Here is a 57,671-nt window from a genome sequence, read left to right on the forward strand (position 1 = left end):
TTTTGCATCAAATTAATCAGAAGCTATGCAAAAAAAGTATGTAATCATTGGCGGAGTGGCAGGCGGAGCCACCACTGCTGCACGTTTGAGGCGAATTGACGAGAATGCAGAAATCATTATGCTCGAGAGAGGTGAGCATATTTCCTACGCCAACTGCGGATTGCCCTACTATATTGGGGGGGTGATCAAGGAGCGCGAAAAATTGTTGGTTCAGACACCTGAAAGTTTCGGTGGCCGTTTCAATATTGATGTGAGGATTTTTTCAGAGGTAACAGATATTGATGCCGAAAATCAGACGGTGAGTGTGCGTGATTTGAAAAGCGGAAAAGAGTATTCCGAGAAGTACGACAAATTGGTCTTGTCTCCCGGTGCTCAGCCGGTTAAGCCTCCCATTCCGGGCATCGATCATAAGAATATTTTTACCCTCAGAAACGTAGATGATACCGACCGCATAAAGGCTTTTGTGGACGATGAAAAACCTCGATCAGCCATTGTGGTGGGAGCCGGTTTTATTGGTCTGGAAATGGCCGAAAACCTCCATCACAGAGGGATTAATGTAACAGTGGTTGAGGCTGCTCCTCAGGTGATGAATATGATGGATCCTGAAATTGCCGCTTTATTGCATCAGCATTTTAAGGAAAAGGAGGTAGGTCTGTATTTGCAGGATGCCGTTCAGGAGTTCCGGGACAACGGAAACGAATTGACCGTCCGTTTGGCAAGCGGAAATTTGCTGAAAGCTGATTTTGTGGTGTTGTCTATTGGTGTGAAACCTGATACTTCGCTTGCACAGAAGGCAAATCTGAAGCTGGGACAGCGTGGTGGAATTGTGGTGGATGATTACTTGCAAACATCACAGGAAAATATATATGCGGTAGGAGATGCCATTGAGTTTCCACATCCTCTTACCGGTCAGTCGTCCCTGGCATTTCTGGCAGGCCCGGCCAATAAGCAGGGACGCATTCTTGCCGACAATATGGTTTATGGACATCAGAGAAAATACCGTGGATCTATTGGTACTGCTATTGCCAAGGTATTTGATCTGACTGCCGGAACCACCGGATTGAGCGATAAAGCACTGGCTCAGGCGGGTATCCCTCATCAGTCAACCATTGTAAATGCCGGAAGCCACGCGGGTTATTATCCAGGTTCCACAAACATGGTGCTAAAGCTGACCTTTAGTCCTGAAAACGGTAAAGTGCTGGGTGCCCAGATTGTTGGATATGGCGGTGTGGATAAGCGCATCGACATTATCGCTGCTGTTATTAAAGAAAATGGAGATATTTATGATCTTCAGGAGATAGAGCATGCTTATGCGCCTCCCTTTAGCTCCGCTAAGGACCCTGTTAGTCAGGCTGGTTACAATGCCGAGAACATTATGAAAGGTCTGTTTCTGCCCCTGTCGCCTTACAAGTTTCATGAATGGTCACACTCCGACAGTTGCCTTATCGATGTTCGAACTTCTGATGAATACAGCCTGAATGCCATTGAGGGATCGGTGAACATAGAACTTGATCAGCTTCGGGAGCGTTTGGATGAAATACCCCGCGACAAAAATCTTTACATCTTCTGCGGTGTCGGTCTGCGTGGGTATGTAGCTACCCGCATCCTTAAGCAGCATGGATTTGAAAAGGTGTATAATCTTTCCGGAGGCTTGAAAGTTTATCAGTCGGCTATGGCAGAACAAAACAATCCCTTGAAATTCAGTAAATCGGAAGAGGCAATGCCGGTAAGTGAAGAGGAGATGGGACAATTACCGCTGATAAAAGCAGATACGCTCCAGGTGGACGCTTGTGGATTGCAGTGTCCCGGTCCGGTTTTAAAACTGAAGGAAGAGATGGCCAAAATTGAACCCGGGCAGGAGATGCAGGTCAAAGCTACCGACCCGGGATTTTACAATGATGTGGCCTCCTGGTGTAAGGTTACCGGGCACACCCTTGTGGGTCGCTCTAAGAAAGGAGCTGAAATAACAGCTGTTATCCGTAAGAAAAGCGAAAAATCATCAGAAATGAACGGTATGGAGCGGTTGTCGGAAGGTATCAGAACCATTGACAAAGGGGACAATAAAACCATTATTGTTTTCAGCGATGATTTGGATCGTGCCTTGGCTTCTTTTGTGATTGCTAACGGGGCGGCTTCCATGGGAAAAAAAGTAACAATGTTCTTTACTTTCTGGGGTCTTAATGTGATTAAAAAGCAGGATAAGCCCAGAACCCGAAAAGGGATGATGGATCGCATGTTTGGTCTGATGATGCCCGGACATGCCGGTAAATTACCTCTGTCGAATATGAATATGGGTGGAATTGGCCGTGGCATGATGAAACAGCGGATGAAAAGTAAAAATGTGGATGCACTGGAGGTGATGATTGACAATGCTGTTCGTTCTGAAGTGCAGATGATTGCCTGCCAGATGAGTATGGATGTGATGGGGGTTCGCAGTGAAGAGTTGATTGATGGTGTTCGTGTAGGTGGTGTCGCCAACTACCTTGAGGAGGCGGAATCATCTAATCTTAATCTGTTTATTTGATAAATGATCTTCTGATTAAAAATAAAAAGGCCGTCCCTTGCAGGATGGCCTTTTTTTATTCAGTTATGTTGTTGTTTTTTTGTAAGGCCTTCAGCCTGTTAATATCTTTCCTGCCTTATATAGTGCTAGCAAAAAAACTAATATTTTTCAAGTCTTTGATAAGAAAGCACCAAATACAAGGCTTTCGAAGTTTTTGAATCCAAGGAGTTTACTTTTTGTAAAGGATTGATTCAAAAACAAGAATAACGAAGTAGCTGGTGTTTTCTTGCAAAGACTTTATATGAGGTAGGTCAAATTTTCTACCAAATAGAGGCTCTCTTTTCAGGCGCAAGATACATCGCTTCCTCAAAAGCTTCAACAAATGCCTGCATATTGGGCAGAGGACCATTTACACGCCATTTTCCCAGTGAATGAACGTCTTCTTTTGTGCGACGCAGGATTTCTTCATTCCTTATGTTTTGCGCCCACACACGGGCATACGCCAGAAAGAAGCGCTGATCGTCGGTGAAGCCATCCAGGTTTGCGGGCTCATCTTTACCCTCCAGGCTCATTTTATAGGCCTGATAAGCAATGTTTAAACCTCCAAGGTCGGCGATATTCTCTCCCAAGGTCAGTTCTCCGTCCGCTTTAACGGTGTCAAGCACTGTAAAATTGTCATACCTGTCAATCAAGACCTGTGCGCGATTTTCAAAATTTTCTGCATCGGCAGGTTGCCACCAGTCGTTCATGTTTCCATCCATATCGTATTGGCGACCTTTATCATCGAACCCATGTGTCATTTCATGACCGATAACCATACCAATTGCTCCGTAATTCACTGCATCATCGCCATAGGGATAGAAGAAAGGAGGTTGAAGAATTGCAGCCGGGAAAACAATCTCGTTGGCAAGCGGGCTGTAATAAGCATTTACTGTTTGAGGAGTCATGTGCCATTCATCCTCATCCACTGGTTTTCCAATCTTATTGATATCGTAAATGAAATCAAAGCGGTTGGATCTCAATACATTTTCAGCATAGCTTTCTTCGGATACCTCCAGTCCACTGTAATCTCTCCACTTATCGGGATATCCGATTTTTACTTTGATGGCTTCCAGTTTTTTGTGGGCTTCTTTCTTTGTGTCGTCGCTCATCCATTCCAGCTGGTCAATGCGACGGGCAAATGATTTTCTCAGGTTACCTGTCAACTCCAGCATCCGTTCCTTTGCTTCGGGAGGGAAAAATTTTTCTACATAAAGCTGTCCCACAGCTTCTCCCAGGGCACCGCTGGTGGTATTTAAAACTCGTTTCCAGCGGGGTTCCATGCTTGGTTGTCCCGACAGGGTTCGGCCGTACATTTCAAAGGAGGCTTCCACGAAGTCCTGGGTCAGATAAGGAGCCATGCTTCTCATTGCAACAGCAGAGAAATAGTCTCTCCACATTTCCGGACTAACCTCATTGGCCATTTGTGCAATTTCGGCCATAAATTTGGGTTGTCCCACATTTATTTTTCCGGGTTCGGGAAGTCCTGCCTCACTGAAATAAAGGCTCCAGTCAAATCCGGCAGCCATTTGGGGAAGTTCTTCAAGAGTTGTCGGGTTGTAGGTTGTTTGCGGATCTCTGTTTTCCAGGCGGGTATTGGATGCTTTTGCCATCCGTGTTTCCAACTCCATTATGTTAGCAGTCTTTTGGGAGGCAGCTTCCTCTGTTTCTCCCTTCAGTACAAAGAGTGTGGTCAGATATTTTATGTATGCGTCTCTTAGTTTTTTTCCGCGTTCGCTTTCATCGAAATAATAATCCCGGTCTGGAAGTCCCAATCCGCCCTGATAAAAATTGGCAATTACCATATCGCTGTTTTTCCGGTCGGGTGAACTGTAGAGGTAGAAGAAAGGATAAATTTGTTGCTGATGAAGTGCAGCAGTGGTTTTTACCAAAGATTCCGGGTTTTCGATGGTTTCGATTAAGGCAAAAATCTCTGAAAGCGGTTTTAGACCGGCTTTATCTATTGCAACTGTGTCCATGCCTGAGGCAAAGAAATCACCGATTTGCTGAGCTACAGTTCCTTCTTCAGCTTCGGTTTGGGCAGCTTCCTCAATGATTGTTTTTACTTTCTCCCGGTTCTCTTCAGCCAGCATATCAAAAGCACCGAATCGGCTTTTATCATCAGGCAGCGGATGATTCTTTATCCAGCCGCCATTGGCATATAAATAAAAATTCTCTCCCGGAGCTACTGTGGTGTCCATGTTTTCGGGTGAGAAAACGGCACGCCTGGTTGTTTCGGACGAATCGCCTGTGGTGCAGGCAGGAATAATCATCAGTCCTGTTGCAGCAAAAATTAATGGTTTTAATAAATTCATTTGATGTTCATTTATGATTAATATTTGATACGGTTTATTGCGGTTGTTCTATGTTGAGTATTTTTTACCGGATACTAATAATTAATTTTTTGGATGATACCCCACTGTCGGCAGGTTATTCCGAATAACGGTTAAGACTTTTGAGTCGTGTCCGCCTATAAACTAAGCAAAATTTGTTTTTAGTCATGTTTCTGGTCAGAAAGTGCCAATTGCCAGGCTTGCGAAGCCGCCAAAAACGGAGTTTACTAATCGTAAATGAGTATTTTGTCGGCAAGCGCAACAACGCAAGTGGTACTTTATGGACAGAAACTAAGTAGATTTTGTAAAAATAGAATAACAAATCTTTTTCACCAATTGAATGAAGAAAAATTATTTCCCTAAAAAATCAGGATGTCCGGGTTTGTAGTGAAAAATATTGTCTAAATTTGTTTTTTAGAGATGCCCCGTTGTGTTAATTAGCTGATTGTCAAAACACTTTTGACTGAGGAAGAATGATGTGGTGGAAGCAAGGGGGAAAATCAACCGGAATAATTTTAAACCTGATACGAATGAAGTATTTCTACCTCCTGTTACCTCTTATTTTACTGGTTTCCTGCACCGATTATCGCGATTACTCTGATGTGCCTTTTGAGGAGAAAACCCCGCGAGATTGGGAAAATCCTCTTGTGAACGAGGTAAATAAAGAATCTCCGCGTGCATGGTTTGTCCCGTTTTCCGGTCCCGATGAAGCGGATCCTGACAATATTTGGGCATCCTCTTTCATTCAATCACTCAATGGAGAATGGGCTTTTCATATCTCTCAAAATCCGCAGGAGCGCCCCTTTTATTTCTTCAAAGATGATTTTGATTCCGAAGACTGGGTAACCATCAGCGTCCCTTCCAACTGGGAAATGCATGGGCATGATTATCCCATTTATACCAATGTTCAGTATCCTCATGCAAAGACTCCGCCGGAAATTCAGGATCATTACAATCCGGTGGGCTCTTACAAACGTCATTTTACCATTCCTGACACCTGGGAAGGAAAAAAAGTTTATCTCCATTTCGGAGCGGTCAGTTCTGCTATGTATGTTTGGGTGAACGAAAATATGGTCGGGTACAGTGAGGATAGCAAAACGCCTGCCGAATTTGACATTACTCAATATCTGAAATCCGGTGAAAACAGTCTATCTGTTGAAGTGTATAAGTGGAGTGATGGCAGTTATCTGGAAGATCAGGATTTCTGGCGCCTGGGCGGTATTACGCGCGATGTTTTCCTGATGGCTCGTGAACAACAGCATATCAGCGACTTTCGTATTACTTCTGATTTGTCTGATGATTTGAAAGATGGTGTTTTTGCTCTTGAGCTGAGCGTGGAGAATGCATCTGTTGAAATGCCTGTAATGGTGGAGGCAAATTTGTATGACGATACAAAACAGGTGGATAGTTTTATTGATGCAGTGGTGGACAGCACGGTCCGCTGGAGTTCCGTGCTGGAAAATATTAAGCCCTGGTCGGCAGAAACGCCTCATTTGTATCATCTTGAAATCAATCTCAAAGAGGAGTCAGGCGAAGTGCTGGAAACCATTGTTCAGGATGTTGGATTCAGAAAGGTGGAAATCAAAGAAAACAAATTGCTGATCAACGGTGCGTACGTGAATCTGAAAGGGGTAAACCTGCATGAACACCATCCGGTTACCGGACATGTGGTGGATGAGCAAACCATGCTTGAGGATATTAAACTGATGAAAAGCCACAATATCAATGCTGTAAGAACTTCGCACTATCCGCAGCCCGAACGATTCTATGAGTTGTGCAATGAATATGGCCTTTATGTCATTGATGAAGCCAATGTTGAATCGCATGGAATGGGCTATGGAGCTGAATCTCTTGCAAAAGATTCTTTGTGGATGTTATCGCACGTTTATCGGACTCGTAATATGTTTGAACGCGATAAGAATCAACCTTCGGTGATTATCTGGTCGCTTGGTAATGAAGCCGGCGATGGCGTTAATTTTGATAAGACCTATGATTTTCTTAAATCGGCGGATTCTTCACGTCCGGTTCAATACGAGCAGGCACATGGTGGTCGGAATACCGACATTTATGTACCGATGTATGCTTCCATTGAGCATATGGAACAATATGCCCGCAAAGATGGCAGCAAACCCTTAATTCAGTGCGAATATGCACATGCGATGGGCAATAGCGTCGGAAACCTTCAGGATTACTGGAATGCCATTGAGGCCAATCCGGTAATGCAGGGAGGCTTTATATGGGACTGGGTGGATCAGGGACTTCTGACCACCAACGAATATGGAGAAGAATTCTATGCCTATGGAGGTGATTTTGGTCCGGATACAGTGCCTTCGGACGGTAATTTCTGTCTCAACGGACTGGTGGATCCTGATCGGAAGCCACAACCGGCTTTGGAGGAGGTGAAAAAGGTGTATCAGTACATCAAATTCTATCCTGCGGATCTGACCAAAGGTGCCATTCAAATCCGGAATGACTATTCGTTTTTAAATACCGGCATTTTTAATTTCGATTGGGAAATTAAAGGGGATGGAGAAGTGCTGGATTCCGGTCGCTTTGAAGCGGTAAATTTGTTACCCGGGGAGCAGATCCGGGTCAATGCTGTTACTGATTTTGATGTCAATCCGGGCACCGAATATTTTCTGAATATTCATGCCCGGTTAAAGAAGCCAATGGGCCTGTTGCCGGAAGGAATCGCTCTGGCAAAGGAGCAATTTAAGCTACCGGTGTTTGAGGAAAAGAAAGAGGAAGCCCTCGGAATAGTTGCTCTTAATGTTGATAAACAAAACAATGACTCTTCTGCGGTTATTTCCTGGAAAGATTTTATGGTGGAATTTGATATGAGCCGGGGAGAGATGAGTCAACTTCAGTACAATGGCAAACAGATGTTGCTGAAAGGTCCTGTGCCTTCGTTCTGGCGGGCACCAACCGACAATGACTTTGGTAATGGGCTGCCTCAGAGGTCACACATCTGGCGAAATACCGAAAAATACAAGGAGCTTACTTCTGCAGAAATAGAAGATGTGCAAAGCGGCAAGAAAGTGATTTTTTCCTGGAATTATTTCGATGAGAATCATCAGCTTATCGGCACTTCTGAGGTGGGTTATATTGTTGATTCCGAGGGAAGAATAGAAGTGAATCACCATTTTAATATGAGTTCGGATACCTTGCCGGAAATTCCCCGTATGGGAATGACGCTGGTGATGCCCCGCGAGTTTGATCAGATGGAATGGTTGGGGCGTGGACCGCAGGAATCTTATCGTGATAGAAAATCCGCAGCTTTGGTGGATGTTTGGGCCGGTTCGGTAGCAGAGCAATACCAGCCTTATTTGCGTCCTCAGGAAAACGGAAATAAAACGGATGTTCGCTGGGTTAGCATTACCAATAGGGGTGGAGTAGGACTTCTTTTTGAGGGCAGGCAGCTGCTGGAGGTTTCAGCGCATCATAATTCCATGGAGGATTTTGAATCTCCTGTTGACTCGGATTATAGAAAAGTTGAGCACCCCGACGGTCATAGGCACACCACTGATGTGGTTGAGCAGGATTTTACTTCGGTGGATATTGATCTCGGACAAATAGGAGTTGGTGGTGACAACAGCTGGGGAGCCTGGACACATGAAGAGTACAGGTTAACAGACACCGAATATTCTTATGGTTTTGTCATCAAACCGCTTTATTAGGATAATAACTGATAGTTTCTTTTAATAGATGTATCTGGATTTTTAGTTTCTTAAAAATCATTGATGTTTTTTGATGATTTCAAACATTTTTCTCTATCTTGCATTGTTTTTGGCCTCAAAAACAGGAATAAATGATAATTGAATAAGACCTAAATCTATCATTTATGAATCACAAAGAGAGAGTATTAACGGCTTTGAATCATGAAGAACCCGATCGGGTACCTGTTTTTTACTGGGCTGTTCCCGAATTCACGCAAAAAATGATGTCGGAACTGGGTTTTTCTGATGTTGACAGGCTTCTTGAACACCTGGATATTGATTTTAGATGGGTGGAGCCTGTATATTCAGGTCCAAAGCTTGTTCATCAAAAAAAAGGAAAGAAGAAGGATATATGGGGTGTTGAATATGACCTCGTTGGTCACGGAGACCTCAGGTACTGGGAAGCTACCCGCTTTCCTCTTCAGGGAATTACCGATCCAGGAGTGCTGGAAGACTATCCATGGCCGCATGTAGGACTTTTTGATTTTAATTCACTTTCCGGACAAGTTGAAAAGTACAAAGATTACTCGATTATGACTGCACCCGGGTACTCTTCACCCGGACTTTTTCGCATCATTCAACGCCTCATAGGCCGCGATTCATTTCTGGATGTGATGATGTACAATCCACATTTCTTTAAAACTTTGGTTGATAAGGTGACTGATTTTTATGTCGATTTTATCGAACATTTCTTCGCTGTAACCGGAGATAAAGTGGATTTCATACGTATTGCTGATGATTTTGGAGCCAGTAACGGACTGGTAATTAGCAATGAAAACTGGAATAATTATTGCCGGCCGGCCATTGAGCGATTTATGGAATTACCGCGAAAACTGGGTGTGAAATATTATATGCACAGTTGCGGTGCTGTTCGTAAACTGCTTCCCGAATTTATTTCGCTAGGTGCTGATGTACTTGACCCCATTCAGACGCGTGCGGAAGGAATGAACCCGCTGGGATTAAAAAAGGATTTTGGGCGGATGATTACCTTTTCCGGCGGACTGGACGAGGAGTTATTGCTACGAAAGTCAACTCCTGATCATGTGCGGGAAGGAGTTCGGGAACTGATAGATACAATGGCTCCCGGAGGAGGCTTCATCATTGGGCCTTCCCATAAAATAAAGGTGGAGACACCTGTCGAAAATGTCCTTGCGATGTATGAGGCTGTAAAAGAATATTCCGGTCAATACCACCGATGACACTATAATCCTGCCCTGAACTTTGAGAATTAAGTGGCTTTACGGTTAGGAGGATGCCCCATCCAGACCTAATTGGGGAGCTACTTTTTTCATGGCCTCAATGGTCTCTTCTATCAGATCTCTGAGCTCCATTTCCAGCATTTCGGCACCTTTTAAAATGATGTTACGGTCAACGCCTGCAGCAAACTTTTTGTCTTTCCATTTCTTCATCACCGATTTTACTTTCAGTTCATGAAGATTTTTGTCGGGCCTTACCAAAACGGAGGTTGTAATCAGGCCTGTCAACTCATCGGTGGCATACAATACTTTTTCCATGATGTGCTCCGGCTTGGTGTCACTGCAAATACCCCAGCCATGACTAACGATAGCTCTGATGTATTCTTCCGGCCATTGGTGTTCCTCCAGAATCTTCCGGGTCATCGTGCAATGCTGATCGGGGTATTGTTCGTAATCCAAATCATGAACCAATCCGATAATGGACCATTTTTCGGGATCTTCGTTCATTTTCCGGGCAAAGTGATCCATCACCGCTTCCACCGAAATGGCATGTTTGTATAAACTCTCACTCTGATTGTAATCCCTGAATATGGCAAGGGCATCTTCTCTGGTTGGTTTCATAACTATTAGTGTAAATGACTGTTTATGTAATCGATTATAAGTTTTGAAAAACCTTTTGTTAGTTGCTGTATTATTGGATGATCTGCTTTCAGATTGAAACCTTCAATGTTTTTAATTGGCAGAACTCTTGGGGAAGTCCCGGTAATAAAAGCTGCTTCAACCTCTTTTATTTTGTCATAAGGAAGAGCCGAGTAGTGGACCTGGATTTGCAAATCCCTGGCTGTCTTCAATATTTTTTTTCGTGCAATACCCGGCAAAACCCACTCATCGGGTGCGGTATGCAGCTGGTTGTTTAGAATAAAAAAGACATTGCTGCGACTTCCTTCTGTTATTTCTTTCTGATGATTGACCAGTAACACTTCAAAAACATTATGGTCTTTAATGAGCTTATTGGCATTGTTACGCAATGTTGTATTGGCAATTTTTGTTCCCGGATTATCCCTTTCACTGAAAAGCAGGCTACAGGAAACACCGTTTTGATATTGTTCCTGGGTGGGATAGCTGTGCGGAATAACTGATGCTTTGTGAGATTGGACCTCTCCCGTATCTGAATCAAAATAAACCGATAGTCTTATATTTCCGCAATCTACATTCTCTTTTAACAGGAATTTTTTTAAATAGTTTTCTATAGTTGCGGAATCAAAATTCAACTTAATGCCTGCCTTTTCGGCCCCGCTAAAAAGTCGTTCCATGTGATCTTCCAGGAAAAGTCCGACCTTTTCTTGCACTCTGAAAACCTCATACAATTCCCGGATTTTGTTATTACTCATTACTTCCTGTTTTAAGGGTAAAAGTAATAAGAATAGTCTGCTAAAAAAAGCTTAATTGCAAAGCAAACTTTCCCAAAAACTACTCATTTTATTGATTGCACAGGGACCAACAAAATGAGGGCCGTGATTTTAAAAAAAATTCTCCGGGCAATAATCCGGATTATTGCTTATAGTCCTTCGGCATTTTTAAAATATGATGTATTTCTTTAAAATGAAACGAGTCCCGAATGTTGGGGACGAGTTCCATTAGACCAATAACTTATATTGATTTTTTATTGGTGTCCGGTTAAAAATTATTATGCCAGAGCAAAGTGGTTCAATTAGTTTTTTACCACCTGATTACAACAAATGAAACGAATCAAAAAGCCTCAATTTTTTGGGAGAGTATCTTTTGCATAAACCAGGTGAGATTACAATCTGATATTGCTCCTTTGGGGACGCTATGTGTAATGAGTTACAAATTTAATTAAAGAAAAAATACCTTAAACAACTTGTAGATTTTAAAGAAGTTATAGCATTAAGAAACTCAATGAAATAGAAGTGAAAATCCTTCATGAAAACCAGCTTTCGAAGATGGAGAATTATTTAATGTGTGTTTTAAATCTTAATATTGTGTGTCGATTATCAAAATATTATCACTGAAAGTTTCAATCTGAAAATGAAATTGTAACATGTCCGAAAGTTTTGATCAAGCATGGGTGCTTCTGGGGGTAGGAATGGTAACCGTTTTCTCAGTGTTACTATTGGTTGTAATTATTGGAAATACCCTCATATTTTTTGTCAACCGTTTTTTCTCGGGGGATTCCTCCGGACCACCCGCTGACCAAACGGGAAAAGGGGATATTCACCCTGCAAAAGTTGCCGCAATCGTTGCCGGAGTAAAGAATGTTACAGGTGGACGTGGTAATGTAATCGATATCAGAAAGAAATAAAAAATATAAGATAGCGTTATGGGTAGAAAAATAAAATTCTCTTTGTTGTATCGCGATATGTGGCAATCGTCAGGTAAATATGTGCCACGGAAAGATCAGCTTGAAAAGGTCGCTCCGGCGATTATCGAAATGGGATGTTTTGCGAGGGTGGAAACCAATGGTGGTGGCTTTGAGCAAATCAACCTGCTTTTTGGCGAGAATCCCAATGAAGCCGTACGTGCATGGACTAGGCCATTTAACGAAGCCGGAATTCAGACGCATATGCTTGAGCGGGCCCTGAACGGTATCCGCATGTCGCCGGTTCCTGCCGATGTACGTAAGCTTATGTTTAAGGTAAAAAAGCAACAGGGAACAGATATTGCCCGCTCTTTTGACGGGCTTAACGACCCGCGAAATATTATTGATTCCATACATTATGCCAAAGAGGGGGGGATGATTGCACAGGCAGCCATGAGTCTGACTTATTCTGAGGTGCATACCGTTGAATATTACATCAATCTGGCCGATAAATTTATTGAGGCAGGTGCCGATGAGATTTGCCTCAAAGATATGGCAGGTATTTCCCGTCCGGCATGGTTGGGAAAAATTGTGAAAGGAATTCGGAAACAACATAAAGAGGTGCCCATTACGTACCACGGACATTCCGGTCCTGGTTTTTCGGTAGCTACCATTCTGGAGGTGGCCCGTGCCGGCGTTGATTATGTGGATGTGGCCATGGAGCCGCTATCGTGGGGTACGGGGCATGCCGACCTGCTGACCATTCAGGCGATGCTGAAGGACGACGGGTTTGATGTGCCCGATATCAATATGAAAGCTTATATGAAGGTACGTAAGCTTACTCAGGAGTTTATGGATGATTTTCTGGGGTATTATATCAATCCTAAAAACCGGCACATGAATTCGCTGCTCATTGGCCCCGGACTTCCGGGTGGTATGATGGGCAGCCTGATGGCCGACCTGGAAAATAACCTGGAAAGCCTTAATAAGTGGAAAGCAAAACGCAACGAGCCGGAACTTTCGCAGGATGATTTGCTCATCAAGCTTTTTGAGGAGGTTGAATACATTTGGCCCAAACTGGGATACCCGCCGCTGGTAACTCCTTTTAGTCAGTATGTGAAAAATCTGGCCCTTATGAATGTGCTTCAGATGGAAAAGGGAAGAGAACGCTGGAGTATGATTGCAGACAATATCTGGGATATGATTCTTGGAAAGAGCGGTCAGCTCCCCGGAGAACTGGCACCCGAAATTATTGAACTTGCCAAAAAGGAGGGAAGAGAGTTCTTTACCGGTCATCCACAGGAGCCTTACCCCGATGCATTGGACACTTTCCGTAAGGAGATGGATGAAAATGGCTGGGACTACGGCAAAGATGATGAAGAGCTGATGGAGCTGGCGATGCATCCCGAACAGTACAGGAACTACAAATCGGGGAAAGCCAAAGAGGCTTTTGAAGCAGATCTCGCAGAGCGAAAAACTGAGGCTGAATCTTCAGCATCTAATGGATCAACTGCAAATGGCGGATGCGGAGATTTTTCTCCGTCAAAAATGAATATCAACGTCAATGGAGAAGAGTTTGAAGTGATGGTTTCCTGCAATGGGCAGGATACTGATAATACCAAAGTAACTCCTTCAAATGAGGCCATTCCTTCGCAGCCTTCGACCAAAGGAGAGCCGGTAATATCTCCGTTGGAAGGAAAGTTCTATTTTACCAAAGATTCAAACGAAACTCCCATTAAAGAAGGGGATAAGGTAAAAGAGGGAGATATCCTTGGTTATGTGGAAGCTATGAAAACCTACAATGCGGTTCGATTCGACAAAGGAGGAATGATTGCCAAAATCTTGAAAGAGAACGGCAGTGATGTGGAAGAGGACGACGAACTGGTAGTTCTTCAATAAATTTCCGGTTGATCCGGTGAACGCTTAAAGAATCCAATAAATAAATGGAAATACTCAGACAACTGTACGATATGACTGCCCTGGGGGAGATTGGGGAAACTCCCGGTGTTTTATTAATGATTTTAATTGGTGCCGTATTGCTCTACCTGGGAATCGTAAAAAAATACGAACCCCTGTTGTTGGTTCCCATTGGTTTTGGTATTGTTCTGGCCAATCTTCCCGGTGGCAATATGGATGTTGTCCCGGCAGAAATGGTGGAATTGCCCGGTCATCGATACATGAACCTTTTTGAAATTGCCAGCGAATATGGCATCATGAATTTTGTTTATTATTCGCTAATTAAAACGGGTTTTCTGCCACCCATTATTTTCATGGGGGTAGGTGCGTTGACCGATTTTGGCCCCATGTTGCGGAACCTGCGACTGGCCTTTTTCGGAGCCGCCGCACAAATTGGTATTTTCGGGGTGTTCTTCGGAGCCATCGCACTGGGTTTCTCACCCAAAGAGGCTGGTTCTCTTGGAATTATTGGCGGTGCCGACGGCCCCACGGCCATTTACACCACCATTTTACTGGCACCTCATTTGCTTGGCCCCATTGCCATTGCAGCCTATTCTTATATGGCGCTGGTTCCTGTCATTGTGCCATTGGTGGCCAATCGGCTCATGACCAAAAAAGAGTTTCTGATAAATATGAAAAAACAGGATAAGTTGTATCCTCCCAAATTCAAGATCAAGAATATTAAAGCGGTTAAAATAATATTCCCCATTGTTTTGGGTGTTGTGGTAGCTATCCTGGTGCCCTCATCGGTTCCGTTGCTGGGAATGTTGCTGTTTGGCAATCTTATCAAAGAGATTGGTACCGCAACGTCACGCTTGTCTGATGCTGCCACAGGTCCCATTATGAATACAGCCACAATTTTTCTGGGGCTGGCTGTGGGGGCTACCATGACTGCAAAGGTGTTTCTGGACTTAAAGACACTGGGCATTATTGTTGGAGGATTTCTGGCTTTTGCCATCTCCATTGCCGGAGGGATTTTGGCTGTAAAAGTATATAACCTGATGACCAAAAAGAAAATCAATCCACTGGTGGGAGCTACCGGTCTGAGTGCAGTTCCAATGGCTTCCAGAGTGGCCAATGAGCTGGGACTGAAACACGACAGCAGCAATCATCTGCTTCAATATTGCATGGCCTCCAATATCTCAGGTGTTATCGGATCTGCTGTTGCAGCAGGAGTGCTGATTTCCATTCTGGGGTAGATCGGACAGGATATAAAAAATTGCCACAGAGTAAGCATTTTTTAAGGCTTTTACTCTGTGGCAATTTTTATGTATGTCGAAAGTATTGATTATCTTTGGCCTTTTCTGAAAATCGGTGTTCTGAAACGTTGTTTCTGATTGCCGGAACTTAAATTTTTCAATTTATTACCATGGGATTATTCGGTGGTTTCAATAAGGCCAAAAAAGAAAACCTGGACAAAGGACTGGCCAAGACAAAAGAGAGTGTTTTTCAAAAAATGACCCGCGCTGTGGTGGGGAAAACCAGAGTGGATGATGATGTACTCGACAGTCTGGAAGAGGTATTAATCACTTCGGATGTGGGGGTAGATACCACGCTTCGCATCATTGAGCGCATCGAAGAGCGTGTGGCTAAAGATAAATATGTCGGTACCGGTGAGTTGAATGTTATCCTCCGGGAGGAAATTGCTGCTTTGCTTGCTGAAAATGAAGAGGACATCGAAGGGGATTTTGAATTCCCTGTTGATAAAAAACCTTATGTAATAATGGTAGTGGGCGTTAATGGTGTTGGGAAAACCACTACTATAGGGAAATTGGCTCATAAGTTTAAAGCATCTGGCAAAAAAGTAATTCTGGGGGCTGCAGATACTTTTCGGGCTGCTGCCATAGAGCAACTTGAAATTTGGGCCAACCGGGTGGATGTACCGCTGGTGAAACAGAAAATGGGATCCGATCCTGCATCGGTGGCATACGATACACTGGCATCTGCAAAAACCAAAGATGCCGATGTGGTGATCATTGATACTGCCGGTCGCTTGCACAATAAGGTTAATCTGATGAATGAGCTTACCAAGGTTAAGAAGGTGATGCAGAAAGTAGTGCCTGATGCACCGCATGAAATAATGCTGGTGCTGGACGGATCTACCGGTCAGAACGCTTTTGAGCAGGCCAAACAGTTTACCAAAGCAACTGAAGTAACCTCTCTTGCCATTACCAAACTCGATGGTACGGCAAAAGGTGGTGTGGTTATCGGTGTTTCAGATCAACTTAAAGTGCCGGTAAAATACATTGGAATAGGTGAGGGAATCGATGATTTACAGGTGTTTAACCGGAAAGAATTCGTCGATTCGTTATTTGGATAAGCAAGATGTTCAATGTTGGCTTGTTGTCTGTTGGCCCGTAAGATTTGAGGCAGATTTTTGGCAAAGGTACCTTTCTAACATCCAGTCTCAAACCTCTAACTTCCAACATCTAACTTCTAACTCCCAGTATCTCACAAACTAACTGTAAATAAATGACAAAGCAAGGTAAGAGGCGAGTGGACGTTATTACTTTGGGATGCTCCAAAAACCTGGTGGATTCTGAATTTTTGATACGACAATTTGAAGCAGGAGGTTTTTCGGTGGAGCATGATGCTGCCGAGGCTAAAGGAGAAATTGTTGTAATTAATACTTGTGGATTTATCGGTGATGCCAAGGAGGAGAGTATTGATACCATTCTCGATTTTGCTGAAGCCAAAAAAGAGGGCCGTATCAATAAACTTTATGTGATGGGGTGCTTATCTGAGCGCTATTTCGACCAACTGGGAAAGGAGCTGCCTGAAGTGGACCGTTTTTTTGGTAAATTTAACTGGCAGGAACTAATTGCTGATCTGGGAAGTGCCTACAGGCCCGACCTGGTAAATGAGCGTTCCCTGACCACTCCGGGCCATTATGCTTATCTCAAAATATCCGAAGGTTGCAATCGTTCCTGTTCCTATTGCGCCATTCCTATTATTACCGGCAAACATAAATCAAAACCCATTGAAGACCTGGTGGAAGAAGCTCGCTTACTGGCTTCTCAGGGTGTGAAAGAACTGCAGGTAATTGCTCAGGATTTATCTTACTATGGACTTGATCTGTACAAAAAACAGATGCTGGCTCCATTGGTGGAAAAACTTTCGCAGATTGAAGGAATTGAATGGATTCGCCTGCATTATGCCTATCCTGCGGCATTTCCCATGGATATTTTGGAGGTAATGGAGCGCAATCCTAAGGTCTGTGCATATATGGACATTGCCCTTCAGCACATTTCTGACAATATGCTGAAGCTGATGAAACGGCATGTCACCAAGGCTGATACTTTGAGCCTGGTAAATGCCATGCGGGAGAAGGTGCCGGGTATTCATTTGCGTACCACAATGATTACCGGACATCCCGGTGAAACCGAAGAAGATTTTGCCGAACTGCTGGAGTTTGTCAAAGAGATGCGTTTCGAGAGACTTGGTGTATTTCCATATTCTCACGAGGAGGATACGTATGCCTGGAAGAACTATAAGGACAATATTCCACAGGAGATAAAACAAGCCAGATCTGACGAAATTATGGCGCTTCAGCGTGATATCAGTCGCGAAATAAATGAGGCAAAAGTTGGTACAAGGATGAAAGTGATCATCGATCGGAAAGAAGAGGATTTTTTTATTGGTCGTTCAGAGTTTGATTCTCCGGAGGTTGATCCTGAAGTGCTTATTCCGGTGTCTGAAGTGGTAAAGCCAGGGCATTTTTATGAAGTGGAAATTACTGCCGCTGAAGACTATGATTTGTATGCAACGGTGGTAGATTAATGTTATTCCGTTCGTTAAATGTTGCATTGAATTGAATTTTAAAGTTGCGTGTGTATGCCTAGAAATTGCTTCGCGCAAGGCCCTCGCAATGACAAAGTCTCCGGTTTATGCCAACATCTTCCAGTTAACAATAAAAAACGTTCATTGCTAGGGCTCAGCCCGAAGCAATCTATAATTGCAAAACGTTATTTTAAACTTTAGCAAAATTCAGACGAATGAGAGCAGTTTTAGGTATTCTGTTAACCCCGGTGTTTCATTTATATATGATTGCCCTGATTGTTGGTTTTTATCCTGTTCAGGTAATTGCCCTTAAGTTTTTTGGTGAGCATGCCCGTCGGAGATCAGTGGATGTACTTAACATTATGCTTTTAAGGGGTTTGTGGATTATGGGTGCCCGTGTCCGCTACATCGGACTGGAGAATCTTCCTAAGGATCGTCCGGTAATTGTGGTGGCCAATCATCAGAGTATGTACGATATTCCGGCTATCGGGTGGGTTTTTCGTGACTTTTATCCCAAATTCATCGCAAAAATTGAGCTGTCCAAAAATATGTTTAGCATCTCCTACAATCTGAAGCATGGCCAATCTGCACTTATCGACCGTGCCAATGGTTCGCAGTCGGTAAGAGAGATCTTAAAATTGGGCAGACTAATCGAGAAGAAACATTATGCAGCCTGTATCTTTCCGGAAGGGACCCGTAGTAAAACAGGTAAACTGAAACCTTTTATGTCTGCCGGCATCCAAACACTTCTAAGAGGTGCTCCATCGGCAGTAATCGTTCCTTTTGTTATCAGCGGGCACCATAGAATTCTGAAAAATGGTAATTTCCCATTACAGTTTGGCGAAAAAGTAACCTATCAGATACTAAAACCTATTGAACCGGGCCAATATTCTTCTGAAGAGATTACCGGACATCTGGAAAAAGTGATTGGCAGTCATTTGAAATAAACCGGTATTTTACCATTGGCATAAGCAACGCGTTTTACCGGAATTTTCTTTCGGGGTGATTTTGTGTGCAGCGGTATCTTCCGACTGATCGCCATTCTTTTTTATCTTTACAGTTAAATGTGATTAGGACTTCATGAATTACTTTCTCATATTCATACAGCTGCTGGGCGGACTCGGTTTTTTTCTGCTGGGAATGGATCAATTGAGCTCGGGTATGAAAAGCCTTGCCGGGCGACAAATGCGTCACGTGTTGGAGAAATTTACCGCAACCAAAGGAGGAGGTGTGGTTTTTGGAATTCTTCTGACGGTACTGTTTCAAAGCAGTTCTGCCGCTTCGGTGGTTATGGTGGGATTCGTGGATGCGGCATTGCTGAGCCTTGGCCAAACGCTTGCGGTGATGCTCGGCACCGGTATCGGTACCACTATTACTGCTCAAATCATAGCTTTTAAGCTGGGAACATATTCTCTTGGATTTGTGGGCATCGGTTTTCTTTTTAAAGCCTTTGGCCGGCGTCGCTGGTCTTACAGCGGACAAATTGTTATGGCACTGGGGATTCTGTTTTACGGTATGGATCTGATGTCGTCGGGTATGGAGCCTCTGGGAAGTATGGAGCGCTTTACAGGGTGGCTTGTGTATCTCCAAAACCCCGTATGGGGCGTGGTAGCAGGAACCATTTTTACTGCAATGATTCAGAGCAGTGCTGCTTTTATCGGAATTGTGATGACATTGACAGCCACCGGTTTGTTGTCGGTGTCAGATGCTTTGCCGCTCATTTTGGGGACCAACATCGGAACTACCGTTACCGCTCTGATTGCATCCCTCAATTCTTCTATTGGTGGCAAACGGCTTGCAGTTGCCAATACATTATTCCGGGTTGCAGGGGTTTTTATTATGATCTGGTTGCTTGGGTTTTGGGAGCATGTCACATGGACGCTCTCCGGAGACAATGCATCAGGCGGAAGGTTTCTGGCCAATGCACATACCATCTTCAATGTCTTTATGACACTGATATTTTTACCCTTTACGGGGATTATCGGTAGCATCGTTAATCGAATGGTGCCGGAAAAGAAGAAGAAATCATTTCACCTTAATTATTTGAAACCCGAATTGATAGGATCAGGAGAGATGATGCTTCCATTTCTGAAAAAAGAGGTTGGGGATATGGGACGACTTGTTATTAAAATGGTTGATGATGCGCTCTCTCCGTTTTTTGATCGGGAATCAAAGGTGTTGGATAATCTGCGTAGCAACGAGAAGATGGTGGACAACTACAGGGAGGAGATCAATCGTTTCCTGGTTTCCATGAATGAAAAGATGTCTGCACAGGAGTGGTCTGATGATATTTATCGTTTTCTGCATGTGGTAAACGAACTGGAGCAGATTGCGGATATTGTTTCAGTAAACATAGCCCGTCAGGGAGAAAAGTGGCTCGATGCCAATATCCATTTCTCTGAAGAGGGAGGCAGGGAGTTGCGTGATTACCAGCAGAGGTGCGTGAAGCAGTTGGCCAGAGCCATGCAACTGTTAGAGGATTGGGAGCCCGAACAGGCTATGAAAATGAAGCGAAAATACCGGAAATATGCACTGATGGCCTACGAAATGGAGATGCAGCATTATAAAAGGCTCCTGGCACCCAGTAGTCGCTCTGTAGAATCCAGTAAAGTGCATATTGAATTGTTGAATCTGTTGAGAATGATTAACAGTCATGCAACGAATATCGGGCGCATGGTTTTTATGGAAGAGGAAGGAAATTAATCTTTTCACTTTTCCCGAAAATCGTGAATTATATTCTCTTTCTTTCTGCTTTTTTCTTCGTGTTTTGCTAAATTTACATACATATTAGAATTTATTCTTCAAACTTTGAACTTTAATTCAGAACTCATGAAGCGTTTTTTTCAGGTTTTATTGGGAATTATTGCCCTTATTTTGTTGCTGTTGTTGGTTTTGCCTTCTTTATTTAAAGGAAAAATTGAACAGAAGGTAACCGAAGTGATTAATGATAATGTGACAGCCACTGTCTCATTTGACAAGTTCAGCCTCTCCATGTTTCGCCATTTTCCTAATCTTTCGATGGGGCTTGATGGATTGACCATCGTGAATAAGGAACCTTTTGAGGGAGACACACTGCTGCATGTTGGTGCATTTTCTGCAAGTATTGATTTGTGGAGTGCCATAAGCGGAAGCGGGATCAATATTAACTCTGTTTTACTTGATAAACCGCAGGTTTGGCTAAAAGTGAATCAGGATTCTGTAGCCAATTGGGATATTGTTCCCATGTCGGAAACAGAAGAGGTGGAGGAAGATACAGCTTCTGCTGCTTCCGATTTTGCTGTTCAGTTGGAGTTGTTTGAAATATCAGATGCACGGCTGGGATTTTCAGATCAAACCATGGCCTTTTCTACGGTAATTGATGATCTGGACTTTACCATGGAGGGTGACCTCTCTCAAAAAGCCACAAATCTGGATATAAAAACTTCCATTCAGAAATTGAATATGGAGATGGAAGGAACCAGTTACTTGAAGGATGCCTTTGTCTCTTTGGAAGCCATTATTGGGGCCGACCTGGAAAATATGATCTTTACCTTTCAGGACAATGAGTTATTGCTGAATGAGCTTGGGCTTGGTTTTGAGGGGACAGTGGGGATGCTTGAGGAAGGATACGACCTCGATGTGAAACTGTCTGCCCATGAAACCAGTTTTAAAACGCTACTCTCTATGGTTCCCGAAACCTACCTTCAGGATTTTGAGGATTTGACCACTGAAGGTTCACTGAAACTGGAAGCTGTTGCAAAAGGGGTTTATGTGGATACGGAGAATCTTCCTGCATTTAATCTGGTATTGAATGTCAACGATGGTTTGATTCAGTACCCGGATTTACCCAAATCCATCGAAGATATTCAGATTGATGTTAAGGTGGATAACCCTGGGGGAGCAATGGATCTCACGGTTACCGATATCAATAAATTTCATTTCAAGCTGGGCGACAACCCCTTTGATGCTTCATTGTGGATTGGGACCCCCATTTCAAATGCTACTTATAAAGGAAGTCTGAAAGGTATTATCGATCTGGCATCTCTTACGGAAGCCATCCCCATGGACAGCATGGAACTGGGGGGTGTTATCTCTGCGGATATGCGTATCGACGGAGATTATGAAATGGTGGAGAAAGAACTTTATGAGGAGATCGAAGCCAACGGACAAATTGGAATGAAAGAATTCTTTTTCAGTACTCCTGATATGCCCGACGGATTTCACATCAGTAACGCTGATATGCAGATTACTCCTCGTTTTATGGAACTGAAGACTTTTGAGAGTTCTTTCGGAAGTAGTGACTTTAACCTTCAGGGAAAGGTTGAGAACTACTTGTCTTATGTATTGAAAGATGGTATTTTAAGTGGAAATCTTAATCATCAGTCCAGATTGATAGACACCAATCAGCTGATGCAACTGGCAGGTGAGGATACCACTGCTGTAGAAGAGGATACAACCGGGATGGAACTGGTACTGGTTCCTAAAAACCTGAATTTTGTATTGAACAGCAACATTGACAAATTGCTTTACGATAAGCTTGAAATGACCAATGTGGCCGGGAAAATTACCATTGTGGATGGCCGGGTCATTCTTGATGGGCTCAGAAGCAATATGCTTGACGGAAGTATGGTGGTTTCAGGCGAATATAATACCGCAGACACTCTTAAACCTTTTGTGAATTTCGATATGGCTCTTAATACCATCGATGTGCACAAGGCTGCCAATTCCTTTAGTATGATTGACAGTATGATGCCCATTGCCAAACGTGCCGTTGGTACCATTTCCACCAATTTGAAATTTAACAGCCTGATTGGAGCTGATATGTCTCCGGTACTGAGTTCTATAGGCGGTGGAGGCTTGCTGGAATCAAAAGGTGTTGAAATCTCCGGTGCCAAAGTGCAGACTGCTATGGCTTCAATGCTCAATAATGACAAGTACCGAAAGGCAAGGGCCGAAGATCTGAACATCAATTTCAAGCTGGAAAACGGAAATGTTATTGTGGAACCTTTTACAGCCAATCTTTTTGACCGTCAACTGACGATTTCCGGAACACAGAGCCTCGACCAGACGATGGATTACGTGATAAAGATGCCGGTGTCTAAACAGGAATTGGGAAATGTTGCCGGTTTGCTTGGGGCTTCTCTGCCTTCCGGTTCTTCTGATGTGATGGTGAATGTGCTGGTAGGTGGAACGGTAAAAGATCCGAAACTCAGTTTCAGACTGGATGAGGAATTTAAGGAACAAGCTAAAAAGGAACTGGAACAGGAAGCGAAAAAGGCGGTGGAAAAAGCCCTTGAAGATCCTGAAGTAAAAGAAAAAGTGGATGAAGTTAAAGAGAAGTTAAAGAAGTGGTTCTGATTGTATTAAAAAAAAACGGCGGTTTTCTAACCGCCGTTTTTTTTAAAATAAGCTCCCTTGAATTATGTCATTCTCCACCTTCACAACCTCCTGGTGGGGAACATACCAGATGTATCCTTTTACGTTTGGGTGCCCCATCTCTTTTATCTTATTCATGTATCCTCTTACCTGCAACTGATGCCTGGTGGCTTCAGCTTTTCCGAATTTGTAATCTACCACAATGGTTTCTTTATCAGACAACATAACTCTGTCGGGGCGGCGGATGTTTTTATGTAGAATGGCCACTTCAGGTAGTATTTTGTAACTGCCGTTAAACCAGCTTTCTACTTCCGGGTGATTGAGCCATTTTTCCATTCTTTCCCTGATGATCGATTGCTCTTTTTCGTCAATTTTGCCCTCGAACCACAGTGTTTTCAGCGCGTCATCCAAATCTTCATGGGTTTCAATCATCTCAAATAGGTGGTGCATGATTTTTCCGTAGGTGATGCCGCTTTCTTCTTTCTCATCATCAAAATACTCATCACTCTCCAGGTGAATGGCTATCCGCTCCCTAAAGGGAAAAGTCTCCATGGTAGGCAACGGACAAGTATCAAAGAGGCGTTTGGTTCCGGAATTTTCTTCTTTTTCAGAGTCAGAATCCTTACTTTCTTTAGCCTCTCTAAACATTGTACCAAGTTCAAAAGTCTGACTTACGGTGTTCCAGTTGCCCGGTAATTCGTGGTGGTCAGATTCCCTGGCTTCGAAGTGAAACCACAGAAGGTCCGAAACAGTTCCCAACTCTTTGGGTGGTGTTTTTTTCTTCTGACAAAATGCGGATAGAGATAATTCTGCACGGGTAAATGCCACGTATAGAAGATTGAGGTTATCGATGTATTGATGCATCAACTCCTCCAGATATTCGTTGGAGAAATGAGATTCCACCAGTGATTTTTCATAATTTACAGGAACCAGGTCCAGTTCATTGAATGGAGCGGATCGGGGCTTGCACCAGAGCAGGTTCTGTTGTCGTTCATCATTGAGTTCCCAGTTGCAGAATGGCAGTACAACTGCTTTAAATTCAAGACCTTTCGATTTGTGAACTGTCATTACCTGAATGGCTTCCTGGTTTTCGGGGCCGGCTATACTTTCAAACTGGATGTTTTTTTCCCACTCATCGATAAACAGATTGAGGTTGGCAGCTTCCTGAGCCGAAAAACTATTGATATTGTTCAGTAGTGCCTGAATGTATATGCCTTGCTCTGTTCTTATGTTTTCCGGAAGGAGGCGTGTAAGCTCATCTGCCAGATCATAAAGCGGGAGTTGCTGCTTGTTTTCAATAAAGGCCAGGTGTTCTTCCCACGAGGTGGTTTTTTCCGCATTGTGAAAAACATCTGAAGCATCAAAATTGATCATGTCCGCTTCCCTGAGGTTTCGCTCCCAATGCAGGCGTATAAATGCTTCCAGCACTTTATCATCCGGGGAGAGAATGAATTTCAGGTGATTGATGATAAAGAGCACGGCGGGTGAGCTGTTCAGTCTCAAAGTTTCGTTGCTGATGACCGGCAGGGGTGATTTTTCAGGGTGATATGCGCCCGACAAAAGTGCATTGGTTATGGCAATGCCTTCTGTTTTTTTGCGTACCAGCACACAGATATCCGAAGGAGAGAAGCCGCTGTTGAGCAATTCCCTGATTCTGTTGATAGAGGCTTCGATGGCTTGTTCTCTGAAATCTTCTTTATTGGCGGCTTCCAGAAACTGAAAGGAGACATGGCCCTCGTTGTCCAGATTTTTGGCGGCAACCTTTTGAGCCACATCGTGATAAGCCTCTGATATTTTGGTTTCAAACCCCGGAGTGTCCGAGATGTGGCCTTCCGATTTTTGGATGAGTTGTGCTTGCAGGGCCCTGGAAATGTGTTGAAAAAAGCTGTTGTTGAAGGCAATCACGTTGGCACTGCTGCGAAAGTTGGTATCCAGTGTTTCTATGTTGGTTCCATAAATGTCAAATTCTTTTTCCACTTGTTCAGCCAGCAGGGTCCAATCCGAGTTTCGCCACCGGTAAATGGATTGCTTCACATCTCCAACCAGCATGGCAAAGTTTTCCTGAGCCAGACTGTTACTGATGAGTGGTCTGAAATTGGCATATTGCATCGACGAGGTGTCCTGAAACTCATCAATCATATAATGATGATAGCGGGTGCCGGTTCTTTCATAGATAAAGGGCGCTTCATCGCGCCGGATAATTCTGGTCAGCAAATGGTTGGTGCCCGATAAGAGAAAGACGTTCTGCTCGCGCGACACTTCCAGTATCTTTTGATATACATCGTTGATGATGCCTAATGTGTAGAAGTTTTTTACGATAGCTCTGGCCGTAAAATAGTCTTTGCCCTGTTGATTTTTGAGCGACACGTATTGATCCAGAAGGGCATTCAATCCATCATTATAGGCTCCCTCTATGGCTTTATTGATATGTTCCGGATTGGTCTTTTTTTGCCAAGCTTCCAGGGTGTTATGAAGTGCAAAGATCTGGGCTTCATCAAATTTTACCTCTTCACTGAGCTTCTTAAATACCAATAATTTGCTGCGGCTCCCTCCGTTGAAATCTTTTGAAATATCCAGATCCCATTTTTTGATGATCTCTAATCCCTTTACTCCAATGGTTTTGAGTGTTTGTTCATAATTGGAAATGATTTTTTGGAGCTTTGAGAGATATTGATTCATGAAGCTTTTGTCGCTCAGTTTTTCCGACAGGGGACCTGCAACCGATTGATAGGCTTCTTTAAAAATTTCCTGGGAGAAATTGCTGATTTCGTTGTTGATGTTCCAGCTTTTTCCTTCTGTTATTTTTTTCTCTGCGAAGTCGAGCAGCCATTTTTTGAGTGTTTCATGGCCTTTCATGTCCATTTCCAGCACCACCCGATCAATGGCCTGGGTCATTACCGATTTATGATCCAGCTCGGTGCGAAACCCCAGTTGAAGACCTGCATCTCGTGCAAATGCCCTTATTATTTGCTGGAAAAAGCTGTCTATGGTATTGACGGAAAACCGGGAGAAGTCATGCAGCAGCAACCTGAGGATGAATCTGGCACGTTCCCTGATTTTCTCTTCTTTCCATTCTGTTTCCTGCATCAGTTCGTCCAGGTAATCAGGCTTTTTAATGGCAGGGTTACCCAACTCAAAGAGTTTTTCCAGTATTCGGCGTCGCATCTCGGCAGTTGCCTTGTTGGTGAAGGTAACTGCCAGAATATTACGATATTCCGATGGTTGATTGAATAATAACTTTATGAATTCGCGGGTGAGCGTGAATGTTTTTCCCGAACCGGCCGATGCTCTGTAAATGGTAAGTTTTGACATAATGTGCCTGATGTTTTTCTACCTGGTAAAAATAACAAAACAGGCCGGTTTCCGGAAAAAAGAACCCTTTATTTGTTGGGGATATCCCTATTCATTTGCCCCGGAGGTAATCCAGTCGATGATTTCGGAATCATCGGGTTTTGTTTTGGGCGGAATTACTTTTTCCAGTCTTCCGTCCGGACCAATCAGGTATTTTTGAAAGTTCCATTGTACTTTACTTTCGGTGACTCCGTTTTTTGATTTTTGCGTAAGCCATTGATAGAGGGGATGCTGGTCGTCGCCTTTTACGCTGATTTTCTCCATCATTGGAAAGGTCACACCATAGTTCAACTGACAAAATTCGGCTATTTCCTCTGCGGTTCCGGGCTCCTGATTCATGAAGTTATTGGCCGGAAACCCGATAATTTCAAAGTCATCACCACCGTATTGCTCATAAATGGCTTGTAGTTGTTCATATTGCGGTGTTAATCCGCATTTGCTGGCGGTATTTACCACCATCACCTTCTTACCCCGAAGGGAACTCAGCTCAAATGGTTCTCCCTCCAGGGTTTTGACCGTAAAATCGTAAAAACTTGTCTGGCTCTGGGCTGTGGCCACTCCCAGACTCAGTAAAATAAGGAATAGTGTGGTTTTCATAAGTATAGTATTTAGTTTTTGTGTTGTCCGGTTAAATCTTGAGATTGCTTCGCTACGTTACCAATGACAGATTGGGTGCGGCGGATTCCGATCCGCCGTTTCGTCTCTAATGGCTGATCGGCTTCGGCTTTGCCGTTTTCCCAGGAAAGAATCCGCCGCACCTGCTCAACGAATAACTTTTCTTAGAGTTTTAATTTTGAGCATCTCAACTTGTCATATTCCCATTATTTCTCAAATATCTTTGAGGCAGGCACTCGCAATGAACTGCCTTTGCAGGATTATGAGCGTCGCAATCTTAATTCAGGATGTCTCCCGTTATATATTACAATTTTCCTTTAAAGACCTTTGTGGAAAATAGGTTAACCCCAATTTAGAAAATCACTCATTTGGGTGAAGCATGAGTCCAAATGAGATGATTAACTTACTCGAGTCCGCAAGGAATAACGTTGTTTTTTTAAATTATTGATTGCGGATTTTGGGTAAAAATATTCGATCCTTTATACAACCAACAACTTTATGTATTCCTTTAAAAAGAAAAACTTCGCTTTTGGGGCATTAGTATAAACACACTTCGGGTAAAATAGTTCTGTTCGACCAATTTTGGAAGTCAGGTTATGCGGATTGTGTGTTTTGATTCTCCTGTCATTGTTTTTAAATTTGCTCAGTAACAGACAGCTAAAACCAGATAATTTTGAAAATAACTTTGCTTGGAACCGGTACTTCTATGGGAGTGCCAATGATTGCATGTAATTGCGCAGTATGTCGTTCCACAGATTCCAGAGATAAACGTACACGGTCATCAGTAAAAATTGAATACGATGATCAGACCCTTGTTGTTGATGCCGGACCCGATTTCCGGCAGCAAATGCTGGCCTCCGGGACGCAACGACTGAGTGCCATTCTTTTTACCCATGAACATAAGGATCATACTGCCGGCCTGGATGATGTAAGAGCCTTTAACTGGATCAACCGGGAACCTTCTCACCTTTATGGAGAGAAAAGGGTTTTGGATGCATTGAAACGGGAATATTCCTACGCATTTAAAGATAAGGATGAGCGCTATCCTGGTGTACCTGAGTTGTTGTTGAATGAGATTGATTTGAACCCGTTTGTTGCTGCGGGAATGATGGTACAGCCCCTCCGTATTTTTCATCACAAAATGCCTGTGCTGGGATTCAGAATAGAGGATTTCAGCTATATAACCGATGGTAGCCTGATTCCTGATGAAAGCATGGAGATTGTCAGAAATAGCAAGGTGCTGGTGATTAATGCCCTGCGCATTGAGCCTCATGCTTCGCATTTTAATCTGAAGCAGGCATTGCAAGTAATTGAGGAACTGAAACCGGAAAAGGCCTTTTTGACGCACATCAGTCATCATATGGGATTTCATGAAGAGGTGTCCAAAACACTTCCACCCAATGTTTTTCTCGGGTATGATGGTCTTGAAATGGAAATTTAATCTTCCTTGTACTCAGACCGGGAAGATTTATTACATCCCTTGAACTTTGTTCCGGATTATGGCATTTTTTATTCTCAGCCTGCTTTTTTCTTTAGCGTTTTAAGAAACAGTGTGACGGTGGAAAGAGCCAGTGCCATAAATACAAGTCCCACGATCAGGAGTGCTTCGGAAAGAGACAATAGATCACTTATCCAGCCAAATAAAGGTGCTACCACGGCAAAAATGGCCCGGATAAGCAGACTGCGAACAGAGAGTACCGTAGCACGAATATCGGATGGGGTGATCTGATTAATGTAATCTTTCAGTACCGGCGTGGCAATTCCACGCGCCATATAAAATATCGCAAGTACGGGCAGGAAAAATATGGCTGAATGAGTGAATCCTCCTGCAATGAATCCTCCTGTAATAATGATACTGGTGCTTAAAACAGTTATCTTTTTCCCCATTTTCCGTTCCAGTTTTGATGAAAAGAGAGTTACCGTACCTACCAGAAGGTTCAGTCCTGTAGCTGTTCCTCCAATAAACAACTCGGTGAAACCAAACTCGTGAAGTTTAAGCTGATAAACCCACGCCATGGTTAGGGTGGAAGTGCCTATAATTGAGGAGTAAATAAGGTTCCACCTCAAGCGATTGTTCTTGACAAGGGCATACTTTACTACATTCAAGATATCCATAAATCCGGGGCGCTTGCGTTTCTCCATCCGCGGAGGTTCCAGCAGGGTTAGTGCTGCCGGAATTCCTATAAATGCGATGCCGGTTTGGAAATAGAAAGGGAGATGCAGGCTGATCTCGGCCAAGGCTCCACCAGCCAGTCCGGCCAGTGCTTCAGAGTAATTTCCAATGGAAAAGTTGAGTCCTTCGTATTTCAGATATTTGTGGCTTTTTCCATCTGCATTTAAGGAGTCGAAAAGCATAGCCGAATCTGATCCTGAGATAAAACTCTGACCTATACCCAATGTCATTTCTGCGGCCATAAAAATCCAGTATCCGGTTCCTGCGGAATAAAAAACAAATCCAATAGTCCCCAGTATAGTCCCCAGTATCAGAGTGAATTTCCGGCCCAGAATATCGGCCAGATAACCGGAGGGTACTTCAAAAATAACGATGCTGATGCTGTAAATGGCTTTGAGCTGAAATGCTTCTTCATGGGTGAGCCCCGAATCTTTATAAAAAAGCATTATTATGGGCATGGTCAGCATAAACCACTTGGCAATCTTTATGATGTATAACCGGAGGATATTTCTGCTGAAATCTCTGTGCATTGCATTTTATTTGCCCGCCAAAGGTAAAGAATTCATCATTATTAAAACAATTGGCTTTTAAAAAAGAGTTTTGCTTTCAATCAGTTAATTTTTTATGGGATTGTGATGACAAAATGATAAAAAAAGTGCTTCAAAATTTTTTAATTGTAATTTAACCATGTAATTTTGTAAAGCAAACAGAAGTTGACCTTGTATTTTTTTGTGTTATGATAGATAATTTATTCATTCCCAAAGGATATCGTCCTTTGTTGGATTTGAAACAAACCGAACATGCCATTACGGTTGTTAAGGATGCTTTTCAATCCGGATTGTCTTCCGAGTTGAGATTGCGCCGGGTTACTGCTCCCTTATTTGTTTTAAAGGGTACGGGAATCAACGATGATCTCAACGGGATAGAGCGGCCGGTTACCTTTCCGGTTAAAGATCTGGGGGACAGGGAAGCTGAGATTGTGCACAGTCTTGCCAAATGGAAAAGAATGGTATTGACCGATTATGATATTGAGCCCGGATACGGTATTTATACTGATATGAATGCTATCCGGCCCGATGAAGTGCTGGATAATACCCACTCCATATATGTGGATCAATGGGACTGGGAGAGACACATTACACAGGAAGAGCGGAATGCTAAATTCCTGAGAAAAGTGGTCCGGAGTATTTACGAGGTGTTGAAACGTACCGAATTTATTCTTTATGAGAAATATCCGCAACTGACTCCCTTGCTTCCTTCCAGGATTCACTTTATCCATAGCGAAGAGTTGTTGCAGATGTATCCCAACCTGACAGCTAAAGAGCGGGAGGATGCAATCTGTAAAAAATATGGCGCGGTGTTTTTGAGCGGAATCGGAGGTAATCTCTCCAATGGTGAACCACATGATGGACGGGCACCCGATTATGACGACTGGATTTCGGAAGACGGGGAAGGTTTTCAGGGGTTAAATGGCGATATCCTGCTCTGGAATCCGGTGCTCGAAAAGGCGTTTGAAATATCCTCCATGGGAATTCGTGTTGATGCCGAAGCCTTGAACAATCAGTTGAAAGCAAAGAATTGTGAGAACCGTAAAGAATTCCTTTTTCATAAAAGATTGCTCAATGACGAATTCCCTCTGAGTATTGGTGGGGGAATAGGTCAGTCGCGGCTGTGTATGTATTTTTTACGGAAAGCGCACATCGGAGAGATTCAATCAAGTATCTGGTCTGATGAAATGAGAAGAATTTGCAATGAAAATAATATTCCGATTGTCTAAAGGTCGGTTTGTTTTAAATAATCACTAATTTTAAAGTATTAATCCCTGAAGCACCTGAAATAGGGTGTTTCAGGGATTTATTTAACGCCGCTTTCGGGCTTTAGGCTGGCAGAAGCGGCAATATAAACCTTGAAAACTATGAAGTATATCGTAGTATTGGCCGATGGGATGGCCGACAACCCAATTCCCGAATGGGACAACAAGACACCTTTGATGGTGGCCAACAAACCGGTAATGGATGAGCTTTGTGCCCAGGGACAAACGGGGTTGTTAAAGTCGATTCCTGTGGGGTTGCATCCGGGGAGTGAGATTGCTAATATGAATATTTTGGGCTTTGATCCGCGAAAATATTTTCCCGGAAGGGGCGTTCTCGAAGCTGCTGCTTTGCAGGTTCCGATTCGGGATAATGAATTGGTTTTCAGGTGTAATCTGGTGACGGTGGCGGACGGTAAGCTGATGAATCATTCGGCAGGTCATATTTCGAACGATGAGGCCGGTGAATTGATTGCTTATCTTAATGAGAAATTGCATACCGAAGGGGTTCGTTTTCATCAGGGAGTGAGCTATCGTAACCTGATGATGCTGGAAGACGGGAAAACAGGTGTTTTCTGCAGGCCTCCGCATGATCACCCCGGCGAAAGTCTGGAAGACTTGCTGCCTGATGCTGAAGGGGCAGCGGAAAAAACCGCCAAGCGACTTCGTCTGTTAATCAAGCACTCCATCGAGATTTTGAGTGAGCATCCCATCAACAAAAAGCGAATAAAGGAGGGAAAGGCACCAGCTAATGCAATCTGGCCCTGGTCGCCCGGTAAACCTGGTGGCTTTCCGACATTTGAAGAGCGTTGGGGCATTAAATCGGGTGCCGTAATTTCGGCTGTTGATCTGATCAGGGGGATTGGTGGAATGGCCGGATTGGAAAACATTTATGTGGAGGGAGCAACCGGGTTGTTTGATACCAACTACGAAGGGAAAGCAGCGGCAGCAGTCAATGCCCTTAAAAAAGTGGATTTTGTGTTTTTACACGTGGAAGCAGCTGATGAGGCAGGACATGAAGGGGATAAGGATTTGAAAAAAAGAGTGGTGGAAGACTTCGATCGCCGCCTTCTAAAACCACTGTGGCAGGGTATTCAGGGTCTGCATGAGGATGTGGCTCTTGCTTTGTTACCCGATCATCCTACTCCGTGTGCGCTTCGAACCCATACCTCCGACCCGGTACCTTTCTTTATTGTTAAACCGGGATTAACACCTGACGATGTTCAATCGTTTGATGAATTTTCGGTAAAGGAGGGGGCTTTTGGTGTTCTTTCAGATGGAGAAGTATTGGAGAAATTGTTTGAGTAACCTGTTGTTAATTTCTGTAGATTAAGTATATGCAATTTAAAAGTTTAGGAGATAAGCGACAAGTTGTTTCATTGTCGGAAGCTGTTTTTAAGGGACTTGCTGATGATGGAAGCCTTTTTATGCCGGAGGAGATTCCGGCTTTATCCGATGAGTTTTTTCAAAAACTGCCGGGATTGTCTCTGCCCGAAATTGCTTTTTCAGTTCTGAAGCCTTTTGTGAGCGAGGATTTGAGTGAAGATGAACTGAGAGAGATGGTGGAAAGCACTTTTTCTTTTCCGATCCCGTTGAAGCCTGTGAATGACCGTATTCATGTATTGGAGCTGTTTCACGGACCAACTCAGGCTTTTAAAGATGTGGGAGCCCGCTTTTTATCGCGGTTGATGAGCAAATTGCATCCGGTAACGGACAAAAAAATGGTGGTGCTGACAGCGACTTCCGGTGATACCGGTGGAGCGGTGGCTCATGGTTTTTATAAAGTACCCGGCATTGATGTGGTGGTACTTTATCCTGATGGTAAAATCAGTCCTTACCAGCAAAATCAAATGACCAGCCTGGGGCATAATATTCATGCCATTGCTGTCGATGGTGCTTTTGATGACTGTCAGCGTTTGGTGAAGCAGGCTTTTAACGACCGTGAGCTTCGCGGAGAAGTGGCTGTTACCTCTGCAAATTCCATCAACCTGGGGCGCTTGCTTCCTCAGATGGTCTATTATTTCCAGGGCGTTGCCCGTTTTATGGAACAAAACGGACAGCAACCTCCGGTTGTTTGTGTTCCAAGTGGTAATTTTGGTAACATTACGGCCGCTGTTATAGCTCACCGGATGGGCCTCCCCGTAAAGCGTTTTGTGGCTGCCACCAATGTGAATGATGTGGTTCCCCGGTTTTTGAAATCCGGGAATTATGACCCGAAGGATACGATCGTGACGCTGGCCAATGCGATGGATGTGGGGGATCCCAGCAATTGGCCCAGACTTTTTGAGTTATATAATCAGGATACAGAACAATTAAAAAGAGAAGTTGCTGCAACGGTGGTTAACGATGGGGAAATAAAAGAGACCATAAAGGAAGTTTTTTCGAAAAACAGCTATTTGTTGGATCCGCATTCGGCAACCGGTTACCTGGGTTTGTCCCGACAATTGAAAGGAGAGGAGACCGGATTTTTTGTTTCCACTGCACATCCGGTAAAATTTTTGGAAACAATTGATGCTGTTCTGCCCGCTGAGGCTGAAAAGATAAGGGAGGAATTTGGAGATGCTTTCCGGGTTAAAGGAACGCATGAAACGATGCAGAATTCATACAGCAAGCTGAAAGAATACCTGCTGAAGATGTGAAATGTTGCTTTTTTTAAATAAATTTAAGGTTTGGCCTGCTTTTTGTTTTCAATTAAACTCAAAAAGGCTATTTTTACAGCCTGAAGAAAAAGAGAAATCCAAACATTAAATTAGATTACGTTATGAAGTACTTATTGACAGTAAGTTTTGTGTTGTTTGCACTTGCAGGAAGTGTGTTTGCCCAGGATAAATCGGCGGCAGATTACAAGAATGAAGGAAATGAAGCCTTGAGAAATAAAGACTATCAGAAAGCCCTTGAGCTTTATGAACAGTCGGTTGCCAACTGGGAAGAGGGAGAACCATTGGAAGATGCTATGCTTTATAATATGGCCACTTCTGCACGTCGTATTGAGAATTATGAGAAAGCCATCAAGTATTATGAAATGACCAAAGAGCAGGGTTTCCGTCCCGACATTTCAGCCTATTACATTGCTTATTCCTATAATAAGCTGGATCAGGAGGAGGAAATGGAAAGCTTCCTTGTGGATGCTGTGGAGGAATTCAGCACCAGTAAGTATGTAGGTCATATGAAAAAGATGCTTGTGACTTATTACCTTAAGAAAGGTTCTGAGCCCTATAATGAGGCCTCTCAGATTCTTGCTTCCGCACAAAATGCAGATCCGTCTCAGTATGATGAGATTAATGCCCGTGCCAATGAAGCATTTTCGAATGCCAAGCCCTGGTTTGAAAAAGTTTTGAAGTATGATGCTGACAATGCCAGTGCCAAAGCTTCATTGCAGGAAATTAATAACAGACTGGCTCAATAAATCTGAGCTTCGTTCTTGCATAAAAAGCCGGGTGGTTCAACATTAAATTTGAACCACCCGGCTTTTTTTGATCCTGCTTCTTTCAACCCGGGTTTTGAGGTTTCACTCCTCCTGCTCTCATTATTGGTCGCAATGCGACCAATAATGAGAGCAGGAGGATTTGTTACAAATAGCCTGGGGCGTTGCCCCAGGCTATTGCTTAAAGACCTTCGGCCTTAAAAACACAACAGCATTATGTATTCCTTTAAAAGGTAAAAGCCTCACTTTTAGGAGGACAGCCAATCGAATAAGGCATATTAGCTTGCCATTCTCAACGACCGGATATTAAAGGGGCAGACAGCATAAAAAAAGGGCTGCCTCACATTGGAAACAGCCCTGGATTCAATCTTTGCTATGTTTTAATTTTTACTGGCTTGCTTTGATTCTTCCTCAGCATCGTCCGACTTTTTCCCGCCTTTTTTGGTGAATTTCACAATACGGGTAGTTACCTGCTCCTTTTCTTTGTCAAAGCCAACTTCAATGGCATCACCTTCAGAAATACTTGCCTGAATGATCACTTCTGCCATCTCATCTTCGAGGTATTTCTGTATGGCCCTTCTCAATGGTCTGGCACCATACTGAACATCAAATCCTTTGGCGGCAATGAAATCTTTGGCATCTTCCGACAACTCCAGCTTGTAACCCAATGATTCCACCCGCTGATACAAACCTTTAAGTTCAATATCAATAATTTTACGGATATCCTCTTTCTCCAGACTGTTGAAAATCACCACATCATCTATCCGGTTGAGGAATTCAGGCGCGAAAGCTTTTTTGAGCGCCTTTTCTATAACGCTTTTGGCATGTTCGCCATCCGTGGCCTGATTGGCCGTTGAAAATCCAATTCCACGTCCGAAGTCTTTCAACTCACGGGTACCGATGTTGGAGGTCATTATTATAATGGTATTCTTAAAGTCCACCCGTCGTCCGAGACTATCTGTCAAACGTCCTTCATCAAGTACCTGAAGCAGAATATTGAAGACATCGGGGTGTGCTTTCTCAATTTCATCCAACAAAACAACGGAATAGGGGCGACGACGCACCTTTTCGGTCAGCTGACCACCCTCTTCATATCCGATGTACCCCGGAGGGGCTCCCACCAGTCTGGAAACACTGAATTTCTCCATATATTCACTCATATCGATTCTGATGAGTGCATCGGTGGTATCAAAGAGATATTGAGCAAGGATTTTTGCCAGGTGGGTTTTCCCCACACCGGTTGGTCCAAGGAAAACAAAAGAACCGATGGGACGGTTGGGATCTTTCAATCCGGCTCTGTTGCGCTGAATGGCTTTTACTATTTTTACGATGGCGTCATCCTGACCAATTACCTTGCCCTTGAGCTGTTCACCCATTTTAAGCAGGCGGGCACCTTCGGCCTGAGCCACCCGCTGAACCGGAATTCCAGTCATCATGGCCACCACTTCAGCCACTTTCTCGGCATCCACCGTTTCCCGGTGTTGTTGTAGTTCTTCTTCCCACTTCGACTTGGAAGTTTCCAATTCATCAATTAATGTTTTTTCCTTATCCCGGAACGAGGCAGCCAGCTCAAAATTCTGAGCCTTTACGGCCTTAATTTTATTTTCTTTGGTCTCCTCGATTTTCTCCTCCAGTTTGAGGATTGTTTCAGGAACTATAATATTGCTGATGTGAACCCGTGAGCCGGCCTCATCCAACGCATCGATGGCTTTGTCGGGAAGATGACGGTCAGAGATGTATCTTTCGGTAAGTTTTACACAAGCCTCGATGGCTTCACCGGTAAAACTCACATTGTGGTGATCTTCATATTTTTCCTTGATATTATTAAGGATTTCGATGGTTTCATCCACCGAGGTAGGTTCAATCATTACCTTTTGGAAACGACGTTCCAAAGCTCCGTCTTTCTCAATATGCTGACGGTATTCGTCCAGCGTGGTGGCTCCGATACACTGTATTTCTCCACGTGCCAGAGCCGGTTTCAGCATATTAGCCGCATCGAGCGATCCGGTAGCTCCGCCGGCACCAACAATGGTGTGTATTTCATCAATAAAAAGAATGATGTTCGGGTTTTTCGACAATTCGTTGAGAATGGCTTTGATGCGTTCCTCAAACTGGCCACGGTATTTTGTTCCGGCTACAATAGATGCCAGATCCAGCGTAACCACTCTTTTATCGAACAACACACGGGAAACTTTCTTGTCGATGATTCGGAGTGCAAGACCTTCAGCAATGGCTGATTTACCAACCCCCGGTTCTCCAATCAATACAGGATTGTTTTTCTTTCTGCGGCTGAGAATTTGTGCCAGCCTCTCAATCTCGCGTTCACGTCCAACGATAGGGTCGAGACGACCTTCTTCGGCGGCCCGTGTGATATCGATCCCGAAATTGTCCAGTACCGGCGTATCCGAACCGGGTTTTCCGGCTCCCGATTTGCCACCTTCATGGCCTCCTCCGCCGCCACCCTGTGAGGAGAACGGAGAATCGGCATCATCATCATCAGGCATCTGAGCCTTACCCTGTGGCGACATTTGCTCGGCCAGTAAATGAACCTGTTCGTATTTTACATTATAATCATTCATAATCTCAGAAATTGTGCTACTCCTGTCTTTCAATAAGGCCAGCAACAGGTGCAGCGTGTTAACTTTTGAGCTTTTTAACGCTCTGGCCTCAAGATGTACCAGTTTTAAAATTTGTTCGGTAGATTTTAAAAGAGGTAACTGGTTGTTATTGTTCAGTGGTGTGTGTTCTTTTATTTGTTTTTCAATATTGTCGCGCACATACTCCACATCCACTTTCAGGTGTTCGAGCATCTTCACGGCTTTACTATTGGGGTGATTGAGTAATCCCAACATCAAATGTTCGGGAGCCAGAAACGGGTTTCCCAATCGCGATGCTTCTTGACGGCTATAGGAGATTACCTCTTTTATTTTGGGTGAAAAGTTTAGATCCATATGGTACCTTTTATAATTATCAGGTTGTTTAGTTTACAAAAACTGTGCAATGTTTTATCAGATGTCATATTAACAGTTTTTGCTATGCTCAAAAATACTATAAAAAGCCTAAAAATCCCAAGAAGAAAAGGGGATAAAAAACAAGGTCGGTTTTTTTTCGATTCGGGTGGAAATGCTTAATTTAGGGCGGCGAAAAAAATGGCCCTCAGCTATGGGCATTTTTTCAATTTCAGACTCATCTAAAGACTATCTAAATGGCTGATGAAGAAAGAATAATAAAGATTAACATTGAAGAGGAAATGCAATCGGCATACATCGATTATTCGATGTCTGTGATTGTTTCCCGTGCCTTACCTGACGTTCGGGATGGCCTAAAACCGGTACACAGACGTGTACTTTTCGGAATGCATGATCTGGGAATGTCTCCCAACAAGCCTTACAAGAAGTCCGCAAGAATTGTGGGTGAGGTGCTTGGTAAATACCACCCGCACGGTGATTCGTCGGTGTATCATGCAATGGTTCGGATGGCTCAACCCTGGTCGATGCGCTACATGTTGGTGGATGGACAGGGTAATATGGGATCGGTTGATGGTGACAGTCCTGCAGCAATGCGTTATACGGAGGCACGCATGAACCGGCTTTCTGAAGAAATGCTGGCCGATATTGATAAAAATACTGTTGACTTTCAGTACAATTTCGATGACTCCCTTAAGGAGCCGACGGTGCTTCCAACACGCATACCGGCTCTGCTGGTAAACGGTACTTCGGGTATTGCGGTGGGAATGGCTACCAATATGCCTCCGCACAATCTGGGAGATGCGATTAATGCCATTGTGGCATACATCGATAATCCCGAGGTCACCATCGAGGAGCTGATCAAGGTTATTCAGGCTCCTGATTTCCCGACAGGTGGTACCATTTATGGTTACCAGGGAGTAAAAGAGGGGTATGAAACAGGACGAGGCCGCATTGTTATTCGTGCCAAATCGGAAATTGAAACGGAAAACAACGGTCGCGAAAAAATCGTGATTACAGAAATCCCTTATATGGTCAACAAGGCCGATCTGATTGTTCGGATTGCTGATCTGGTCAATGAAAAGAAGATTGAGGGTATTTCTAACGTGAACGATGAGTCGGACCGGGACGGAATGCGCATTGTAATCGACCTGAAAAAAGAAGCTATTGCCAATGTGGTTTTGAACCACCTTTATAAATATACGGCGTTGCAGTCTTCTTTTGGTGTCAACAACATTGCACTGGTTAAAGGTCGTCCGCAGTTGCTGAATATTAAGGGTATTGTCCAGAATTTTGTGGAGCACCGTCACGATGTGGTTACCCGCAGAACACAATTTGAACTGGATCAGGCTGAAAAGCGGGCTCACATTCTGGAAGGACTTATTATTGCCAGTGATAACATTGATGAAGTCATCAAGATTATCCGTGCTGCTCAAAGTCCCGATGAAGCGCGAGAAAAACTTATTGAACGTTTTGGACTGACAGACATTCAGTCCCGTGCCATCGTAGAAATGCGGCTGAGGCAGCTTACAGGACTGGAGCAGGATAAACTAAGAGCAGAATATGAGGCACTTTTGAAGGAGATTGATCGCTTGAAGGAGATCCTGGAGAAAGTAGAACTCAGAATGGAAATCATCAAGAACGAGATGCTGGAGATTAAAGACAAATACAACGACCCGCGTCGTACAGATATTGTCTATTCTTCAGAGGAGTTTAATCCGGAGGATTTTTATGCCGACGAGCAGATGATTATCACCATCTCTCACTTGGGCTATATCAAACGTACCCCTTTGGCCGAGTTCCGTACCCAAAACAGAGGCGGAGTGGGGTCGAAAGGAAGTACCACCAGGGATGAGGATTTCATTGAGCATATTTATCCCGCATCCATGCACAATACAATGCTCTTCTTTACCAAAATGGGGCGTTGTTTCTGGCTGAAGGTTTACGAGATTCCGGAAGGAACCAAGAACTCTAAAGGTCGTGCCATTCAAAATCTTCTGCAGATTGATCCGGAAGATACCGTGAAGGCTTTCATTCGTGTCAAGAAACTCAACGATGAGGAGTATTGCAACAGCCATCACATTGTAATGGGAACCAAAAAGGGAGTTATCAAAAAATCCCTGCTGGCCGATTACAGCAGACCTCGTCAATCAGGTGTGATTGCCATCAGTATCCGTGAGGATGATGAACTGATTCAGGCGCGTCTGACCAATGGAAACAGCGAAATTTTAATGGCAACCCGCTCTGGAAGAGCCATTCGTTTCAACGAAACCAAGGTTCGGAATATCGGACGTACTGGTCAGGGAGTGAGGGGGATAACGCTTGACTCAGATACTGATGAAGTGGTTGGCATGGTTTGTGTAAAAGATACAGCAGACGATATTCTCGTTGTTTCTGAAAAAGGTTTTGGAAAACGTTCCAATCTGGAGGATTATCGCATCACCAACCGCGGTGGTAAAGGTGTCAAAACCATGCGTATTTCCGAAAAGACAGGCGATCTCATTACCATAAAGAGCGTCAACGACGACAATGATCTGATGATAATGAACCGCTCAGGAGTTACCATACGTGTTGCAGTTGCTGATTTGAGGGTTACAGGACGTGCCACTCAGGGAGTACGGCTAATCAACCTGGATAAAAAGCATGATATGATTGCTTCGGTAACCAAAGTGATATCTGAGTCAAAAATGGATGAAGATATCGTGGAATCCGGACTTCTGGAGAAACAATCGGATGATATTGATGATGAAAATAACGAGGAAAAATCATAAATTTAATTTGTAAATCCACTCAAAAACAAATAACAATGAAAAAGTTACTATTTGTAGCACTTGCGCTGTTTGTAGGAGCAGGTGTGTATGCGCAGAAAGGTAAAGTAAATGCTGCAGAGGCCTATATTGATAACGGGGATCTGGAAGCAGCCGAAGAGCGTTTGGAAGATGCTTATACGCATAAGCGTTCTGCCGACTGGCCAAAAACTTATATTGTAGCAGCCAAGCTTGAAACTGCAAAATATAAGAAAAGTAAAGATATTCAGGATCTTAAGGATGCTGTAGATCATTATATGAAGGCCATCGAATTGGATAAAGCGGATAAAGGTCGTTTTGAAAACGAGATTAAAGTGGCATTGACTTTCTTTGTGAATGAACTGACCAATGCCGGTATTGAAGGATTTAACGAACAGAACTACGAAAATGCCATGGTGGCATTTGAGAATGTGCTGAAGGTTAATGACTTGGAGATGTTCCAGAAGGAGAATCCAACTGTTGATACCGCTATTATTTACAATACTGCCTTGGCTGCTTACAATGCAAAAAACTGGGATAAGGCTTCCGAATATCTGGAAGAATCTATCGAATACAGTTACGGTGGAGGAGATGCTGTGTTGCTGCTGCACCAGGTTTATGGAACAATGCAGGATTCAACCAAAATGGCTGAAAATCTTCAGACTGGCTTTGAGAAGTATCCCGAGGATGATCGTTTGCTGACACAGTTGATCAACTATTACCTGGAAACCAAGCAAAATGATGCTGCCAAGGCTTATTTGAACCAGGCTATCGAGAAAGATCCTGAGAATGCGACTTATTATTATGCAAGAGGTGTATTGGCCGATCAGGCTAAAAACTATGAAAATGCTATTGAAGATTATAAAAAAGCATTGGAATTGCAGGAAGATTATTTTGATGCTTTATATAACCTTGGTGTGATTTATTACAATAAGGCCATTGAGCAGATGAATGTGGCCAATGACGAAACGGATCATGCCAAATTCCAGAAAGAAAAAGCTAAAGCTGACGAGTTGTTCAAAACTTCGTTGCCTTATATGGAAAAAGCACATGAGGCTAAACCAGAGGAAATATCTGTTTTGGAAAGTCTGAAAGGTTTGTACTACAGATTTGAAATGATGGACAAATACGATGAAGTAGATGCTAAGATTAAGGCTCTGAGAGGAGAGTAATTTTACATTATAGAATATTAGAAGAGAAGCAGAGCAGTTTTGTTCTGCTTTTCTTTTCGTATGTAAAATTAACATAATGTCAATTATAGGACAAGGCGATAAAGTCATTTAATAAAGGCAGTTCATATTCAAATACATTATGGGTGTTCGGATAAACTATTATTCTGAAAGAATATACTTTTCGTAAAGGTTAAAACCATAGGAAAGATAATTCGTTGATCAGGTGCGGCGAATTTGGATCCGCAGTTAGACCGGAAACGGCGGATCGGCTTCGGCTTTGCCGGTTGATTTATGGATTCAAAAACAACATCGTCGGAGAAGTCCGTATCGACTCAGAGTAATAAAAAAGCCCTCCGGTTTTCCGAAAGGCTTTGGTATTTTTGGAGCCGTATTTATAGCTCTACTGATTCATTTATTTCCAGTTACTGGCCAGATCAAAAAGATCATAATCAGGCCATTCAGCGGTCCTGCTGATTCCTCTTTCCATCATTCTCCGGATGTCGGAAGCAAGCATGGGCCCTTTCCATGTACTGCTGTTGAACAATACCACATATGAAATACCATCTTCTTTCTTGACCATCAAAGCCGAAGTGCCTGCAAGCGTTCCGGTGCGATACCAGTAGCTCTTTCTGACACCACGCCAACCCATCGGATCCAGATATTTCTTTTCCGGTGTTGTCATTCGTTCCACCGATTCGGCCGACAAAATATCTTCGGGAAGATTCATTCCGTCAATGGCCAGCATAAACTTTAATAAATCGGTGGAAGATGCCAGCCACCCACCTGCAGGTCCCAGCGTATGAATATCGTTACCTCCGTAACTCCGCAACACCTGGTCATCACTGCGGTGATCAATAACCTTATACGTATCCGCAGGTTCGTAATATTTTACTTCCAATTCGGCCCGTTCAGTCAGATAACTGCCACCCAGACGCATATCAAAAATGCCTATGGGATAAAGAATATTGGTTTTGATGTATGATTCATAGTTGTCGCCACTCGCTTTTTCAATGACCTTGCCCAAAATTGCATATCCCAGGTTCGAATAAGAAGACATGGTTCCAGGTTTAAAATGCAATCTCTTCCCCAGCATGTAACGGATAATGTCGGTGGCATCCACAGGCAATTCTTTCCCCAACCCCCGGGCAACAGCATGCGGAATAAACATGGGATCGCCCCATCGGTTAGTCCAACCTCCCGAATGATTCAGCAGGTGCTTTACTTTGATGTCTTCTACGTTTCGATCGATGTAAACATCGTAAGGTGCCTGATTCAGAATTCCATCCGGTCCAAAGACAGAATCATCCAGATTCAATTTCCCGTCTTCAACCAATTTCATAATACCTCCGGCGGTAATTAATTTGGAAACACTGGCAACTCTGAACAGATGATAAGGTTCGGTATGAATCCGGTTTTCCATATCTGCCCAACCATATCCTCTGGAAAAAACAAGCTTGCCATCTTTGGCTATGGCAACAGATGCTCCGGCCATATCGTTGCGGCGAAGAAATGAATTAACCGATTGATCTATGGATTCAAAAACAACATCGTCGGAGAAAAATCCGGAAATACGCAACGAGGAAACATCCGGCTCCGGAGGGGTAAAATCGGTACCAAATGATTGAATAGAGGGACCTGTAATATATTTGGCTGCCAAACCTGCCGATACTCCGGCAAGAATGAGTAAAATCTTATAATGTAACTTCATAAATCTGCTCTATTACCGAAAACAAAATTCATCCCGGAATACTGCTCATCGGAAATAATGAAAACTTTTTCTTCTTAAACCCTTGAAAGTTGACGTAAAAATAGTCTTTTTGATAAAAGAGACAAAATTACTCCTTGCTTATTACGAAAACACAATAAGAAAGTTTCTTTTTTTTGATGATTCGATGAAGTTTAAAGAAAATAATTTTAAGATTTAGGCAAAAGCTGCCACCGATAATTTGATAAAGGCAAATTCAGCCTGACATTAGTTAACATAACAAACGGCCCGGGAGTACGATATTTAAAAGGTCACCCTGCAGTGGGTGGTTCCTTGTCAGTAACCGCAAACCATATTGTTTGCCCTGTTTGTCTAAACCTAAAGATTTTCAGCTGGTTGAATAACGCCTAAGAATTATTTTAATTGCAGATGGCAAGAGAAAAAACCACGAACAATCAATAATAAGATAACAGGAAGACTTTCGTATGGAAAATATTGAATGCCCGCCGCCATCACAACAAGAAATATTACCAGGGCAACCCCCTGAAGAAAACAAAAAAGTTTACGGTAAATATATTTTACATTTGTAACCAATAAGATCCAGAATGGATTGGCCCATAACAAATTCCAATTTGGGCTGGTAACCTGGTGATTGGAGATCCAGCTCAGATAAAAAATAACGATGCCCAACAGAGAAACAGCACTGAAAAGAATAAAATCGAAAACCTTCAATTTGCCTTTTCCTTTTTGCTCAGTAAAAGACCACAGTGCAATAAGAATAAACAATACCCAAAGAGTGGTTGTCGGTGACCACCAATCGGCTGCTTTGTATTCGGAATAATCACTTAAGTCCAGTAAAATATTTGTTGCAGCGACCAGGTTTTCGGTGTCATCAATGCGAATACCGGAAAACTGTCCCATCAGATAATCAGGAAGAAACATGATGGATGCAGAATCGGTTTGAGCATCAGCGGGTGCTCCCAAGATCAGGTCAATTCCAAACTTTGTCCACGGTTGCTTTTCCAGATAAGGATGAATGGCTTCCCGAAAAGTCAATGATACCGGAATGTTCTCTGTAGAGAAATTTACCCGGTCAGAACTATATTGCTCCAGAACAATATCAGCAACCCTGGTGGCACAATTATCATAGAAAAAGTCGTATTGGTAAGCCCGGTTTTGCGGTTGAGCATTGACAATTAAATCCCTAAACAATGACTCTTTTTGAGATTCAGAAAGGGACAGTTCCTGCTCCCACACCGATCGATTGGTCATGAAGTACTCACGCATGAAGCGTTTAAACGGTGAAACAGACAATAAATAATCCAGATTGCCATGGCCAAACTTCAGGTAAAAGAAAGGGGTATTAAAGTCAAATGTGCCATAATTAAAAACCAGGTCTATTTCATTTTCCGGATCAGAGACTCTTATGGCAGTATGTCCAAATACGGAATACAATTCCTCTCCGGGAGCACAGGTCAGTAAGGAGATGGTTGCTTCCTGTGAGAGTTGATTGGAAAGGTTGTTTTTTGCAGGGATGTTTACAAAAGGTACAATAAACAACAGCAATAACAATTTTACCTTTATCTTCTTGTTTACAAATGTGCAAAAACGAGTGTGCATGACTTTTTTATTTTTATACATAAGTAAACGACTCACTCATGGGTCTTTGTTTACTTTTGTAATCAAAAGATACATTAAACTTTCAAAGCCCCGATAAGATCTGAAACCTTTGAGATGCCTCGCTCTTCCATATATTCTGCAATTCCCTTTACTATTTTTACGGTAACATCAGGTTCCCGGAAATTGGCGGTCCCCACCTGAATAGCAGAAGCACCGGCCAGTAAAAACTCAATGGCATCGTTGGCTGAAGAGATTCCTCCAAGTCCAACAACCGGAATCTTAACAGCCGAGGCGACCTGCCAAACCATTCGCAGTGCCACTGGTTTAACGCACGGTCCTGATAGTCCACCGGTTATTGTTGATAAAACCGGTTTTTGAGTCTTTACATCAATGGCCATGCCCAGTAAGGTATTAATCAGGGAGACCGAGTCAGCCCCTGCCTCTTCCACTCCTTTGGCAATTTCTGCAATATCGGTAACATTGGGAGATAATTTCACCATCAGGTGTCGCGGAAAAACCTCCCGAACCGCCCTGGTTACGGCTATGGCAGAAGGGCAACTGGTACCAAAAGCCATTCCGCCCTCTTTTACATTAGGACAGGAAATGTTCAGTTCAATACCCGGAACACCTTCGAGAGCGGCTATTTTTTCAGCTGTCTCAACATATTCCTCTACGGTTGACCCGGAGACATTAACCAGAATACGTGTATCCCGATTGCTGATCCGGGGCCAAATTTCATTGCAAAAAACATCGACCCCTTTGTTTTGAAGTCCCACTGCATTAAGCATTCCCATAGGTGTTTCGGCCATTCGGGGATAAGGATTTCCCTCTCTGGCAGTTGCGGTGGTGCCTTTAACAATGATACCTCCCAAATCCGACAGGTCCAAAAAATCTTCATACTCTTCTCCGTATCCAAACGTACCCGATGCGGTCATAACAGGATTTCGGAGAGATAAGTTTCCTAGTTTAACGGATAAATCTACCATTTCAAATATTTTGAGTCAAAAACCGGTCCATCTGTACATACACACTTATGTCCGTCCTGCGTAGGAGTTACACAACAAAGACAGGCACCAATACCGCAGGCCATGGTGTTTTCCATCGAGACCTGGCATGTTATATCTCTTTCGGCGGCATATTTGGCCAGGACCTTCATCATGGGTTCCGGTCCACAAGTGTAAATGTAATCGAAATCCGGTTCGAAAGTTTTCATTACCGGGTGATGAATTACGTATCCTTTGGTTCCGCGTGTCCCATCCTCGGTGGTTACGAGCACTTCTCCAAGCTTCTCATATGATTGTAACTCCACCAGATCGGCTGTGGTGCGTCCCCCGATGAGAAATCGCGGTGTAATGCCATGTTCCTTAAGATATCGGCCAAGAAAGAGTAACGGGGCAACTCCACATCCGCCGCCAATCAGAAGGACTTTATCACTCTCGGGAAGAGTGTAATGGTTTCCAAGAGGATATACCAGGTTGAGCTGATCACCCGGCTGCAATTTACTCAGCGTGCGGGTACCCGGGCCAACTTCCTGTATCAGTAATTTTAAAGTATTGTCGTCATAATTCACATCGTGAATGGAGAGCGGACGACGCAAATAGGTATCATTAGAGCCATCTACACGGGCTTCCACAAATTGGCCCGGTAACATTTCCGGCATTTTGCCGGGATGTTGCAGCGTTAGGATCACAAATTCACGGGTATGGCGCTCATTGGCAATTACCGTGAAATCATTTATGTGTTTCTTTTGCATAGTTGCGATATAAAATAAGCGTTTCTCAAAAAGAATCTTCGGGGGTTTTTGTGCTTACAATTGTATAGAGATGTATGGTCAAATGAACTTTAAACTTGATAAATCCACATGCTCCTTTTTGTTACAAATGTAAACTGCCTGTGCTATTGCTATCGCGGACAAATATAAAAAAAATACGGGTACCAATCATGCCAGGAAAGAGATTCCCAAGCAGGAGTTTGCTGAATCTGATTTTTATGGCAGGTCTCTATGAATATAAAAGGCCTTCAGGGAGTCATAAAAGACAGCAAATCAAGCTTTTTTAGAAGTTTTATCCATTATGGGGAAAGAATACCTCAAAGGTATTATCGTCGTAAAACAGAAGCGTTTTAATAATCTTTTTGGTGGCACCAGTCGCAGGTTCAGAAGGTATCTTATTTTCAGGTTCGGCATTGACAGGCGGAGTTTCCTCCTTGTTCTGCAGATTTTCCGGTGCAGCGATGCTTTCAGAGGCCTCCTGTTTCTGTTTGGTGTTGTAAATGGCCTTTTCTTCCTCCCTGGCAGATGAAGAGAAGGAAGGAAATACAATTTTTCCGTCCGAACCGGATGATGTGGGACCTGCATTGGTCTGTTTTCTCGCTATATCTGAACGCTTATAGGGACCTTTACCGGTGATTAACCAATCGGGACTGATATGCTCGAAATGGGTTAGGATTTTCTGCAGAAAATCGAGACTTGGTTTGTTTCTTCCCGAAATAATGTGGCTTACGCTTGACCTTTGAACTCCTACCAGTTCTGCAAATCTCGCGGGACTGAGTCTTTCCTGTGTTAGTATCTCCTTGATTCGTTCTTGCATGATTCTTATGCGGTTAGCTTCGTAACAAATGTAAAAACCATTGTTTGAATAATTACTACAAATGTAACATTGTTTTTTGAATTTTAAAATTTAAGATCGTGGTTTGATTGGTTACAGATGTACACGAAAAAACATTGGCTTTTGGGGAGGATAAAAATGATTCGGGGAGCCTTGGCGTTCCTAAAGCTGCATTTACGCTAAGTACTTATAGAAGACTTATGTAGTGTTACTTATGATATTACTATTAGGGATTTTATGGCCTTTTAGAATGTTTCAGAGGCTTAAAGACTCTGTATTTGATCCTTTTCGTTGGCTGTGTATTTAATTGTTTATCATGTTCATAGATTTGTTTACTGGGCTGTATTATATTATCACTTGATATAATGTCAATAAAACGCTGGTTTTTAGCTGAAAAAACCACTCAATTGATACTTGCTTCTATCGTTGTGAATATTTATGCATAGATTTCTTTAATCAATTGAAAATATACTTTAAGTGTGTGATGTAAGTATTTGAAAAAGTGAGTTTTAAAGTGTGATGTATATGACTTTTACTACGTTAACGTGAGGTCTTTTTGCGTGGTTACAAATGTAACAAGGGTGGATTTCTTCCCACCTGTCCTATTCCCCACTTATTTTTTGATTTTAATCGAACATACACACGGCTATTGATGCCGGTATTTAAGCACAAATAAATCTATATGCCTGAGGATATTCGTTTTTGCATTGGAAATTGGCCTGCTATAGGTGGTTTAATCCGATTCTATGATGGGGATTGAGCTTCTTTATCGTTTTGTGCTAGCAGATTGTAAAGCATTCGCAAGCCTCTCTTTCATCCGTTTAAAATTTTGTAATTATGTGATAAAGAACTAATTAAAAATTTGAGAACAAATGGAACCGCTTCGCTCTCGCATAATATTCTTTTAAACATATTCTCTTGTGATATTTATATTTAAAAAATATCATGCTCGTTTCATACTTAATTATCTTTGAGAAGAATCGCAATGGAACGATTATGGATATTTGAGTCCATAATTTGCCATAAATGTGGATGTCTGAAAGGATTGCGAGTTACATCCGACCTCAATAATTTTATTTAAGTGGATGGTCTAAGTTCCCATCGGTTTTATTTTGAGAACAGCGTTACGGTAAATACGGAGCCACTATAAAATGATTATACAACCCAATTACTATGAAATTATTTTACAGATAAAAAAGGTGGTTTTAAACCGAAGAATTTTTGTTTCCTGTAAATTTTTTTTTTGGTAAAAGAAATTACTCGATGTTTTACATAATTAACCCCATAAAAAAACCGTATTTCGAATCCAATCGAAATACGGTTCATAATAAAGTGGTGACCCAGCAGGGATTCGAACCCTGGACCCCATCCTTAAAAGGGACGTGCTCTACCAGCTGAGCTACTGAGTCGCCTGTTTTTGTTCAGCGGGTACAAAAGTAAAGTTTTGAAACTACAATCCAAAAAAATGGTGGAAAAACTTTCCCTCAAATAAAGCTTTATTTGTTTTTAGCATTAAATGCTTTCTCAACCTCCTTGATCCACTTCTCAATTCGTTCTTCAGTCAAAGCTGCCTGATTCTCAATGTCCAGTGCAAGCCCCACAAACTGATCTCCTCTTTGAGCCATAGAAGCTTCAAACTGGTATCCCTCAACTGAAGTAAAGCCGACTACTTCTCCACCTCGTTTTTCAATAAAATCGGCCATAATGCCCAAACCATCCACAAAATTTTCGGGATATCCTTTTTGGTCACCGCCACCAAAGAGTGCAAAAGTTTTTCCTTTCAAACTGTCATCTTCGATGGTTGGCAAAAATTCGTCCCAGTAATTGGGTAATTCTCCGTCGAACCAGGTGGGAACAGCAAAAATGTAATTTTCAAACTTTTCAAAATCCTTATGAGAGGCTACATCCACATCAACCTGCTCCACGTTTTTTTCGCCCAGGTGTTTTATCATTTTTTTCACCTGCTGCTTGGTTTTGTGGGAACGGAAACTATAAAATATACCAATTTTCTTCATTTCTATCTTTGTTTTGTTTAAACCAATTCGCCTTTCTTTAATAGGCTGCTAATTCACGGGCTGCTTTAAGCACTTTCTCTGTATTGGGCAATGCTGCTGCTTCCAGTATCCGGTTAAATCCAATGGGTGTAAACTCTGCTCCCAAGCGCTTAACCGGTGCATCCAGCAGTTCAAATGCTTCATCTGCGATGATGGCTGCCAGCTCTCCTCCAAATCCGCCAAATACTTTGTCTTCATGAACCACTAAAGCCCTGGATGTTTTTTCCAGTGATTTCAGAATGGTTTCTTTATCCAGAGGGATGAGTGACCGAATGTCAATCACCTCCACTTCGAGGCCATCTTCCTTACTCATCTTTTCGGCAGCTTCCAGACACATGTGAGTGGTATTTCCATAGGTGATGATTGTCATCTTGTCACCTTCGCGTCGTACGCGGGCTTTTCCAAAGGGAACCTCAAAATCATCCGGTACAACGCTTGCAGCTTTGGGCGAATTGTAAAGGGCCTTGGGTTCCAAAAACAGTGTTAATCCTTCGGAGCGCATGGAAGTTCTCAGCAAACCTGCTGCATCATCGGCAAATGACGGGTAAACAACCCTGATTCCGGGGAAAGTTGCCAGAGCTCCCTCGGTGGTTTGTGAATGGTAAAGTCCGCCCCCGATGTAACCTCCCGATGCCAGACGGATGGTGATATTGGGTGAGAACTGTCCTTTGGTCCTCCAGTATTCATGGGTGGTCTCCACATATTGTTCCATGGCAGGCCAGAAATAATCGGCAAACTCAGCACCTTCCACTACAATTCTGATTTTCTTGTTGTAGCGCGACATGCCATTGGCTGTTCCCATGATATAATCCTCTGCAATAGGGGCATTAAACACTCTGTGCTTTCCAAACTCCTGCTGCATTCCCTTGGATACGTTAAACACCCCTCCTTTATCCTTGTTGGCAATGTCCTGCCCCCACAAGTAGGTATCAGGATTGTGACGGAATTCCGCTTTCAGCGTTCCGTTAAGGGCTTCAATAAGTTTAATTGAGTTTCCTTCTCCTTTATGAAGACCATCAGGATATTTTTCACTTTTGTAAGGCTCGGGAATAACAAAATCGTGAATAGATTCGGGTTTGGGATCAGCCGCTTTAATGGCCTTTTTGTGAGCATCCTTTACCTCCTTGGTAACTTTCTCCTCAATTTCTTTTAGTTCGTCCTCAGTAGCTTTCTCATACCGAAGCAACATTCTTTTGTATTTGGCCAGTGGATCGTACTCCTTCACATAATTCAATTCATTCTCATCACGATACAACTCATGACGATCGGAGTTTGAGTGAGATCCTATGCGCACACAGTTGGCGTGCACCACCACCGGACTTTGCTCTTTTTTAGCCCAGCTTACAGCCTCTTCCATGGCATTCATGGAGTCAAAAACATCTTTACCGTTGCAGTAGATGATGCGCAGGTTTTTGAACCCTTCAAAGTTATGAGCAACTTTACGGTTGGCAGTTTGATCTTCTTTAGGTACTGAAATTCCGTATCCATTGTCCTGGAATACAAAAACAACAGGAAGTTTTTCGCGCGAAGCTCCGTTGATGGCTTCATATACATAGCCTTCAGAAACAGAGCTCTCCCCTTGTGAACTGATGACCACCGCATCATTTTCCTTGTAAGTTTTAAGTGCCCTACCCAATCCGGAAGCATGCAGTGTATGGTTACCGGTTGCGGAACTCACATTATGGATGTTCCATTCGGGCTTGGCCAGGTGATTGGACATATGTCTTCCTCCTCCGGCAACGTCTGCATCTTTGGAAATACCATTATAGATAACCTCTTCTGCAGTCATTCCTGCTGATACGCAGGTCTGCAAATCGCGGTAGTACGGAAAAAGATGATCTTTATTTTTTTTGAAATTCTGACCAATGGCCAATTGAATGCCATCATGCCCCGCTGCAGGAGCATGATACGACCAACCAATGGCTTGTTTGAGGTAATTCGGGGCACGTTCATCAAGTGTGCGTCCCAAAAACAACAGACGATACCACTCCAAAAGGGTTTTCTTATCTGTTTTTTTTATTGAATATTTTTCAGGAAAATTACTCTTCATCAGTATAAAGTTTATTTTCAAAGATCTGACAAAAACAATATGGAAACCTGACTTCTTAGTTTAATGAGACTGGTCATTGCCATACTTTTTTTGATCAGAACCTTTTATAATAATTATAAGTCTTCAAAAACTCATTAACAGAATGATTGAACAATGCTGTTGCGGGAGGAAAATTAAACCTCCCGATCAATGTCAGCCTGCTCCAGGTAATCGGCCACACGACGAAGGAACATTCCTCCCAGGGCTCCGTCAACCACACGGTGGTCGTATGATAGAGACAGGAACATCTTATGGCGAATGGCAATCACATCACCGGTGGGGGTTTCTATGACGGCAGGTTTCTTTTCGATGGTACCTGTTGCCAGAATAGCCACTTGTGGTTGATTAATAATGGGGGTTCCAATGGTATTTTTGAATGAACCGAAGTTGGTTATGGTAAAAGTACCTCCCTGAATGTCATCTCCGGACAATTTGTTGTCGCGTGCAGCTGCGGCAAGCCTGTTCATTTCGGTAGCCATTCCCACCACATTTTTCTGGTCGGCTTGTTTTACCACGGGAACAATTAAGTTTCCGGATGGCAGTGCAACGGCAATTCCGACATTAACATTCTTACGAAGAATAATATTGTGACCATCAACAGAAGCATTCACCCCCGGGAAATCTCTCAGTGCTTTGGCCACAGCCTCACCAAACATTGGCATGAAGGTGAGTTTTTCACCATATTTTTTCTGGAATTCATCTTTCACTTTATTTCTCCACAGTACCAGATTGGTCACATCGGCTTCTACCATTGAAGTAACGTGCGGGGAAACCTGCTTAGACATAACCATATTATCGGCAATCAGCTTACGAAGACGATCCATTTCTTTTATCTCATCGCCCTCTCCTGCTGTTACTTTAGGTGCCTGAATGGTTCTTGCGGCTCCTTGTTCAGCCGTTTTTTCCTGTTTCGCGGGTTCTGCAGCTTTCTTTTTTGTCGATGCTTTGCCGGCATTACCCGACTTCAGATAATTCAACAGATCTTCTTTGGTAACGCGTCCTTCGCGGCCACTGCCTTCGATGGTGTCCAACTCTTTGAAAGAGATGCCTTCCTCTTTAGCAATACTTCTGACTAGGGGTGAGTAGAACCGATCACTCTCCTGCTGATTTTCCTCACCTGTAGCTTCACTTTTTTCCGTTGATTTTGATTCAGCAGATGTTTTTTGTGGTTCTTCTTTTTTTGCAGAAGCCTCCTCTTTTGAATCGTTGCCATCCTCCTCGTCTCCTTCTTCTCCTTCCAGTGCAACGATCGCAACCGGAGTTCCTACGGCTACCACATCATCCACTTCGAATTTAATTTCTTTGATGGTTCCGGCCACAGGAGACGGAATTTCCGAATCCACTTTATCGGTGGCAATTTCAAGAATAGGATCATCCTCTTCAACGGTGTCACCTTCCTTGACAAACCATTTTGTAATGGTGGCTTCTTCCACACTTTCGCCCATTTTGGGCATCAATATTTCAAATGTTGACATATCAGTTGGGTTTAATTTTTTGTAATTTACGAGTGGCAAAAATAGAACAATGTTTTATTTAAAACAAATCCAAATAAAAACTACTATCTTTCATTGTTTTTCTCTACAAACTACTTCCAACGTATTTTTGTTCAACAAAACGACAGATTTTATTCTCAAACATAAAAAAACCGGCATTTCCATATTCGGAAATGCCGGTCAAACCTAAAATCTAATCTGTTCCGGGATTAGAGACTATTACCAAAATCTTCCTTGAATTTTTCAACCAATTTCTGTGGCCAGTCACTCACGGGAGCCAGCCGGCCCATGAAAAATCGCAAAACTTCAGGCTCCTCAACAAATTTAAGTCCACCGACCAATTTTCTATTCTCAAACAACCAATGAACGCGGTCAATAAGAAACTTAGTCTGTGACAAGGTAAACACCCGTCGGGGAAAGGCCAGGCGCAGAAGTTCCATGTCTGCCAGCACATCTTCCCCGTTTTCGTTACGTACACTGGAAATTGTACCCCTTTCCATACCACGACAGCCTGAAATAATATACAACGCAGCTGCCAGTGCTCCCGCAGGATACTCTTTTTGCGGAATGTGCTCCAAAAAAGACATTGCATCAATGTGGCACCCTAATGCCCCGGCGGGAGTAATAACCGGAATGCCCCGGGCATCAAGTTCTTTAACTGTATATTCAATAAATGAAGGCGACTGACTGATGACTGTTTCATCGGTTGTTTCCTGAAGTCCGACTGCCATGGCTTCAATTTCCCGAACCGACATTCCGCCATAAGTCAGAAATCCTTCGTAAAGAGGCACCAAATCACGCATCTTCAGAAAAAGTTCATGGCTATTGGTACAAATGCCACCACCACGGGTAGAACTCACTTTGCGTGAAGAAAAATAGACGATGTCGGCAAACCCGCACATCATGCGCAAGATATCGCGTATCGAGGTATTTTTAAACTCCTCTTCACGTTGTTTGATGAACCAGGCATTTTCTCCAATAAGACTGGCATCCAGTACAATCATAATTCCATATTCATCGGCTACCGCTTTTACCTCACGCATATTTTGAATGGAAAAAGGCTGACCTCCGATGAGATTTGTAGAAGCTTCGAGCCTGATGAATGGGATGTGCTCTGCTCCATACTGCAAAATGAGATCTTTTAACTGCTGGATATCAATATTACCCTTAAATGGATGGTTACTTTTTATTTTTAACCCTTCTTCAGTCAATATTTCGAATATTTTACCGCCGTTCAATTCCATGTGGGCTTTGGTGGTGGTAAAATGATAGTTCATGGGAATGATGTCACCGGGCTTAATGAAAACCTGAGAAACAACATTCTCGGCTGCCCGCCCCTGGTGAACCGGAAGTATATGCTCTTTTCCGAAAACATCCCTCAAGGCCTCCTCCATCCTGTAAAAACTCTGACTTCCTGCATAGGCATCATCTGCCTTAAGCATCGATGAAACCTGATTGTCACTCATGGCATTGGTACCACTGTCGGTCAACATATCCAGAAATACATCTTTGGTATTCAGTAAAAAAGTATTGTATCCACCTTTGTTTATTGCATCCAGTCGTTCATCTACCGGGCGAAGATGGAGTTTTTGTACGATTCTGACTTTGTGAAGTTCAACCGGAATGGTTTCTTCACCATAAAAACGAATGGAGGGGGTTGTTTGATCATTCATGATTTTTGTAGGAAAACAGGTTTGGTAAAATGAATAAATACTTAAAATTTGAGTTTTAAAGAAATAAATTATAATTATTTAGTTTATTTTTCTTAAAAACCGTTACAAATATAATGGATCGAGTGTGGAAAATATGACAAAAATCAATAAATGTTTCAGAAATCTTATATTTTAAACTGAATACAAATAAAATATAATTGGTGTCCGGTTAGAGCATTGAGATCAGATAAAAAATCAGGAAAAAAATAATTTTAGATTATTTATAACTTTTTCCAGATTACATAGTATAATAATGTTGATAAAGAACATTGGGTTTTTAGGTTGGGATTGGGCCCCCGACTTCTTAGGGTAAAAAATATGCGGGCATTACTACTATTCCTTCTTCTGATATGGGGGCAGCTGTTTTCACATGGACAGTCACCTAATTTATACTTTAAGTCAATTCCGGCACAGAAACAACTCTCCAGCCAGTTTACCACAAGCATTACACAGGATCAAAAAGGATATATCTGGATTGGAACCATTGATGGATTAAATCGATATGACGGGCAGCGGATGAAAATCTTCCGCAACAATGAAGAACAAAATACCGGATTGGCCAATAACAACATTCAAACACTGTTTGCTGATAGCAAAAACAGGATTTGGATTGGCACGGCCTGGGGGCTATCGATTTATATTCCCGAAATCGATGGTTTCAAACTGGTCTCTTCGAATGAAAACACCAATGGTCTTGAACGCTCTTTTACCACCCGGGTGTCTGAAAACAGGAATCATGAGATTCTGGTCGCTACAGGGGCATCCATCTATCGGTACAATGAGCAAACGAAACAATTTGTGCCGGTCATCGAATTAGAGGGAGGTGAAATTACCTCATTTTGCACAGACAGGAATAACAATTTATGGGTTGGGCAAAATAACGGAGGTGGCATTCATCTTTTCCGATATGATGAAAAATATGAAAAGGAGGAACTTCCCCAATGGATTTCTACTGATCTGGAAAATGAACTCAATCAACTTGAGATAACAGATTTGATATATAAGGACAGTTTGTTGTGGATCGCATCAAGAGGCAAAGGCATTACTCAGCTCAATTTCAGAAAACAAACTACTCAAAAGTTTCTTACATATGATTACAATGCTTTTGTCATTGATTTGTATATCGACAAACATGGGGCACTTTGGTCTTGTGATTACGCCGGATTAAAAAGATATAACGTCCAAAACAATACTTTCGATGAGTATTATGAAGAACCTGACGGAGCCAACAATGTTAAACATAACCCAATTAAAATTTTTCAGGACAATCAATTCAATTATTGGGTCCTTTATTCGGAAGAAGGTCTTGATTTTGCCTCAGCTCAAAGAGGATTCCAACACTTCGACGGCAATCCTGAAAGTTATTGGCCACTGGGCGACGAAAATGTATTTTCCATTGCAGAGGACCGCCACGGAAATTTATGGACGGGGGGTTTCAATGGTGGAATCACGGTTTTTCAATGGGCGCAGCAAAATGTAACCCGCTTCGTGCCTGAAGAAGGAAATCCTGAATCTCTTGCCAAGGGTTCTGTTTTTGATTTACACTTAGACAGCCGGAAGGATATGTGGGTAGCTACCTATTCCCGCGGAATTCAAAAATTCAACCCTGAAATCAATGGATTTATCTCTTTTTCACATGATAAAAACAACCCTGAATCAATTGCGGGAAACGACATCAGGTCAATAGAGGAAGATGACCATGGCAAATTTTGGCTGGCTGTACATGGGATTGGCATCGATTATTTCAACCAAAAAACCGGTGTCTTTGAACACTATACTCCAAAAAACAGCAATCTCTCCATTGAATGGACCAACCAAGTGTTGTTGGATTCGAAGAATAATTTGTGGGTAGCAACCTCCAACGGTCTGAACTTGAAGAAAGAAGGATCGGATGTTTTCAAAGTCTATTTATCCTACAATTCCGATAATCCAAGTGCTTTAAAGAGTAACGATGTTATTTGCTTGCATGAGACACCCGACAGTTCTATCTGGGTAGGAACAACCTTTGGGTTATACAGGTATAGTCCGGAAACAGACAACTTCGTTTTTCATTCCGAGGACTTTAACAATCAATACATCTGCAGCATAGAGCACGACAATGAGGGGAAGCTCTGGGTAAGCACACACGGAGGCATTACCGAATACAATCCGGCAACCAGGAAGGTATTCAATTTTGACACTTCCGATGGACTGCAGGCCAATGATTTTAATCTAAAAGCTTCTTACAGGGATGGAAATGGCAACCTTTTTTTTGGGGGCCCGGGAGGTTTAAATTCTTTCGATCCAGATAACATAAATTATAATCTGACTCCTCCGACAGTGGTTTTTACCGATTTACAAATATTTAATGAGTCCGTTGATTCCTTCGGAGCTGACAAACCCCTTTCACAACACATCAGTTATGCCGATACCGTGGTACTCGACTATTCGGATAAGTTTTTTACCATAAGTTTTACTGCCATTAACTTTATCCAGCCATCGAAGAATCAATACGCATATAAGATGGAGGGCTTTGACAGTCGCTGGCACTATACAGGTAACAATAGTGAAGCAACTTTCACCAATCTTAACCCGGGCACTTACACGCTCAAGGTAAAGGCTGCCAATAATGATGGCATCTGGAATGAAAAGGGAATCTCCATTAAAGTAAAGATTAAACCGCCATGGTATATGACTCTTTGGTTTCAAATGGTCATTATTGCTTTGTTTTTTATAGTGATTTACCTGGTTGTTCGCATTCGCACCCGGATGCTGCGCCGTCAGAAAGTGGCACTCATTGCTTTGGTAAATGAAAGAACCAGGCGGCTTCATGAAAAAAATAATTCCCTTAAAAAGAGAACCATAGAACTGGATGACATCAACCGGGAATTGGAAAATCAAAAGCTTACCATACAGCA

The 57,671-nt window shown here is 42.9% G+C and carries 35 protein-coding genes and 1 tRNA gene (1 of these 36 only partly in view); 19 read left to right on the forward strand and 17 right to left on the reverse strand.

Annotated features, from left to right (window positions below):
- The first annotated feature begins 25 nt into the window (after nt 1-25).
- The gene (locus tag BY457_RS08795; RefSeq protein WP_106152964.1) at nt 26-2,524 is read left to right on the forward strand and encodes an FAD-dependent oxidoreductase; all 2,499 of its coding nucleotides are present in this window, start codon (nt 26-28) and stop codon (nt 2,522-2,524) included.
- A gap of 299 nt (nt 2,525-2,823) precedes the next feature.
- Here the strand turns inward: BY457_RS08795 and BY457_RS08800 are convergent, their stop codons facing one another.
- Complete coding sequence (locus tag BY457_RS08800; RefSeq protein WP_181256444.1) at nt 2,824-4,857, reverse strand: M13 family metallopeptidase; 2,034 nt, start codon at nt 4,855-4,857, stop codon at nt 2,824-2,826.
- Nucleotides 4,858-5,405: 548 nt separating this feature from the next.
- Here BY457_RS08800 and BY457_RS08805 point away from each other — a divergent pair.
- On the forward strand, nt 5,406-8,552 hold the full coding sequence (locus tag BY457_RS08805; RefSeq protein WP_106153094.1) for a glycoside hydrolase family 2 TIM barrel-domain containing protein: 3,147 nt from the start codon (nt 5,406-5,408) through the stop codon (nt 8,550-8,552).
- Nucleotides 8,553-8,716: 164 nt separating this feature from the next.
- A complete protein-coding gene (locus tag BY457_RS08810) occupies nt 8,717-9,790 on the forward strand; it encodes a uroporphyrinogen decarboxylase family protein (RefSeq protein ID WP_106152965.1) in 1,074 nt (357 codons plus the stop codon).
- A 45-nt stretch (nt 9,791-9,835) separates the two neighbouring features.
- Here BY457_RS08810 and BY457_RS08815 read toward each other — a convergent pair whose 3' ends face one another.
- Nucleotides 9,836-10,408: an HDIG domain-containing metalloprotein gene (locus BY457_RS08815; protein ID WP_106152966.1), complete on the reverse strand. Its 573-nt coding sequence runs from the start codon at nt 10,406-10,408 to the stop codon at nt 9,836-9,838.
- Nucleotides 10,409-10,413: 5 nt separating this feature from the next.
- Nucleotides 10,414-11,178, reverse strand: a complete 765-nt coding sequence (locus BY457_RS08820) for an aminotransferase class IV (RefSeq protein WP_106152967.1) — start codon at nt 11,176-11,178, stop codon at nt 10,414-10,416.
- 671 nt (nt 11,179-11,849) lie between these two features.
- Between BY457_RS08820 and BY457_RS08825 the strand changes: the two genes are divergently transcribed.
- From BY457_RS08825 to BY457_RS08860, 8 genes are all read left to right on the forward strand, one after another.
- Complete coding sequence (locus BY457_RS08825; protein ID WP_106152968.1) at nt 11,850-12,110, forward strand: OadG family protein; 261 nt, start codon at nt 11,850-11,852, stop codon at nt 12,108-12,110.
- 18 nt (nt 12,111-12,128) lie between these two features.
- Nucleotides 12,129-14,006 (forward strand): biotin/lipoyl-containing protein, encoded by a 1,878-nt coding sequence (locus BY457_RS08830; protein WP_106152969.1) that lies wholly within the window; start codon nt 12,129-12,131, stop codon nt 14,004-14,006.
- A 44-nt stretch (nt 14,007-14,050) separates the two neighbouring features.
- Complete coding sequence (locus BY457_RS08835) at nt 14,051-15,262, forward strand: sodium ion-translocating decarboxylase subunit beta (protein WP_106152970.1); 1,212 nt, start codon at nt 14,051-14,053, stop codon at nt 15,260-15,262.
- A 170-nt stretch (nt 15,263-15,432) separates the two neighbouring features.
- Nucleotides 15,433-16,383: a signal recognition particle-docking protein FtsY gene (gene ftsY / locus BY457_RS08840; RefSeq protein WP_106152971.1), complete on the forward strand. Its 951-nt coding sequence runs from the start codon at nt 15,433-15,435 to the stop codon at nt 16,381-16,383.
- Nucleotides 16,384-16,535: 152 nt separating this feature from the next.
- The gene (rimO, locus tag BY457_RS08845; RefSeq protein ID WP_106152972.1) at nt 16,536-17,843 is read left to right on the forward strand and encodes a 30S ribosomal protein S12 methylthiotransferase RimO; all 1,308 of its coding nucleotides are present in this window, start codon (nt 16,536-16,538) and stop codon (nt 17,841-17,843) included.
- A gap of 215 nt (nt 17,844-18,058) precedes the next feature.
- Nucleotides 18,059-18,790 (forward strand): lysophospholipid acyltransferase family protein, encoded by a 732-nt coding sequence (locus BY457_RS08850; RefSeq protein ID WP_106152973.1) that lies wholly within the window; start codon nt 18,059-18,061, stop codon nt 18,788-18,790.
- A 133-nt stretch (nt 18,791-18,923) separates the two neighbouring features.
- Nucleotides 18,924-20,546 carry a Na/Pi cotransporter family protein gene (locus BY457_RS08855; protein ID WP_106152974.1) on the forward strand — a complete coding sequence of 541 codons (1,623 nt, stop codon included), beginning with the start codon at nt 18,924-18,926 and terminating at the stop codon, nt 20,544-20,546.
- Nucleotides 20,547-20,672: 126 nt separating this feature from the next.
- Nucleotides 20,673-23,180: an AsmA-like C-terminal region-containing protein gene (locus BY457_RS08860; RefSeq protein ID WP_106152975.1), complete on the forward strand. Its 2,508-nt coding sequence runs from the start codon at nt 20,673-20,675 to the stop codon at nt 23,178-23,180.
- A 42-nt stretch (nt 23,181-23,222) separates the two neighbouring features.
- Here the strand turns inward: BY457_RS08860 and BY457_RS08865 are convergent, their stop codons facing one another.
- Nucleotides 23,223-26,510, reverse strand: a complete 3,288-nt coding sequence (locus tag BY457_RS08865; protein ID WP_106152976.1) for a UvrD-helicase domain-containing protein — start codon at nt 26,508-26,510, stop codon at nt 23,223-23,225.
- An 87-nt stretch (nt 26,511-26,597) separates the two neighbouring features.
- Entirely contained in the window at nt 26,598-27,146 is a 549-nt protein-coding gene (locus BY457_RS08870) for a glutathione peroxidase (RefSeq protein WP_106152977.1), read from the reverse strand.
- 691 nt (nt 27,147-27,837) lie between these two features.
- On the opposite strand from BY457_RS08870, the gene BY457_RS08875 reads away from it, so the two are divergent.
- Nucleotides 27,838-28,605 (forward strand): MBL fold metallo-hydrolase, encoded by a 768-nt coding sequence (locus BY457_RS08875; protein WP_106152978.1) that lies wholly within the window; start codon nt 27,838-27,840, stop codon nt 28,603-28,605.
- 74 nt (nt 28,606-28,679) lie between these two features.
- Here BY457_RS08875 and BY457_RS08880 read toward each other — a convergent pair whose 3' ends face one another.
- On the reverse strand, nt 28,680-29,867 hold the full coding sequence (locus BY457_RS08880; protein WP_106152979.1) for an MFS transporter: 1,188 nt from the start codon (nt 29,865-29,867) through the stop codon (nt 28,680-28,682).
- A gap of 206 nt (nt 29,868-30,073) precedes the next feature.
- Between BY457_RS08880 and asnA the strand changes: the two genes are divergently transcribed.
- The 4 genes from asnA (at nt 30,074) to BY457_RS08900 (ending at nt 34,553) form a co-directional block, all read left to right on the forward strand.
- Nucleotides 30,074-31,114, forward strand: a complete 1,041-nt coding sequence (gene asnA, locus BY457_RS08885) for an aspartate--ammonia ligase (RefSeq protein ID WP_106152980.1) — start codon at nt 30,074-30,076, stop codon at nt 31,112-31,114.
- 138 nt (nt 31,115-31,252) lie between these two features.
- Nucleotides 31,253-32,455, forward strand: a complete 1,203-nt coding sequence (locus BY457_RS08890; RefSeq protein ID WP_106152981.1) for a cofactor-independent phosphoglycerate mutase — start codon at nt 31,253-31,255, stop codon at nt 32,453-32,455.
- A gap of 29 nt (nt 32,456-32,484) precedes the next feature.
- Nucleotides 32,485-33,786, forward strand: coding sequence for a threonine synthase (gene thrC / locus BY457_RS08895; RefSeq protein WP_106152982.1), 1,302 nt, complete (start codon nt 32,485-32,487; stop codon nt 33,784-33,786).
- A 122-nt stretch (nt 33,787-33,908) separates the two neighbouring features.
- Nucleotides 33,909-34,553 carry a tetratricopeptide repeat protein gene (locus tag BY457_RS08900; RefSeq protein WP_106152983.1) on the forward strand — a complete coding sequence of 215 codons (645 nt, stop codon included), beginning with the start codon at nt 33,909-33,911 and terminating at the stop codon, nt 34,551-34,553.
- A gap of 398 nt (nt 34,554-34,951) precedes the next feature.
- Here BY457_RS08900 and BY457_RS08905 read toward each other — a convergent pair whose 3' ends face one another.
- Entirely contained in the window at nt 34,952-37,522 is a 2,571-nt protein-coding gene (locus tag BY457_RS08905) for an ATP-dependent Clp protease ATP-binding subunit (RefSeq protein ID WP_106152984.1), read from the reverse strand.
- Nucleotides 37,523-37,776: 254 nt separating this feature from the next.
- Between BY457_RS08905 and gyrA the strand changes: the two genes are divergently transcribed.
- On the forward strand, nt 37,777-40,308 hold the full coding sequence (gene gyrA, locus BY457_RS08915; RefSeq protein WP_106152986.1) for a DNA gyrase subunit A: 2,532 nt from the start codon (nt 37,777-37,779) through the stop codon (nt 40,306-40,308).
- A gap of 35 nt (nt 40,309-40,343) precedes the next feature.
- Nucleotides 40,344-41,495: a tetratricopeptide repeat protein gene (locus BY457_RS08920; RefSeq protein ID WP_106152987.1), complete on the forward strand. Its 1,152-nt coding sequence runs from the start codon at nt 40,344-40,346 to the stop codon at nt 41,493-41,495.
- Nucleotides 41,496-41,907: 412 nt separating this feature from the next.
- Here the strand turns inward: BY457_RS08920 and BY457_RS08925 are convergent, their stop codons facing one another.
- The 10 genes from BY457_RS08925 to BY457_RS08970 form a co-directional block, all read right to left on the reverse strand.
- Nucleotides 41,908-43,203 (reverse strand): serine hydrolase domain-containing protein, encoded by a 1,296-nt coding sequence (locus tag BY457_RS08925; RefSeq protein WP_106152988.1) that lies wholly within the window; start codon nt 43,201-43,203, stop codon nt 41,908-41,910.
- A 411-nt stretch (nt 43,204-43,614) separates the two neighbouring features.
- Nucleotides 43,615-44,820 (reverse strand): Lnb N-terminal periplasmic domain-containing protein, encoded by a 1,206-nt coding sequence (locus BY457_RS08930; protein ID WP_258176678.1) that lies wholly within the window; start codon nt 44,818-44,820, stop codon nt 43,615-43,617.
- A 74-nt stretch (nt 44,821-44,894) separates the two neighbouring features.
- Complete coding sequence (locus tag BY457_RS08935) at nt 44,895-45,806, reverse strand: dihydroorotate dehydrogenase (protein WP_106152990.1); 912 nt, start codon at nt 45,804-45,806, stop codon at nt 44,895-44,897.
- On the reverse strand, nt 45,800-46,573 hold the full coding sequence (locus tag BY457_RS08940; protein ID WP_106152991.1) for a dihydroorotate dehydrogenase electron transfer subunit: 774 nt from the start codon (nt 46,571-46,573) through the stop codon (nt 45,800-45,802). The genes BY457_RS08935 and BY457_RS08940 overlap by 7 nt, the downstream gene beginning before the upstream one ends.
- A 310-nt stretch (nt 46,574-46,883) precedes the next feature.
- Complete coding sequence (locus BY457_RS08945) at nt 46,884-47,408, reverse strand: helix-turn-helix domain-containing protein (protein WP_106152992.1); 525 nt, start codon at nt 47,406-47,408, stop codon at nt 46,884-46,886.
- 1,351 nt (nt 47,409-48,759) lie between these two features.
- Nucleotides 48,760-48,835 (reverse strand) — tRNA-Lys (locus tag BY457_RS08950).
- Between the two features lie 87 nt (nt 48,836-48,922).
- Nucleotides 48,923-49,441, reverse strand: coding sequence for a flavodoxin (locus BY457_RS08955; RefSeq protein ID WP_106152993.1), 519 nt, complete (start codon nt 49,439-49,441; stop codon nt 48,923-48,925).
- A gap of 37 nt (nt 49,442-49,478) precedes the next feature.
- Nucleotides 49,479-51,530, reverse strand: coding sequence for an alpha-ketoacid dehydrogenase subunit alpha/beta (locus tag BY457_RS08960; RefSeq protein WP_106152994.1), 2,052 nt, complete (start codon nt 51,528-51,530; stop codon nt 49,479-49,481).
- Nucleotides 51,531-51,703: 173 nt separating this feature from the next.
- The gene (locus BY457_RS08965) at nt 51,704-53,044 is read right to left on the reverse strand and encodes a dihydrolipoamide acetyltransferase family protein (protein WP_106152995.1); all 1,341 of its coding nucleotides are present in this window, start codon (nt 53,042-53,044) and stop codon (nt 51,704-51,706) included.
- A gap of 227 nt (nt 53,045-53,271) precedes the next feature.
- Nucleotides 53,272-54,735 (reverse strand): tryptophanase, encoded by a 1,464-nt coding sequence (locus BY457_RS08970; protein ID WP_106152996.1) that lies wholly within the window; start codon nt 54,733-54,735, stop codon nt 53,272-53,274.
- A gap of 357 nt (nt 54,736-55,092) precedes the next feature.
- Here BY457_RS08970 and BY457_RS08975 point away from each other — a divergent pair, with 357 nt between their 5' ends.
- A protein-coding gene (locus tag BY457_RS08975; RefSeq protein WP_106152997.1) for a ligand-binding sensor domain-containing protein crosses the window boundary here: on the forward strand, nt 55,093-57,671 show its 5' portion. Its footprint extends 766 nt past the window's final position; the window shows 2,579 of its 3,345 coding nt (coding positions 1-2,579); the start codon lies at nt 55,093-55,095; its stop codon lies beyond the right edge, outside the window.

The sequence above is a fragment of the Marinilabilia salmonicolor genome, assembly GCF_003003035.1.
Lineage (GTDB): Bacteria > Bacteroidota > Bacteroidia > Bacteroidales > Marinilabiliaceae > Marinilabilia > Marinilabilia salmonicolor_A.

Excerpts from the sequence above, each read along its gene's own strand:
- BY457_RS08795 (WP_106152964.1), top strand. The coding sequence starts at position 26 with ATGCAAAAAAAGTATGTAATCATTGGCGGAGTGGCAGGCGGAGCCACC.
- BY457_RS08800 (WP_181256444.1), bottom strand. The coding sequence starts at position 4,857 with ATGAATTTATTAAAACCATTAATTTTTGCTGCAACAGGACTGATGATT.
- BY457_RS08805 (WP_106153094.1), top strand. The coding sequence starts at position 5,406 with ATGAAGTATTTCTACCTCCTGTTACCTCTTATTTTACTGGTTTCCTGC.
- BY457_RS08810 (WP_106152965.1), top strand. The coding sequence starts at position 8,717 with ATGAATCACAAAGAGAGAGTATTAACGGCTTTGAATCATGAAGAACCC.
- BY457_RS08815 (WP_106152966.1), bottom strand. The coding sequence starts at position 10,408 with ATGAAACCAACCAGAGAAGATGCCCTTGCCATATTCAGGGATTACAAT.
- BY457_RS08820 (WP_106152967.1), bottom strand. The coding sequence starts at position 11,178 with ATGAGTAATAACAAAATCCGGGAATTGTATGAGGTTTTCAGAGTGCAA.
- BY457_RS08825 (WP_106152968.1), top strand. The coding sequence starts at position 11,850 with ATGTCCGAAAGTTTTGATCAAGCATGGGTGCTTCTGGGGGTAGGAATG.
- BY457_RS08830 (WP_106152969.1), top strand. The coding sequence starts at position 12,129 with ATGGGTAGAAAAATAAAATTCTCTTTGTTGTATCGCGATATGTGGCAA.
- BY457_RS08835 (WP_106152970.1), top strand. The coding sequence starts at position 14,051 with ATGGAAATACTCAGACAACTGTACGATATGACTGCCCTGGGGGAGATT.
- ftsY (WP_106152971.1), top strand. The coding sequence starts at position 15,433 with ATGGGATTATTCGGTGGTTTCAATAAGGCCAAAAAAGAAAACCTGGAC.
- rimO (WP_106152972.1), top strand. The coding sequence starts at position 16,536 with ATGACAAAGCAAGGTAAGAGGCGAGTGGACGTTATTACTTTGGGATGC.
- BY457_RS08850 (WP_106152973.1), top strand. The coding sequence starts at position 18,059 with ATGAGAGCAGTTTTAGGTATTCTGTTAACCCCGGTGTTTCATTTATAT.
- BY457_RS08855 (WP_106152974.1), top strand. The coding sequence starts at position 18,924 with ATGAATTACTTTCTCATATTCATACAGCTGCTGGGCGGACTCGGTTTT.
- BY457_RS08860 (WP_106152975.1), top strand. The coding sequence starts at position 20,673 with ATGAAGCGTTTTTTTCAGGTTTTATTGGGAATTATTGCCCTTATTTTG.
- BY457_RS08865 (WP_106152976.1), bottom strand. The coding sequence starts at position 26,510 with ATGTCAAAACTTACCATTTACAGAGCATCGGCCGGTTCGGGAAAAACA.
- BY457_RS08870 (WP_106152977.1), bottom strand. The coding sequence starts at position 27,146 with ATGAAAACCACACTATTCCTTATTTTACTGAGTCTGGGAGTGGCCACA.
- BY457_RS08880 (WP_106152979.1), bottom strand. The coding sequence starts at position 29,867 with ATGCACAGAGATTTCAGCAGAAATATCCTCCGGTTATACATCATAAAG.
- asnA (WP_106152980.1), top strand. The coding sequence starts at position 30,074 with ATGATAGATAATTTATTCATTCCCAAAGGATATCGTCCTTTGTTGGAT.
- BY457_RS08890 (WP_106152981.1), top strand. The coding sequence starts at position 31,253 with ATGAAGTATATCGTAGTATTGGCCGATGGGATGGCCGACAACCCAATT.
- thrC (WP_106152982.1), top strand. The coding sequence starts at position 32,485 with ATGCAATTTAAAAGTTTAGGAGATAAGCGACAAGTTGTTTCATTGTCG.
- BY457_RS08900 (WP_106152983.1), top strand. The coding sequence starts at position 33,909 with ATGAAGTACTTATTGACAGTAAGTTTTGTGTTGTTTGCACTTGCAGGA.
- BY457_RS08905 (WP_106152984.1), bottom strand. The coding sequence starts at position 37,522 with ATGGATCTAAACTTTTCACCCAAAATAAAAGAGGTAATCTCCTATAGC.
- gyrA (WP_106152986.1), top strand. The coding sequence starts at position 37,777 with ATGGCTGATGAAGAAAGAATAATAAAGATTAACATTGAAGAGGAAATG.
- BY457_RS08920 (WP_106152987.1), top strand. The coding sequence starts at position 40,344 with ATGAAAAAGTTACTATTTGTAGCACTTGCGCTGTTTGTAGGAGCAGGT.
- BY457_RS08925 (WP_106152988.1), bottom strand. The coding sequence starts at position 43,203 with ATGAAGTTACATTATAAGATTTTACTCATTCTTGCCGGAGTATCGGCA.
- BY457_RS08930 (WP_258176678.1), bottom strand. The coding sequence starts at position 44,820 with ATGCACACTCGTTTTTGCACATTTGTAAACAAGAAGATAAAGGTAAAA.
- BY457_RS08935 (WP_106152990.1), bottom strand. The coding sequence starts at position 45,806 with ATGGTAGATTTATCCGTTAAACTAGGAAACTTATCTCTCCGAAATCCT.
- BY457_RS08940 (WP_106152991.1), bottom strand. The coding sequence starts at position 46,573 with ATGCAAAAGAAACACATAAATGATTTCACGGTAATTGCCAATGAGCGC.
- BY457_RS08945 (WP_106152992.1), bottom strand. The coding sequence starts at position 47,408 with ATGCAAGAACGAATCAAGGAGATACTAACACAGGAAAGACTCAGTCCC.
- BY457_RS08955 (WP_106152993.1), bottom strand. The coding sequence starts at position 49,441 with ATGAAGAAAATTGGTATATTTTATAGTTTCCGTTCCCACAAAACCAAG.
- BY457_RS08960 (WP_106152994.1), bottom strand. The coding sequence starts at position 51,530 with ATGAAGAGTAATTTTCCTGAAAAATATTCAATAAAAAAAACAGATAAG.
- BY457_RS08965 (WP_106152995.1), bottom strand. The coding sequence starts at position 53,044 with ATGTCAACATTTGAAATATTGATGCCCAAAATGGGCGAAAGTGTGGAA.
- BY457_RS08970 (WP_106152996.1), bottom strand. The coding sequence starts at position 54,735 with ATGAATGATCAAACAACCCCCTCCATTCGTTTTTATGGTGAAGAAACC.